The sequence below is a fragment of the Geobacillus sp. PK12 genome (assembly GCF_004123125.1).
Taxonomy (GTDB): domain Bacteria; phylum Bacillota; class Bacilli; order Bacillales; family Anoxybacillaceae; genus Geobacillus; species Geobacillus zalihae.
The window spans coordinates 1-56206 of sequence record NZ_SDKL01000023.1; the positions used below are offsets into that span (position 1 = coordinate 1).

Below are 56206 nucleotides of genomic sequence, written 5' to 3' on the forward strand. Positions count from 1 at the left end.
AGAGTTCTGACTAATTGTTCCTCCAGCTCTTTTAATAAAGGCCATTCTGTGGGAAGATGTTTCATGGACGCTCTCCCTCCTGTTTTCGGTTGATGTTGACAATCACCATCATAACAGGGAGAGAGTCCTTTTTTCACGACATTTGCTTTTTTCTACCGCGCTTCGCTTGGTGGCCCCGACGAGCGTCGCGAACAAAAGTTCGCAACCCTCGTCGGGGATCATTTCGGAATGTCACCCACAAATATTTTACTCACACTTTATCCGACGTCCCGATAAGGCTTGGCCAAATGGAGGAGCGATTCAAGAAGCAAAAGCTGGCGGAAGCTTCCTGACACGTGCACTTCACGCAACCGGACGAGCTGCTGCAGCTTCAGTTCGCCGTTCAGCAGGGACGCGAGCGCCTCTTTGGAACCGCGCACCGTCAATGTTTTCCGTTCATCGTTTTCCATCCCTAAAGCGGCTGGTTCCTTGCCGATCAACAGCAAGGCGGTTTCGTCATCGCTTTCAAACCGAACATACAGCTGCTCATCCGGCAAAATCGGCACCAAATGGCGCAACACTTGCATCCGTTCCACGAACTGCCCAACTAATTCACGCATTTCCATGGATATCCCCTCCCCCATTTTTATTTTTTTCACTTCCACCTGAAGAGGAGAAATCCTTTACAAAAATCTCGACAACCCGTTGACGAACGAGCGCCGTTTTTGTCATTTCCCAAGAAATGTGTCAAACAGCGTCAAAAAAAGGCGAATCATCGGGACGGCAAGCAGGCTTGAATCACTTCGTACAAATACGGAACGGAATGAAAGGCATACCACTTGCCTGCGACCGTTCCGTCCCTAAAAAGAAGCAGGCAAGGAACGCTTTCAATTTTCCACGCAACGGCCTGCTCAGGGATATAGTTGATGTCCGTTTCGTAAAACGGCAGCGCCGGAAACAACTGCTCCACCACCGTTAGCATCCGCCGCGCCAGCTGGCACGTGCCGCACAGCGGGGTATACAAGTAAAGGGCCAGAAGCGGCTCGACTTCCACCACTCGCATGACATCGTTTCGGTCGATCGCTTTCACTCGCCTCTTCCCCTCATGAGCGATTCGATGCGGACGTCGAAACGAGCGCGCAACAGCACTTGCGCCAAGTGCCAAGGCGGAGCGGCCGCCACTTCGCGATACGCCCGGTCAATGTAAAGATGCTCCGCCTCTGGAAACATGCGGCGAAACTGCCGGCGCAATTTTTCTCCCGCCTCATCGGCATCGGCCAAGACGTATACATCGCATCCTTCCAGCTCATCGGCCAGCTCCTCAAGGCGCGCATCACTGATCGTGCCGTTTGTGCAGACGATGACGACTGGTTCGTTCAGCACCGCCGCCACTTTTTGCTTGTCTGATCGCCCTTCGACGATGATCACTTTTTCCACGCGTCGCATGTCCGACCCACCTAACTTCAAATGAGGATACTATTATTGTATGTCTTGCGCCGGCCAAATGTTGAAAATGAAAAGCAACGGCCATCCACCGTTGCCTTTCAACACCAGCCCGCTTCCCCGTCGCAATCGACATATTTTTGGTCCGGCTCAACGGTAGCGGTCACCTGTTTGTAAATTCTTCCGTTTTGTTCGGTATACCCCTTTTTCAACGGGACGGCCGCCGGAAGCGGAAGGCGCCCGATGAGCTCTCCTTCCTCGTACAACTCCAGCGAGCGGCCGTTCAGTTTGCCGATGATCCGGTCCGTGACATCTATGCGCGTCGTTTGCAGCGCCATCGCGAGCACCCCTTTTTTCAATCAAATTCCGGTATGTATAGAGTGCCCGAATCGAAGCGAAGATTGCAGGAACGTTTATCCTTCGTTGATCATCGCCTCGTATTGTTCCGCCGTCAACAAATTGTCGATTTCGCTCAAATCATTCGGTTTGACGACGATCATCCACGCTTTGTCATACGGCGATTCGTTCACGTACTCTGGATGGTCGTTCAACGCCTCATTCACTTCAACGACCGTGCCGCTGATCGGCGCATACAATTCCGAGACCGTTTTCACCGATTCAACGCTGCCGAACGGCTCGTTCGCCACAACCTCCGCGCCGACTTCCGGCAGCTCGACAAAGACGATGTCGCCAAGTTCTGACTGGGCGTAATCCGTAATGCCGATGCGCACGTTCTCTCCTTCCACGCGCACCCATTCATGCTCCTTTGTGTAACGAAGTTCTTTCGGCGTGTTCATCGAATCCCTCCATCGCAGCAAAATCAAAATATGTTCTTCTTCATCATAACCGATTTTTCAATAAAACTCACTGTCTTGACGCGATTTTGCAAAAAATTTTATGCCTTCTTGGCGAAAAACGCCTCGTATTCTTGTTCGCGAAAGCCCACGACGACCCGCTCGCCGTCCGTCAAAATCGGCCGTTTGACCAACATCCCGTCCGAGGCGAGCCAATCGAGCATCTCGTCTTCCGATGCGCGGTCGAGCTTGTCCTTCAAGCCAAGCTCGCGGTATTTCATGCCGCTCGTATTAAAAAATTTTTTGAGCGGCAGCCCGCTTTTTCGGTGCAGTTCAGCCAGCTCCTCTTTCGTCAGCGGCTCGTCGACCAAATGCACCGTTTGCACCTCAATGCCGTGTTCATCGAGCCAACGCTTCGCCTTCCGGCACGTTCCGCATTTTGGATACCAATAGAGCGTGAGCGCCATCTTCACTCCTCCCTTTCATTTCCGCTGTTTGGCAAACAAATAAGAAGCACCAGGCAGTCTGCCTGGCACTTCCCATTATCACACAATATACCGTTCGGCTTCAATGAGCGCGGCGGCCGCTTCGCGTTTTTTCGCGATCACGTTGATCGGCGTATGGCGCGTCAGCCGTCGGAGAGCGGCGAGCATCATCCGCAGCGTGTCGCCTTGTTCGACGGCGACGAGCGTTTCTTTCGCATGGGCTTCAATTTCATTGAACGCCTCTTGGCAGAAAATTTGCGTGTACAGCCATTTTTGTTTGTTTTTCTCCTCACCGCTCGCCTGAATCGCTTTTTCCGTGCGCAAGAGCGCGGATTCCATCGCATAAATGTTCGAGACGATGTCGGCGATGTTGACGAGCACTTCTTGCTCTTCTTCAATGCGCTGGCCGTATTTTTGCGCCGCTAAACCGGCGACCATCAAGGCGATTTTTTTCGCGTTGCGCACCAAGTATTTCTCTTGTTCCAGCGCGCCCGTCCCCGGCTCTTCGGCGGCCATCATCATCAGTTCTTCCTGAAGCTGCTGCGCTTTTTGGAAGAGCGGCAGCTCGCCTTTTAACGCCTTTTTCAAATACATGCCCGGCACGAGCAGGCGGTTGATTTCGTTCGTCCCCTCGAAAATGCGGTTGATGCGCGAATCGCGGTAGGCGCGCTCAATTTCGTATTCCTGCATAAAGCCGTACCCGCCGTGGATTTGCACGCCTTCATCCACGATGTAATCGAGCACTTCCGTGGCAAAAAACTTGTTCAATGAGCATTCGATCGCATATTCGGCGATCGATTTCGCCACTTCTTTGCCATCTTTCGCCTTTTCCGCATCAAGCAGGCCCATCCGTTCATCGAACAAGCCGACCGTGCGGTAAACCGAGCTTTCGGCGGCATACAGGCGCGACGCCATCGTCGCGAATTTTTCCTGCGTCAACGTAAACTGCGAAATCGGCCGTTTGAATTGCTGGCGCTGATTGGCGTATTTGAGCGTGATTTCAAGCGCCCGCTTCGCGCCGCCGACCGCCCCTAACCCAAGCTTGTAGCGGCCGATGTTCAAAATGTTGAAGGCGATGACATGGCCTTTTCCGATTTCACCGAGCACGTTTTCTTTCGGCACCGGCACATCTTGCAAAATGAGCGTTCTTGTCGACGAGCTTTTAATCCCCATTTTCTTTTCTTCCGGACCAGTTGAAACGCCCGGGAAGTCGCGTTCCACGATGAACGCGGTGAAATGTTCGCCGTCGACTTTTGCATAGACGACAAACACATCAGCAAAACCGGAGTTGGTGATCCATTGTTTTTCGCCGTTTAAAATGTAATGCGTGCCTTCCGCGTTTAATCTCGCCGTCGTTTTCGCGCCGAGGGCGTCCGAACCCGAGCCAGGCTCCGTCAAGGCGTAGGCGGCGATTTTTTCGCCGGTCGCTAAATACGGCAAATATTTTTGTTTTTGTTCTTCCGTGCCAAACAACACAATCGGCAGCGAGCCAATTCCGACGTGCGCCCCGTGCGAAATGGCAAAACCGCCGGCCGGCGCCATTTTTTCCGCAATGATGGCCGAACTGACTTTATCTAGGCCCAAACCGCCGTATTCTTCCGGAATGTCAGCGCTTAACAAGCCGAGCTCGCCCGCTTTGCGAAGCAATTTCACGGAACGGTCAAACTCGTGGTTTTCCAAATGCTCGAGCTGCGGGAGCACTTCATTGTTGACATACTCTTCCGTCGTTTTGGCAATCATATGATGTTCGTCGGTGAAATCTTCCGGCGTAAACACGCGCTCCGCCGGAATGTCTTCAATCAAAAAGCTGCCGCCTTTGATCGCTTCTTCCATCGTTTTGGCCATCGTTGATTTCCTCCCCCGAAAGATGATTGATGATCCGGGCGGCAACGCCGCCCGGGAAATAGACGTTCCATGCAGCCGGGCAAATGCGGATGCATGCCTCGCGCGAGCTGATGAAGCCCGCTTGATGTCAGCTGCCGCTACAGCAGCTCAAACACGCCGGCCGCTCCCATGCCGCCGCCGATGCACATCGTGACGATGCCGAACTGCACGTTGCGGCGCCGCATTTCGTAAAGCAAAGACAAGGTCAGCTTCGCGCCCGTGCAGCCGAGCGGGTGGCCTAGAGCAATCGCCCCGCCGTTGACGTTGACAATGTCTTCATCCAACCCAAGTTCGCGGATGACTTGGATCGATTGCGAGGCGAACGCTTCGTTCAGCTCGATCAAACCGATGTCGGACAGCTCAAGGCCGGCCAGCTTCAACGCTTTCGGCACCGCAGCGACCGGGCCGATCCCCATCACTTCCGGCGGCACGCCGGCAACCGCGAACGAACGAAACTTGCCGAGCGGCTTCAAGCCGAGCGACTCCGCTTTTTCGCGGTCCATCACCATGACCGCCGCCGCCCCGTCGCTCATTTGCGACGCGTTGCCGGCGGTGACGGTGCCGTTTACCGCAAACGCCGGCCGGAGTTTCGCGAGCGTTTCCATATTCGTGTCCGGGCGCACGCCTTCATCTTGTGTAAAGACGACTTTCTCCTCAACGAGTTTGTTGCCTTCTACTTTGCGCACCGTCACCTCGACCGGCACGATTTCTTCATTGAATTTTCCTTCGGCAATCGCCTTGGCGGCGCGCTGGTGGCTGCGCACCGCGAATGCGTCTTGGTCCTCGCGGCTGACGCCGTATTTTTTCGCCACTTGCTCGGCAGTGTGCCCCATCGACATGTAGTATTCCGGCGCTTCTTCCGCCAAGCGGGCGTTCGGGCGGACGACATGCCCCATCATCGGCACCATGCTCATCGATTCGACCCCGCCGGCGATGACCGTGTCGGAATGGCCGAGCATCACCCGTTCCGCCGCATAGGCGATCGCCTGCAAACCGGACGAGCAATACCGGTTGATCGTGATCGCCGGCACGGTATATGGCAGCCCGGCGAGCGCGCCGATGTTGCGGGCGATGTTCAATCCTTGCTCCGCCTCCGGCATGGCGCACCCGATAATCAAGTCGTCAATGTTTCCTTCATAGTTCCCCGCGCGCTTGATCGTTTCTTTGACGACGAGCGCCCCTAAATCATCCGGCCGCACGTGGGCGAGCGTTCCTTTTTTCGCTTTGCCGACCGGTGTGCGCGCACCTGCGACAATGACCGCTTCTCTCACGCCAATCCCCCCTTGATCTCCTCCGCTTTAGTTGCGGAGCGGTTTTCCTTTCACAAGCATATGCTGCATGCGCGCTTGCGTCTTCGGCTCGCCGATGAGGCTCAAAAACGCCTCGCGCTCGAGATCGAGCAAATATTGCTCGTCGACTTCCGTTCCGTACGGCACTTTGCCGCCGGCTAGAACATACGCCAATTTTTTCGCGATTTTCAAATCGTGCTCGCTGATGTAGCCGGAATGGAACATCGACTGCGCCCCAAGCAACATGGCGGCATAGCCGCTTTCGCCGGCCACCGGCACTTTCTTCCTTGCAGGAGGCCGGTACCCTTCCTCATACATCGAGAGCACCGCCTGTTTCGCTTCATACAGCAGATGGTCGCCGTTCATCGTGATGCCGTCGCGATGATTCAAGAAGCCAAGCTCGCGCGCTTCCGCCGCTGACGTCGACACTTTCGCCATGGCGATCGTTTCAAATACGCTGGCCGCGATTTTGACGTAGTCGACGTCCACGCCGCGCGGCAGGCTGTTCAACCGTTTGATGTACAGCTCCTTGTTGCCGCCGCCGCCCGGAATCAAGCCGACGCCGACTTCGACAAGCCCGATGTACGTCTCGGCCGCCGCTTGGATGCGCGAAGCCGCCAAGCTCACTTCCGCCCCGCCGCCTAACGTCATGGCAAACGGCGCGACGACGACCGGCTTCGGGTTGTATTTCATTTTGAGAAGCGCTTGCTGGAACTGGCGAACGGCAAGTTCCAATTCAAAAAAGTTTTCGTCTTGCGCCTCCATGAGCATCATCGCCAAGTTCGCGCCGACGCAGAAGTTTTTCCCTTGGTTGCCGATGACGAGCCCTTTGTAGTTGCGGTTGACTTCCTCAAGCGCCTCGTTGATCATTTGGACAATATCGGCGCCAATCGCGTTGTTCGGCGAATGGAACTCCAGAAGCGCCACGTCGTCGCCGAGGTCAATGAGGCTGGCGCCGGCATTTTTCTTGATGACGCCGCGCGCCTCTTTCAGTCGGCGGATGTGGATGACTTTTTCGTTTTCTTCTACTGTTTTATACCCGCCCGGCGCATAATAGAACAGCCGGCCGTTTTCCGTTTTATAGAACGATGTGGCTCCGTCGGCGAGCATGTCCGTGATCCACGACGGGATGTCGCGCCCTTCCGCCTGCATTTTGCGCACCGACTTCTCGAGGCCGATCGCATCCCACAGTTCAAACGGACCTTGCTCCCAGCCGAACCCCCACTTCATCGCCTGATCGATCGCCACGATGTCGTCGGCGATCTCCCCGACAAGGCGGGCGGTGTACAGCAATGTCGGCGCGATGATGTTCCAAAGGAGCGTTCCCGCGCGGTCGCCATCGGCATACACGAGCGTTTGCAGCTTGGCGGCCGCTCCTTTCGCCTGCTTCGCCATCTCCACCGCCGGGGTGACAAGCTTTTTGCGCGGCTCGTATTGCATCGTGACGTAGTTCAGCTCGAGAATGTCTTTTCCTTGCTTGACAAAAAAGCCTTGTCCGGATTTGCTGCCGAGCCAGCCGTTTTCAAGCATCGTTTTCATAAACTCCGGCACGCGGAACGCCTCTTTTTCTTCCCCTTCGACGTTTTCATACACGTTGTTGGCGACATGCACGAACGTATCGAGCCCGACGACGTCAAGCGTGCGGAACGTCGCGCTTTTCGGCCGGCCGATGAGCGGCCCCGTCACCGAATCGACCTCGCCGACGCTGTAGCCGCCTTGCATCATCTCGCGGACGGTGACAAGCAACCCATACGTGCCGATCCGGTTGGCGATGAAGTTCGGCGTATCTTTCGCCATGACGACGCCTTTGCCGAGCACGTCTTCGCCGAACGATTTCATATAGGCGACCACATCCGGATCCGTATGCTCCGTCGGGATGATCTCAAGCAGCTTCAAATAGCGCGGCGGATTGAAGAAATGCGTGCCTAAAAAGTGTTTTTTGAAATCATCCGAACGCCCCTCCGCCATCGCGGCGATCGAGATGCCGGATGTGTTCGAGCTGACGATCGTCCCCGGCGTCCGCACCTCGTCGACGCGAGCGAAGACTTCTTTTTTCACTTCCAGCTTTTCAACGACCGCTTCAATGATCCAATCGACTTCCGCGAGCCGGTGGAAGTCATCCTCGAAGTTGCCCGTTTCAATCAAAGCGATGTTGTCTTTGGACATGAGCGGCGCCGGTTTTTGCTTGAGCAGCCTTTCCAGCGCCTGATTGGCGAGGCGGTTGCGCACTTGTTTATGCTCGAGCGTCCAACCTTTTGCTTCTTCCTCTTTCGTCAATTCCCGCGGCACGATATCCAACAGCAGCGTCGGAATGCCGACGTTCGCCAAATGGGCGGCAATGCCCGAACCCATGACGCCGGACCCAAGCACCGCGGCGCGCCGAATGCGTTTTGCCATTTCGGTTCCCCCTCACACCATTGAATGAATCATCATTCATTTTTCGGCGAAAAAAATAGCCGTGAAAACGTTCTCTATATTCAATATATAGTATGTTGGTAATTTTCGCAATATATTTGCGCACATTTTTTTCACATCGAGGCCGTTCTTTCATCCATACTAACAAACAGGAGGTGAAGACGATGGCCCGGCTGAAAAAAAATCCGTCTGAACGCGGCGTCAGCGCCGCAAGCGTCAAAGGAAACGCCGGCCCGACGGTCGAAGCCGACGGCGGCGGCAAACGGACAAGCCAAAACCAGCAGTACAAAAAGCACAACATGCAAGGGAGCTGACGCCCACATCGTCAGCTCCCGCCTGTCATAGCTGCAGATATAGGGAAAAGCAAAGAAAGGCCGCACGATCTGAACGGCCTTTCCCTCAAATGACCGCCCGACGCCTCGGGATATGCAGCGGCCATGGTTTAAAATGGAAACCGGCTTCATGGCCGCTCGCTGGATGCCTGTCCCCTTCTGCGCCCGAACGCTCGGCGGCCGCCGGCGTTTTCCTCTGTTTTGCGCCCCTACTTGCGGAGGATGCCTTTTAAAACAAACGCCACGTTGGCCGGCCGTTCGGCGAGCCGGCGCATAAAATAGCCATACCAGTCCGTGCCGTACGGAACGTACACGCGCATCGTATATCCTTCGCGCGCCAGCTCGAGTTGGCGCTCCGGGCGGATGCCGTACAGCATTTGGAATTCAAACTGGCTGTTGGGAATGTTGTATTCTTTGACGAGCTGCTTCGTATATTCGATGATGGCGTCGTCATGCGTCGCCACCGCCGTATAGTTGCCGTTTAGCAAATGCATTTTAATGATCTTCTTAAAGTTCTCATCGACATCTTTTTTATCCGGAAACGCCACTTCAGGCGGCTCTTTGTACGCTCCTTTGACGAGCCGCAAGTTCGGGCGGTACGGCTTTAAATCTTCAATGTCTTGTTCCGTCCGGTACAAATACGCCTGCAGCACCGTGCCGACGTTGTCGTATTCTTTTTTCAACATTTTAAAAATGTCCAGCGTCTTTTGGCAGCGCGAATAGTCTTCCATATCGATCGTCACAAACACGCCGCGCTGTTTTGCCGCATCCAAAATGCGGCGCATGTTGCGCATGACAAGCTCATCGGAAATATCAAGCCCCATCGATGTCATTTTCAGCGACAGCTGCGAGTTCAACTTCTCCCGGCTGATCGCCTCAATCGCCTCCAAGCAATGGCGCGCCATCTCATTCGCTTCCTGCTCATTGTCGACAAACTCACCCAAATAGTCGACCGTGACCGCCAATCCTTTTTCGTTCAGCTGGCGGATGACGCGCACCGCTTCCTCGATCGTTTCGCCGGCGACAAACCGTGAAGCGCCGAAGCGAAGGCCGTATCGTTTCGCCCATTTCGTCAATGTTTTATTTTTCGATAAGAACAGGAAAAAATCGCGCATCAACTGCTCCACTGTTGCAAGCCTCCTTGTATGGAAACGCATTCACCATTCTTATTGTACCATGTTTCAATTCAATTGAATATGTTTTTTCCCCACGGTTTATTTTTTATATGCGCATAATTTTCCACTCTCTGCACAATCTACAAGCGAACAACCGACGAAAGGAGCGAACAACGATGCAACAGCAACCACAAATGAACCCGCAGGCGGCGATGCCCGAGCCGCCGCAAATGGTGTCCACCAAAGACGCCATGTATTTTTCCGACATGATGTCGTGGAACTTGCTCGCGGCGAAAAAAGCGCACTTTTTCGCCTCGCAATGCCGAGACCCTGAAGTGGTGCAGGCGATCGAGCGCGCTGGACAGATGCATCAGCGCCATTACGACATGATTTTGCGCCATTTGCAAAACCCGCCGCAGCCACCGGTGATGTGAAAGGAGGAACGATGCATGAACACGAAACAAGTGCAAAATCCGGAGATGCAAGTGCCGAAAACGCCGCAAATGAACGAGCGCGATTTTCTAAACGACATGTTGACGACGGAAAAATACATGACCTTGTCGTACAGCGTCTTTTTGCATGAAGCGAGCAACCAACCGTTATATCAAGATATGATGAATATTTTCACCGAAACGCAAAACTGTCAGCGCGACTTGTACAATTTGATGTTCAAAAAAGGATGGTACAAGCTTGAAGCCGCCGATCCGCAAAAGCTTCAGCAAACGTACCAGCAGTTCCAAGGGTATACGAATCAGCTCCCTTATCAACGAAATGCCATGCAATAACAAAACGAGGGGATGTCCGAACGGCAGAAGGACATCCTCTTTCTCCATCCGTTAAGAAGACAGGACGCAGAAAGGGGAGAAAGGGATGACAGCGCCATCCGAATCGGTATGGAGCATGCTGCAAACAGCGGACGTCCGCATCCGCGACACCGGGATCATTGAATAAGCATCCCTTCTTGTTCCACAGGGATGCTTATTCTTTCATGAATAGACGATTAATACCACCAGCCTGGATACGGCGGGTACGGCGGATACGGCGGGTATGGGTAAAACGGACGCGGAGCCAACGCGCCGCCGAGCAGTCCGCCCAAGAAGCCGCCGACAAATGGGGCGCCAAACAACAATCCTGGAAATAGCATCGTTCCTTCTCCTTTCCCCAAAGCTAGAATGCTACACTTTATTCATATGCAACAAACAAGAAAAGAGGGTGGGCCGTCCGCCCAACCCTTGCCGGTTTCTCACCACCAAATGGGGCCATACCACCACGGATAGAAAAACGGCGGAACCAATGCGCTCCCAAGCAAACCGCCTAAAAAGCCGCCGAAAAATGGAGCGCCAAAAAACGGAGCGCCGAAGAAAAACGGGCGCGGCCGCCAAAACCACCAGCCCCATGGCCGCCAAATGCGCTCATCCGCCACTTGGAGATGGCTCATCTTGCTTCCCCCCTTCCGCTTGCTTTAGTCCCACTGTATGCAGGAAAAACGCCCGCTGCTTAGGCCAGTACCTAGAAGGCTGGTGAAAAACGGCGATTTCTCCCAAATCATCGATCCGTGAATGCAAAGGAAGGTCTCTTTCTACAAGATATTCTCATTAAAGGAAATTATTTCCTTTTATTCCCAGTATATTCGAAAAACAAAAGCAGGCGGCTGTCCGCCGCCCCCGCTTATACAAGCTACGCCTGCACTTGATCGTACAAACAGGCGATCGAATCGAACAAAATGCGCACCGCCTCAGCCATTTCGTCTTCGCTCATCGAAAGAACCGGAATGAACGTCAACACCGGGCCGAGCGGACGGATGACAAGCCCCCTCCGGCGCGCTTCGAGGATGATCCGGTGCTCCACCATGGCCGCGCGCGGAAAGACTTCTTTCGTTCTTCGGTCTTTCACGATTTCAATGCCGCACATCAAGCCTTTTTGCCGGATGTCGCCGACAATCGGAATGTCATACAACCGCTCAAGCCATTCGGCCAGCCGGCGCGCCTTCCGCTTGACGCTGTCAATCAAGCCGCGTTTTTCGATGAGCTCGATGTTTTTCAGCGCAACGGAACAAGTGAGCTGGTTTCCCGTGTACGTATGGCCGTGGTAAAACGTTTTGTCTTCGTCCACATCGCCGAGAAATGCCGCATAAATCTCTTCCGTGACCAGTGTGGCCGCGAGCGGCAAATATCCTCCCGTGATCCCTTTCCCAAGGCAGACAAGATCAGGCTGCACCTCTTCCTGCTCACAAGCGAACATCGTGCCGGTGCGGCCAAAGCCGACGGCGACCTCGTCGCAAATGAAGAGCACCCCATACCGGCGGCAAAGCCTTTCCACTCCTTTTAAAAACCCGCGCGGATGGACGATGATCCCCGCCGCTCCTTGCACAAGCGGCTCGATGACAACCGCGGCGATTTGATCGTGCTGCTCCTCAAGCACCCGTTCAAGCTCGCGCAAACAATAGCCGACGATCTCCTGCTCGCTTCCGTATTCGTCCATACGGTACACGTACGGCGACGGCACTTCGATCCGCTCAAACAAAAGCGGCGCAAAAATACGGTGGAACGTTTCCATGCCGCCAACGCTCACCGCCCCGACCGTATCGCCGTGGTACGCTTCCTTCAACGAGACAAACTTGTTCTTCTTCGCATATTGGACCGGGTCGATGTTTTTCCAATACTGATAGGCGATCTTGAGCGCGATTTCCACCGCCGCCGCCCCGGTATCGGAATAAAACACTTTTGACATGTGCGGCCAATATTCAAGCAGCCGTTTGGCCAACAAAATCGACGGCACATTCGCCGAACCAAGCAATGTCGAATGGGCAATTTTCTCCAATTGCTCGCGAAGCGCCGCATTCAGCTCCGGATCGTTATGGCCGTGGACATTGACCCATAGCGACGCATAGCCGTCTAGGTACCGGTTGCCGTCGACATCGTACAAATAGCTTCCTTGCCCGCGTTCAATGATCAAGGGGCGTTCTTTGGCATACTGCTTCATTTGCGTAAATGGATGCCAGACGTACTGCTTGTCCCACTGTTCCAATTGCTCGTAGCTATACGCCAACGCTAAGCACCTCCAGCAATTGTTTCGCCTTTCCTTGTTCGATCCAACGCTGAGCTAAGGTTTCCAGTTCCCGCCTTGAGACTGCAGGAAGGAGCGGCACGACCGCCAGCACCGGCAGCCGAAGCAAGGCGGCGATCGTTTCGACATTGTTTTGGTGGATGATCTCTTGCTCCTGAAACTGATTGAACATCAGGCCAAGCAGACGAATGCCTTGTGCGTTCGCATAGGCTGCCGTCGTCACCGCGTGATGAATCGCACCAAGGCTTGAGAGCGACACGAGAATCGCCGGCACCTCATAGTCGCGGACAAAATCGCTCGTCATATACCATCGTCCGTCGCGCTCGCACCACGGAACGGCCAACCCTCCCGCTCCTTCGACGAGCACCACATCATAGCGCTGCGTAAGCCATTCCAACCGTTCGGCCACCCTCTCTGGTTCGATGGACGTGCCGGTCAACTTCGCCGCTAAATGCGGCGACATCGCCGGTTCCATATAGTACATGCCTTCTGATGTCGGAATCTTCGCCACTCGTTCGTACCAATATTGTTCGGCAAACGACACCCCGTCTTCGGCCAGTCCAGTCTGAACCGGTTTAAACACGCCGACCTTCATCCCAAGCCGCTCCAGCGCCAACGCCACGATGGAAGTGACGACCGTTTTGCCGATTTCTGTTCCTGTTCCCGTCATGAAAATGGCTTGCCCCATTCTCTTATCCCCCCATCCCTCGAGTCATCATGATCGGTCGGACGCGCGGCCATACGCGCGCCGCGATGACCGAACAAACGGCGCAAAGCACGAGATCCCCCGGCACCGGAAGAAGAAAGCCGAACCATAGCGTTTGGCCGATGGAAAGCGGAGTCTCCGCGATCCATTTCATTGCTATGTACAGCCACGCGCAGCCAAACACATACACGACCAACAATGCCGCTGCATTCGCCATCAATATGTCTCTCGCTCTTGTCCATTGAAAGCGGCGGACAAGCAAGCCGCACGTATACGCCCCGGCGATGAAACCGAGCAAATAGCCAAACGTCGGCTTCCAAATATAACCGAGCCCGCCTCCTTCCGCAAACACGGGCGCGCCCGCCAGCCCAATCAAGACATATAGAAGTTGGCTAAGCGCTCCGATTTTTGGGCCAAGCAGACAGCCGGCCAAGTACACCGCCGCGATTTGCAGCGTAAACGGCACATACGGCACCGGAATTTTGATCCACCCACCAACAGCCGTCAACGCGGCAAAAAATGCCGCCCAAACAAAGGAATGGATTCGCACATCTTCCCTCCTCTCCAAATATTTGTTTCTATTGTGCCTGATATGTTTTTTATTTGTCAACTTTATTTTTATATAGGTTTACATTTAGACAAAAAATACGGAGCCCCCTAACACAGCAGGACTCCTTTTTTGGAGCGGCTCATTTCTCAAACAGACGGCGGAAGCAGTGGCCAACGCTCACCCTTCATCCTCCCACAAGTTAAGCAGGTTCATCCGTTCGCCGTCCGTTTTCGGCATCGCCAGCGGCTCACTCTGCCTCTCCTCCTTTTCCAACAACGACGACAATAAGCGCACCGCCTCCGCAATATGCCTTCCTTTGTTCAACATGATGCATTGCGCCTGTTTTCCAAGAAAAACATCCGAGATTTCCGCGCGCGACGGAATTCCCTTTTTCGCCATTTGTTCAAGCACTTGCGTCGCCCAAATGACCGGGGTGTGAGCCGCCCGGCATAGCGCCAAAACGTCGTTCTGTGCGGCCGCAAGATGTTCAAATCCAATCTCCAGGGCCAAATCGCCGCGCGCAATCATCACACCAAACGCCGGAAACTTCAATCCCTCAAGCAAGATGCGAACGAAGTTATGAAGCGCCGCCCGCGTTTCGATTTTCGCGATCACCGGGAGAGAACCAGCCCCTTGTTCGGCAAGCAAATGATAAAGCTTTCGCAGGTCATGAGGGGCCTGAACAAACGACAGCCCGACGATATCCGCCCATCTCGCGATGAACGGAATCCATTCAAGGTCGCGGTCGGTGAGCGGCGGAACAGTCAAATGGAGAAACGAATCGGGAAGATGGATGCCCGTTCCTTGCTTAATCGCTTTTCGCTTTCCGCCATCGGCAACGACTTTGGCCTCTACATGCCGCTCGTGCACTTTCACGACCCGCGCTGCAATTTGGCCGTCGTTCAAATAAAGGCGGTCTCCCGCCCGCACATTGCGCCACGCTTTCGCCAACGTCGTCGTCATTTTCACACCGCAGCCATTCTGCGCCTGTGCAAACGCAGCGTCATCGAAATAAATATACAGCGGTGTACCGACCGTGACAAACGCTTTCATTGGAATGAACAAAACAGAACATAGAGTGAAAGAAGCCGACCCGCGCCGCAGTTTCATCCCTTTTTGCACATAGGCCGTCCGCGAAAGAAGAACTTTAAAACAAGACGGCGCGATTTGTTCAGTGACCCGAAGTTTTCGTTTTTTTCCGCGCACATCGGTAAACAGCAGTTCATCCCCTTCTTCGACGGTCGCTCCGTCCTCAGCCGTCAACTGCCACAAGAATGAAACATCGCGGGGGAGCGGAGACGGCGGCGGGGAAGAAGAGAAGGAAATGAGGCCGAAGAGCGGCTCCATTGGCTCTCCATATAGATTTTTCTTCACAGAGAGCTTCATCGGCCCCGCGTTGACCGCCAAGCGGTCGACCCGGATTTTTGGCCCCGGCAGATCCATGTAAATGCGGCATCGCCTCCCCTGCAGCTGTTGCTCCAACTGCTTCTCGGCTTGACGAATGATGGCCACGAGCGCCTCCCACGTTTCCGGAGAACCGTAGGCGCAGTTGATGCGGGCGATGTCCATGCCATAAAGAAGCAGCCGCTCGATCAGCCCCGGCTCATCCACCCATGCCTCGTCCATCGTCACCATAATGCGTGTCGGCCGAACAGAACTTGGGCTTCCGAACACTGCCTCCGCCCGTTTATGAAGCAACTGTTTCGCTTCCTTTCTTGTCATCTTTCGAAGCTCCCATCCGCCATCAACCCGCGTGCGCAAATAGGCCAAAACTTGTTCGATCGCGTCGATGAGATGAGCCTCTTGCCCCTCGAGCCGCCATCCGGCGTCTTCCATCGCTTCACGCAAATCCGACGGCATGTGCTCCCTCATATATAAACAAGCAAGCAACTGATCCCGGCTCTCTTCATGGGATGGAAGAGGAAAATACTTCTGCTTTTGTCCCACCCACTCCGCCATCCCTCGGTAAAAGGCGGCCAAGCGGGCGCCCAAATCTCGTTTGTCGTGCATCAGCGGCACCAACCCTTGTGAAAAATGCGGTTTTACTTTTATATATTCGCCGCCGCCCCAAATGAGGACAGAAAAAAACCGGCGCCATTCGCCGGTTGAATGCGACAGAAACAGGAAGCCGTTTTTTCGGTATATTATTTTTGCACGACAATTTTCATCCCGCATTGACAAAGCAGCGAATGTTTCAGCCGCCGCAACGGCTGACCGCACTGTTCACAAACGGCCGGTTTATTCACGCGTTTCCTCCCCTTTGCTGCGTGTTTGGTATCTATTATACACCCATGATTATTTAAAGTAAATACAAAATGATAATAATTATAAATAATGAGCAGATCATTTGGACTCTTTTTCTATTTGTGATAAGGTAATAATAGTGCCAATATTCAAAAGAAGGAGGCGGTCACGATGTACGACATCGCCATCATCGGCGCCGGGCCTGCGGGGGCAAGCGCTGCGATCTTCGCCGCCAAAGCCGGGAAGAAAACGGTCTTGTTTGACAGCGACAAAGGCATGACAAAGCGCGCTTGGGTGGAAAACCATTACGGGGTTCCGGAAATCAGCGGCCCGGAATTGGTGGAAACCGGGAAAAAGCAAGCCGCAAAATTCGGGGCGGAATTGGTGGAAACGCAAGTGACAAATGTGCAAAAAACAGACGGGGGATTCCGCCTCGAAACGGAAAACGGCTCCTTTGAGGCGAAACACGTCATTTTCGCCACCGGCGTCGCCACGGATCTGGCGGAAAAAATCGGCCTGCGCACCAAACCGGGCACGGAGCCGCGCATTAAAACGGTGATTGACGTCGACGCCAATGGCAAAACGAACATCGACGGCATTTGGGCGGCGGGGACGGTGGCCGGCGTCAGCGTTCATACGATCATCACAGCGGGCGACGGGGCGAAAGTCGCCATCAACGTCATCAGCGAACTGAACGGCGAACGGTACGTTGATCACGATGTATTGAAAAAATAACAACGAAGGTGTCCCAAACAGCGGGACACCTTTTCTAATAGCGCCATGGAAACGGCCGGGACGCAAGATGACGGGCTGAACTGCCTGTTGCGTCGTACCCGCATCGACATAGCGGCCCCGATCCATCCAAGGGCGCTTATTGTCCAATGCTCCGGTACTTCCCTTCAAAAAACAAGAGCGGGTCGCCCGGTTCGTCTTTCATCAAAATATCGGTCACTTCCCCAAAGTAAAGCGTATGATCGCCGGCCACGTACGTGCTGTGGACGTTGCATAAAATATTCGCCAACGCCTCCGGCAAAATCGGATGGCCGTTCACCCAATCAAACGAAACGGGGCGCTCTTCTTTCAACTGGCCGGCAAACAAGCGCGACAACTCCTCTTGATCGCGCCGCAAAATGTTGACGGCAAATTTCCCCGTTTGCTTGACAATGTCATGCATTCGCGCTTTATGGCCAATGGAGACGACGACAAGTTTCGGGTCGAGCGAAACGGACATAAACGCGTTCGCCGTCATTCCTTTCGCTTCCCCTTGAAATTCGGTCGTCACGACCGTCACGCCGGTCGCAAATTTTCCCATGGCTCTGCGAAATGTACGATCATCCATACGGTTCTCCCATCCTTCCCTTTTCGTCATCAGCCGCCCTGCGCCTTCCGCTGGCGGTTGGGCGGCTTTCCTTCTTGATGTTTCCACACGACGGGCGCTTCGTCCGACATCTTGCCTCTATGGCTGAGACCCATTCATGCCGAAATGAGGGTCAAATCTACCCCCATCATAGCAGAAATAGGGGAAAGAAACAACGACGATATACGGCTGTCATCGGCGGCCCGCCGCTCCAAGGTACGCCTCTGCCACCCGCTCAGCGGAAGAAGATCAGCGCCGCCGCTTAAACGCTTCGGCGGTGTTGATTTTGTGTTGACGGACGTATTGTTCGATTTCATGCGGCGGCGCCTGTTCATGCAACAGACGGATGATCTCTCGATGTTCTTCGATCGATGCTTTCGCCCGCTGCGGGACAAACGTAAATCCGTACACGCGGATGCGCTTCATCCGCTGCCAAATTTGCTTGATTTGCTCTTCGAGGTAGGCGTTGCCGCAATGGGCGTAAATCAAGGAATGAAATTCATAGTTCAGCTCGCTGAACCGTTCCAGCTCCAGCTCTTCAAGCGCCCGCTCCATCCGTTCGTTCAACCGCTCAAGCTCGTTGATCGCCTCCTTCGTCAAATTGGCGGAGCCAAGCGCGGTCGCATAGCCTTCCAGCACAGCCAACACCGACAGCGTCTCGATATATTCTTTCTCGTTGATGTTGCTCACAACGGCGCCTGTATACGGCTTAAATTCGACAAGCCCTTCCGCCTCGAGCTGGCGGATCGCCTCGCGCACCGGGATGCTGCTGAGTCCAAGCTCGCGGGCGATTTGATCGATGACGACGCGGTATCCCGGGCCATAGACGCCGTTTTCAATGCGGGAAAGAATATACTCGTAAGCCAATTGGGTTTTGTTTTTCGCTTTCGTTTCCATACGTTTATCATATACTAGATCATATACATTGACTAGTCGTTATGCCTGTTCGGCAGACAAGGCGGTCGGTTTCTCCCCCTTGCCGAACGCGGGGATCGGCGGATCGCCGACGGCGACGTGGACGACTTGCACTTCCGTATAGAAATCAAAGCTGTAATGCCCACCTTCGCGGCCGATGCCGCTGTATTTCGTCCCGCCAAACGGGATGCGCAAATCGCGGACGTTCGGCGAGTTGACCCACGCCATCCCGCTTTCGATCGCTTGGGCGACGCGGTGGCCGCGCTTCATATCGTTCGTCCAGACGTATGCCGCCAGCCCGTATTTCACATCGTTCGCCAGCCGTATCGCCTCTTCTTCATCCGCAAAGGACATGACCGCCATGACCGGTCCGAAAATCTCTTCCTGCGCCACCCTCATGCCGTTATGGCAACCAAGCAGCAACGTTGGCGGCACAAAATTGCCTTTTTCCAATCCTGTTGGAACGCTGGGGGCATAGACGTCCGCCCCTTCTTGCTTGGCGATGTCAATATAGCGGTTCACCCTCTCCCAATGATCGCGGTGAATGAGCGGACCGAGTTCAGTCGCCGGGTTCATCGGGTCGCCGATGACGATGCGGTCGACGCGCTCTTTCAGCCGGGCGACAAATTCGTCGTAAATCGACTGTTCAAGCAAAAGCCGCGAGTTGGCCGTGCACCGTTCGCCATTGAGCGAAAACATCCCCCAAACCGCCGCATCGAGCGCCCGTTCGAGATCCGCATCGGCGAACACAATGAGCGGCGACTTGCCGCCGAGCTCCATCGATGTTTTTTTCAACGTTGCGGCGCTGTTGCGGATAATTTCCATGCCGGTCGTCGTCTCGCCGGTAAACGAGATGAGGCGCACATCCGGGTGGGCAACCAACGCGGCGCCCGCCGTTTCGCCAAACCCGTGCACGACGTTGAACACCCCGCGAGGCAGCCCGGCTTCATCGATGATTTCCGCCAGTTTATTCGCCGTCAACGGCGACCATTCGGCCGGCTTCAAGACGACGGTGTTGCCGGTCGCCAGCGCGGGAGCCACCTTCCACGTTTCCAGCATAAATGGCGTATTCCACGGCGTGATGAGCCCGGCGACGCCGACTGGTTTATAAACGGTATAGTTTAAAAACTGTCCATTCACATGGTACGCCTCGCCGACAAGGCGCGTCTTCACCATTTCCGCGTAAAAGCGGAAGTTTTCCGCCGCGCGGGCGGCTTGCTTTTTCGCCTGGCTGATCGGAATGCCGGTGTCGAGCGCCTCTAAATAGGCGATGTCATCCGCATATGTTTCAATCAGCTCGGCAATGCGGAACAAATAACGGAGCCTCTTTTCAACCGGCATCGTCCGCCACGGCCCGTGATCAAACGCCTCCTTCGCCGCCCGAACCGCCGCATCGATGTCTTCTTTCCGCCCCTCGGCCACTTCGTTGATCGGTTCGTTCGTAAACGGATTGATGTTGTCGAAATACGCACCGGCTGCCCCTTCCATAAACTGCCCATTGATATAATGAAGCACTTTTGGTTGCACTGCCATTCGTTTCCCCCTCCCGCTATGTCCGATAACGCGCATGAATGTTGTTGTGTTTATACGTCCCCGCCTCGTTGAATTCATACAGCTCAAGCGACAGCGCCAAATAGCGTTTGGCGAACAGCGGGGCGAAATGGTCTTTCATCACGGCAAACAGCTCGTCGCCGACTTCTTTTTTCACCTGTTCCGGACGCCCGGCGCCGATTTTCAGCGTCCCGTGCACAAACGCATCGTCTTCGGCCCCATCAGCCACATAGTACTCGTCAAGCCGAATGGCGCGCGAGCGGATGCCGCCGACGGGAAACCAATCGCTCCGCTTGATCAACACGCGGTGAATTTTTCCAAGCAAGCCGCGAATATCGGCCTCTTCGCCGAGATTGGCCGTGTATTCCAAAATAAAGTGCGGCATCATTCCTCCTCCTTTGGCTAGACGATGTAATTGATCAGCCGGCCGATGCGTTCGATTTCGGCCACGACTTCATCGCCGGGCTGGACGTTCACCGCCCCTTTCGGCGTGCCGGTCAAAATCACGTCGCCAGGCGCGAGCGTCATGAATTCGGTGATGTACTCAAGCAAATACGGGATCGAAAAAATCATATCGCCCGTATATCCTTCCTGCACAACCGCCCCATTGACATACGTCCGCAAACGAAGCGCCATCGGATCGCCGACTTCCTCATGGCTGACGATCCACGGGCCTAGCGGCGTCGTCCGGTCGCGGTTTTTGACGCGGAAATTCGGCCGGTAGTAATTTTCCAAGTAGTCGCGAACAGCGTAATCGTTGGCAATCGTGTAACCGAAAATGTAGTCGTACGCCCGTTCCGCCCTCACCCGGCTGGCCGGGCGGCCGATGACGACCGCGAGCTCGCATTCATAATGCATCATGTTGACCCCCTCCGGGCGAACGGTTCGGCCGCGATGGCCGATGAGCGTATTTTTCCCTTTGAAAAATAAAAGCGGCTCTTTCGGCGCAACAAAAGACAATTCGCCGGCATGCTCGGCATAATTCAATCCAAGCGCCACGATCACGCCCGGCTCCACCGGGGGAAGCCACATCACGTCAAGCTCCCCGACGATCGTTCCGTCCGGCAGGCGGAGGCGGCCATCGTCGAGCGGCTCGGCTTCGGTCACGATTCCGTTCCAGGCCACACGCGCCCGCCTCATCATTCATCGCCTCCTTGTTCCAGGGCGATTTCATTTTCCAACACACCGATCCTTTCGATTTCGATGCGCACCACATCTCCTGCTGTAACAAGCGGCGCATCGGCCGGCCAGCTGAAAAACAGCACATCGCCTGGGTAAAGGGTCATAAATTCGGTCACCTCAGCAAGCCATTGTTCGACTGGAAGGCGAAAGCGGCTCAGGTCTGCACGCTGGACGAGGCGCCCGTTGACGTAGACGCGCGCGGTGAGCGAAAAGAGCGGCGACGCTTCCTCTTTCGGCACGATCCACGGGCCGACTGGGGCGAACCCGTCGCGCGCCTGCTCCTTCACCGCCGGGCGGTGCCGCTGCTCGTGTGGAATCGACAGATCATTCACGATCGTATAGCCGAATACAAAATCGAGCGCCTGCTCGCGCCGCACGCGCGCCGCCGTCCGCCCGATCACCAGCCCGAGCGCCGGAGCAGCCTGAAGATGCTTCACCCAACGAGGCAGAAGCACCGGACGCCGATGGGCGTTGATGGTGTTTGCCGGCTTCATATACAGCACCGGGCCTTCCGGCGGCTTTTCATACGGCGGGGCGTTCATCTCTTTTGACAGCGCCGCCCACTCCTTTCCATCATTCAGCGCCACCCCGTACATCGCCCCGCCAATAGGCGCGTCCCATTCCAATTCATCAATGCGGTGCGTCTGCCCGCCAAACGACACCGTCCCGCCGTGCGGATCCGCCTTTGCCTCAATCGTCCGCCTCATGCCGGCCAGACGCAAGCGCACATTGACCATCGCTTCTCCTCCCGCCCCGTTATGCCGTTTTGGATGGCTCTTCAGCCAGCAGTCCGTATTTGACGAGCGTGCGGCGGATTTGCCGCTGATGTTCTTCGCTTGGCAAATCGAGCGGCAGCCGGAGCTTCGGGGTGATTTTCCCCATCATGCCGAGCGCTGCTTTGACAGGGCCCGGATTCGTTTCAATAAACAGCACATCATTGAGCTCCATCAGTTCAAAATGAAGATCTTGCGCCCGCTTGATGTCGCCGTCAAACCAAGCATCATGCAGCTCGGCCACCTTATGCGGCACGACGTTCGCCGTCGCGCTGATCGAACCGGCGCCGCCGATCGCCAGCATCGGATAGCACAACAGCTCGATGCCGGAAAAGAGAAGGAAATCGCGCCCGCAGTGCCACAGCACTCGGTTCACATGTTCAAAATCTTTGTTTGACTCCTTCGCGCCGATAATGTTCGGACAATCTTCAGCCAACCGCGCCAACGTTTTGACTTCCAAATTGACCGCCGTCCGCCCCGGAATATTGTAGATGATGATCGGAATGTCAACGGACTCGGCCACCGCCTTAAAATGCTTATAGAGCGCAGCTTGAGACGGGCGATTGTAATACGGGACGATGACCATCGCCGCATCAGCCCCAATCTCCTGCGCAAATTTGGTCAGCTCGATCGTTTCCGCATGGTTCGTCGAGCCCGTCCCCGGCACGAACGGCACCCGACCCGCCACCGCTTTTTTCGCCGTTTCCATCACCTGTTTCCGTTCGTCAAGCGTCAGCGAACTTGGCTCTCCCGACGTTCCCGTGACGGAAATGCCGTGCGTGCCGCTTTCAATATGCCAATCGATGAGCGCGGCGAGCGCCGCAAAATCCACGTTTCCTTCCTCATCAAACGGCGTGACGACCGGCGCGATTGAGCCGCGCAGCCGTTCTTTCGCCTCGCGGTATGCCATCCTTTCTCCCCCTATTTGTTTTACTTTTCCGAATCTTATTTATATTGTACACATTATCATATATAAAATCAACGATAAAATCATATATAATCTTGATCCAAAAACCGCGAGCAGAAGGACGGCGGTTTTTTTCTAAATCAGGAAGGTCGGTTTCTGCTTCGCCAATGTCGGTTCGTCCGGCTCGATCGGCTGACCGCTGTGAACATCAAGAACGACGGACGCCTCTTCAAACCAGCTGTCCGGCGCCGCATGCCCCCAAAACGTCTGGCGCCTTGGATCGTCCAAATCCCAGCGGATCGGCGGAAAATCGGGGTCGCTCGTCAAATAGTCGCCGTTATACAGCTCAATTCGGTGGCCATCCGGGTCGCGCAAATAGACAAAGAAGGCGTTCGACAATCCGTGGCGGCCCGGCCCGCGTTCAATGTTTGCCGCATATCCAGCCGCCGCCAGCACATCGCACGCATGGATCAAACTGAGCGGGTCAGGCAGCCAAAAACCGATATGATGAAGACGAGGCCCTTTCCCATTCATCAGCGCCAAATCGTGAACATTTTGTTTCCGGTGCAGCCATGCCGCCCAAAGTTTCCCATCCTCTGTTTCCGTATACTCTGAGCAGGCAAAGCCCAAACCATGGACATAAAAGTCGTACGCGTTCTTTACATCTCTAACCGCGCAGTTGAAATGATCGATGCGCTGCACGCGGGCGCCGCGGTGCAAGTCATACCGCTGCAACAGCCGCTCAGTTTTGTCCATATGCGCGAAAAACTCAAGCGGCAGCCCGGACGAATCCTGCACGCGAAACGCTCTCCCGACGGCTCGCTGGCTTCCCGCTTCCAGCCATTTCGGCTGCAGCGTTTGCGCCGCAAACCATTCATAAAGCGCTTCCAATTGTTGCTCGGAACCGACTTTGTAGCCAAGCGCCTCGACCGCGGGGCGGGGCCCTTTTTTCAACAGAAGGCTATGATGATGATATTCTTCCAGCCCCCGCAAATACAGATGGCTCTCATCCGCTTCCGTCACGACAAACCCAAGCACCCGTTCGTAAAAATCGCGGGCGGCGGCCAAATCAGTCACATGCAGCACCGCGCGGGCGCAGCGAATAATGGAAAATTTCACCATCCTTCTCCCCTTTCGATAAAATTCAACTCCATTTGCACTGTCACCGCTGGCTGTCAGAAGGAATGAACACACTTTTGGCGCCGCGCAGAAATTCACGCACGAACTGTTGATACGGCTCTTTTTCATAGCCGTCAAAATACGCCATCCCCATCCGAACGGGATCGCCGAAAAAGTAATATTCATAATGCGTCTGCCGGGCTCCGAACGCGCTCATCGTGAGATCCCAGGCGAGACGGAACAGCTGGACGCGTTCATAGCCGTCCACCGTCGCCCCTTGCATCGCGCGGCGGACGATATCTCCAATTTCTTCATGATGGAAATCGGCTTCAGTCGGAATCGCCATCAACCCCGATGCTCCTAAAATGCGGATGATCTCCGAAAGCCGTGGATAAATGCGCGGATACCAGTTGCGTGCGGCATCGAGCGCGGCAAAATCCGGCGTCATCGTTCCCCAGCGGTCTCGCTTCGCATTGTGCTCAGCCCGGTACAGGTGGCTCTTCATCGTCTCGAGGACGAGCATGATTTCCGCCCCTTTATCTTTCACATGCTGGAATTCGCCGATGCCGATTGCTTCGATCAGACAAAGCGTGACACCGAGCAAAAACTCCGTTTTGACGATGTTTTTCGCCACCACTTGATGGGACATATGAATGACCGCGTTCGTCTCACGGAACGTCCGGTTGCAAATCGATGAATTGCCGCAAACAAACACGCGCTCCCACGGCACAAACACGTTTTCAAACGAAACGATGGCATCGCCCTCTTCAAAGCGGGACGCCAGCGGATGGTCCCACGCACTCCGCCCGTAGTCAAACGCCTCGCGGCAAATGAACTTGACGCCCGGCGTATTGTTCGGAATGGCAAAGGCGAGCGCGTACGGGTCTTCACCAGCTGTCGATTTTTTCACGGTTGATGGAAACACTAAAATTTCGTCCGTAATCCCGCCTTGCGTCGCCAACAGACGGATGCCGCTGACGATGATCCCGTCTTTTCGCCGTTCCACCAAATGGAGCGGCACATCGGCATCGTTTTGTTCATGAAGCGCCTTGGCGCGATTCATTTGCGGATGGATGAGCGTGTGCGTCAAGCTGATGTCGTTTTCACGCGCGTACTCATAGTAGTTTTTCGCGTTTTCGGCAAACATCGGATCATCTTCGGCAAATAGATCATTGGCGACGCCCATGGCCATGACTTCCGCGTTTAAATAATCGGGAGAACGGCCCATCATCCCCGCCGACATACGCGCCCATTCTTGCGTCGCCTCGCGGCGGGCGATGAGCTCGTCAATGGTTGTCGGCTGAATGAACGTCATGCCGACGAGTTGCCCGGTTGTCGGCGACCGGTACAACATTTTCTCCGGCTTTTCATATTGCCGGTCGTAAAGCGCCGCCATCGAACGGACGACGTTGCAAAACGCCGGATGAACGGTGACATCCTCCACTTTTTCCCCGTGGATGTACACGCTGCTTTTCGCCCGCTTGAGCCGCTCCATATACTCCTGACCTGTTTTGGCCGGCATTTTCATTCCCCCCGTTTTCACGTATAATAGATAAGGAAGCGCTATCATTCAGAATGTTCAAAATTAATATAACATATGATTTCATATATGAAAAATACAAAAATGATCAACCATCCTATACGAAAAAGATATGGAAGCAAGAGAGGAGGCACGACCATGATCGATGTGAAGCAGCTGAAATACTTCATCACGATTGCCGAAGAGGGGCAAATCACGAAAGCGGCGCAAAAGCTTCATATCGCCCAGCCGCCGCTCAGCCAGCAGCTGAAGCAGCTCGAAGAAGAGCTCGGCGTTCCTTTATTTGATCGAAAGGCGAAAAAAATGGAGCTCACCGCACCAGGCAAAGCGTTTTACGAAAAGGCGAAACGGCTGCTCGCCCAGCTTGATGACGCCGTGGCGGAAGTAAAAGAAATCGAAGCGGGAACGGCGGGAACGCTGTCGATCGGCTGCGTCAAATCGTGCTTTTACTATTTGGCCCAAGCAATCCGTCACTTCCATGAACAAGCTCCGAACGTGACCTTTCATCTCCGTGAAGGAGATACATTTTCCATTTGTCAGCTGCTTTACGAGCGGCGCATTGACATCGGCATCGTCCGCCTGCCGATCGACTCGGCTGATTACGACGTCATCCGTCTGCCCGGCGAACGTTATGTCGGCGTGTTGCCGGCGCAATGGAAAACCGGCCAACCCTCATTATGCATGCGCGATTTTGCGGATTGGCCGCTTCTCCTTCTCCACCGGGTGCACGGCGCCGGACAGTACGAGCGGGTCATCGAGGAATGCCGCCGTCATGGCTTTGAACCGAACGTTCTATGCGAATGCCCGGACGCGACCATATTGCTCTCCCTTGTCGCCCAAGGCCTCGGGGCCACCATTGTGCCGCAATCCACCGTAGCCTTGTTTCGCCTCCCTGGCATCAAGGTGCTGGAGATCATCGACTCTTCGATGACAGCGGAAGCCGCCGCCATCCTCGACCGACAACGGTATTTGCCGAAAAGCGCCCGAACATTCCTCGACGTGCTCCAAACCGTTGCCGCCCGCGCCGCCGGTGAACAACATGAAGAAAGATAGCGATTCCTCCAATCGTGGACGCTCAAGGGAAACGTCATGCCCTCGTTGCGCCGTCCTTTTTGTTCAATGACCTGCTTTTCAAAAAATGAGGCGCCGTTGGGCGCCTCATCACAACCCTGCCGACCGCTGCAGCCGCTTGGCGATTTCGAAAAAATCTTCGGCCGAAATCCCGGGGGCGAATTCTTCCGGCACTTCGTCCAAATCGGGGATCGCCCCCCCTTGGGGCGCTCCTTCGACCACCTCGAGCGGCTGTCCATCGCTTGGATGGGTTCCTTGCCAAATGCGGACGATTTCTTTGTAATAGCGATCGCTGAACGTATAAAGCCGGCGGTGGACGCCTTGATCCTCATACTTTCTCGCCTCGTCGAACACACGGTTATCCAACTTCGGGATCGGCAGCAGTTTCGTCACATCGACCCCCGTAGCCACTTCGATCGCTTTGGCGTACGCCAAAATATGAACGCCCCCGCGCACAAGCAAGTAGCCGATCATCTCGCGGGCGGTAGGGTGGTCCGTCATTTCATAGACGCGCATTTTATGCGTGCGCGCTCCGCATTCAAGGAAAAAGTTGTGAAGCAAATCCAAAATCAAGTTGCCGCTGTTGAACACGTACTCCCCCGTCCACGCCTTCCCCATCGAATCGCCGGGAAACGCCGTCTGCGCCGTCGCGATAAAATGATACGTATTGCGCTTGTCTTTCGCATCCTTCATCGGCGCTGTATCCGGATCACCTGGATGGGTGGAGCCGGTCAAGCAAAGGTTGATCGCATTGGACACGAGCTCCACATGGCCAAACTCTTCGGCGGTGATGCTCGCCACCAACTCGTAAAACGGGCGCAGCTTCTGTTTTTGCCGAAAATTGAATGACTGAAACAAATAATTGTTTAACGTCGACATTTCTCCGAAACGGCCGCCAAGCAGCTCCTGGACAGCGGCAGCCGCATTGGGGTCCGCGTACTTCGGCTTCGGCAATTCGATCGCCAGCCGGTCGATCCGCTGAAATACCACGACTCTTTTCCTCCTCTCCATTAATTGCTGAGGCGAACAGACACCACTTGCGCCAAGCGGATGTAATAAACCGCCTGATGCGCCGAGATGACGATATGGTCCGGCTTCACATCCCTCACAGTTCCTTGGATCGAACCGCGGACGGTTTCCACCACCACTTCTTTGCCGTTCAAAGCTTGGAAAGCGTGGTACACATACGGGTCAACCAGGGCAATGAGCTGCGGTGACGAAGCATGGGACGCGTAGGGCTGGTTCATTCTCATTTCCTCCCTTTTGATGCGCTGAAGAAGATTCCCTTTTTATCCATATGCCGCCCCATGCAGAACATGACAAAAAACCAAGCGCCCTAAAAAAGAAAGCGGCCTTGATGCCTACTCATCAAGCCGCTTCCAACGATGGTTACGCCGCTAGAAAGCGGCGAATGCTTGGAATCTTTTGCACAACAAAACGATCAAACAGCCAAAAAACGGTGAGCAATCGGCGAAAATGGTGTGAAATGAAACGGCCGGACAGACCAGTCCGCCTCGTCATCCAATCAACCCAAGACGCAGCGCTTTTGCCACCGCTTCCGTCCGATTTTTCGCGTTGAGTTTCCTTAAGGCGCTGGAAATGTAGTCGCGCACCGTAAATTCGCTCAAATAAAGCTGACAGGCCGCTTCCAATGTCGAGGCTCCGTCGGCGAGCAGCTTCAAAATCTCAATTTCTCTTGGCGACAAGGATTCCGCCATCCCTTCCCATTCTTTTTTTGGCGCCTTGATCCATTTCAACAGCAACTCCCCCGCGCTTTGGCCAAATTTCATCAGCGCGGGAAACAGGCGGCGGTCAACGGCAAAGAAGCGGCCCGGTCCGCGGTCGAGAACGACGCCTCCAATCATCCTCCCTTCCGTCGGCACATACACCGGAACGATCACCAGCGAGGCCAAACCGAACGGGTCCACATACAGGCGCGGAAACTGTTCGCTCGCCCTCGGCACATAAATCGGACGAAAATGGCGAAATTCATGCACTTCCGCTTTCAATTTCCCCACACTTTCTTTCAACATCGGAATGCTGTCCAATTCCACGCGCAAGCGCTGAATTTGCCCGTTGTCCACGCCATGCCCGTGCAGACCGATGGCTGTGCTCTCCTGATTGACAAATTGAAACAGAGCGCAGCGGCTGAAAGGAAGAAAATAGGAAAAACCAAAACAAATATGCGCCGCCGATTCCTCAAACGTCTGCGCCCGCAAAATCCATTCGTTGAACAAAATGACGGCGTCTTTCCACAAGGATTCTTTTTTCCACGAGGAATCGCGGCCGATTTTGAATGATTGCTCATTCATTTCATACAACAACCATTCATTCCATTTGAAAAACAAATACCGCACGGCTGGGTGCAGCGTAGCAGCCGCTGACGCATGCGCCTTCAACACTTGATGAACCGTATTTTCCATTAAATTTAGGGAAAATATGACCATCTCCGGATGAAACGCCGCAATGCGTTCGAGATGCCTATTCGCTGGGTGTTCGCCCCCGTACGGGAGCAATCTTGCCTGAACGAATGCGCACAGCGTGGAAAACACCTCTTGAACCCGCGCATTCCGCTTGCCAAGCGCTTCGCCGATCCGCTTCCATTCCCGGTTCACTTCCCTTTCATACTGCCGCAAAATATCCGAAGCCTCTCTCAGCAGTCGAAACAAATGATTGTGCAATTCTGTTGACAAGGCAACGCCCCCCTTTTTTGGTCGACCGTGTTCCCTCACTATTGTATTTTCGCAACGCGTGCGTTGATTCCTTCTCCCCTCTGCGACGAAGACGGGAAAAAACCCTACAAATGTAGGGATTTTATTTTATTTGAATTATTTTAATATTTAATTAAATCTATATTTAAAGCGCTTTCAATTTATGTGAAGGGGAGGAGAATGTTCATGAATATGGCCAGCCAATCACTGATTGTAGGAGGGCACACGGCCAAAAAACCGTTGCTTCTCGCCTTGCTCGGAGGATTTTTTGCCCTCACTCTTATGTTGTCCGCCTTCGGGCTGACAGGCGTCGCCTATGCCGTACCAATCAGCGGGGTCGGCGAATTCACTGTTCAGTTTGACAAGCTAAACGGCAGCGGGTTTAAAATGTACGGCGGCGTGGCGGAAGCAGGCAATGCGCCGCAGACGCCGGTCTTCGTCAATGAAATGGATAAAGCGACGATTCAAGGTCTTCGGATTTCGAAAGACTTCCCGGCCTTGGGCATTCGCGTCGTCATTGTCGCGAGCGAGCCTGTCTCCATTGACGGCCTCGTGCAAAAAGCGACGCAAATCAACGGCAACATCTCCTTCGGCAGCTTGACGATGAAAGAAAGCTATGTCGGCGATACGAGCAACCCAGTCGAGAAAGCGGCCAAAGAATTCACACAAGGAGCCGACAGCATTACGATCGAAAACGGCGATATCAAAACCGTCTACTTATTCCAGCAAAAAGTATCGCTGCCGGGCATGAAAGTGTACTTTGAAAAACTCAACTAATTTCAGTAAGGATGAGAAACATTGGGCATCATTCGTTCTAGCTGGCAGGCGTTCGGTCGCTGGCGGAAACGCCGCCCGTTTTGGGGGGCGACGTTTCTCTTGTTATCAAGCCTTGTGATTTTATGGATTCCGATGCAGCTATACGAAATTTCTCTCGTTCCCGGAAGCATGGTGTTCGCCGGCTTTTTCCTTGGCGGCATGGTCATGTTGATGGGGATTCTTTCCTACGCCATGCCGCGGCTATCCACCTTGCTCGGCATCATCGGTATGTTCAGTGCCATTCTGTCGATCATGGGCGCCTTGGGCGGCTTCTTAGTCGGCACGATTCTCGGCATCATCGGCGGGGCGCTTTGCATCGCCTGGCGCCCGCAATGGGCCGAAGCCGACACTCCTGCCGCTCATCGTGAAGCAGCGGCAGACAAAGAGCCATCCGCCGCAACCGACTAACAGGCGCCGATCGCTCGGCCGAACGAAGCGAAAGATTCGCTCGTTCGGCCTTCTTTTTTATCTCTTTTTCCCGATCACGAATCCATTCATCATGAACAAACGAGGCGCATATTCATATTATGGGCCCATCATCGCTGCAGAACAAGATGAAAGAAGGAGGGACCGCCATGAAACACCTTTCTATCGACCGGCTACACACCCAGTTCGCCGCCGGAACCACCCATACGTTCCCGCTCATCGGACGAATGTATACGTTAACTCACTCTGATGCGACGGGAGACCTCTATTTAGCGATCGGCCGCTCGTTCGCGACCACACGGCTCAATGCCATGCGCGATGAAGTATTGGGAGAATGGAAACAGGCAGGGCAACATCTCGCCTCGTTCATTTATGTGTTTGTCGGTAGCAAGCAAATGGGCAAGGAAGAAAACATCCGCCGAAAACAAGTATTCGAACAAGAATTGACCTTGGCGCTAGAAGCCATTCGCTACGGAGACCGGCACTTTTTCCGTCATTTTCCTTCCTGCGATGGCAGTCCGATTTTGGTTCATTTCACTTCCGAATACCCAGAACTGAACCGAACAGAGACGTACGGAATCCCCTATATGTATCGTTGACTCTCTCTTTTTGCACGTTCTGCGCAAGATTCACAAACACTTCAAATGAAGTGTTTGTGGATTCACCCTCTCGAATGAGAAAGGCTTTTTAATTAATTGGGTGAGAATATTTTAGTTTTTATTATCCAGAACATTTAAAACACGATTAATAAACGCTTGACCATCTTCAAACTCAATATATCGTAAACTATTATCATGCAATAAAATCTCTATTTTTTTAAATGTTTCTCTATCCCCATTGTCTATTAGTTTTTGTAATTCAGCTAATTCAGCTCTTAATGCATGAACCAAACTCTCTGGTTCTTCGTCTCTAAATTCTCTAATCATATCGTCAAATTCATGATCATCGATTGATTATAATACCCATCTACAAAGTATTTGAGCGTCTTAAATTTCCCCTCAATTTCCATCATATTCATCACCACTTCGGATAAGATGTAACAATAACCCATGGTGCTAGTTGAGCGTCAACGCTCAACTAGCACCATGGGTTACAATAAAAAGCCGCGCAAAATTTTTCTGGATTCTATCGTTTTTTTCGGGCTTCCCCAAAAATGAAAAACGACTGCAAATGCAGTCGCATCAAGGGTTTCACGGTTTCTCGTCCGAACCGTTCGGATGTTGGAAATGGAGACGGTGGGAGTCGAACCCACGTCCAGAGGCATCGCCACTTAAGCATCTACGAGCGTAGTCGGTATATTTCGCTTCGCCGTCCGTTCCGCCTACCGACAGGCCTCCCGGCGGCTAGCCTGGTTCATCTCTTCCCTCATCCTCAGGCGGCGGATTTGGGCGTAGCCCGCTTCATATGAACCCCTCGGACGCCACACGGGCGATGGCGGGAGGAGCTAGCTGCAGCAATTAGGCAGCTAAAGCGTAGTTTTGTTTGCCAGTTATCTTTAGGTGACGTTTTTACGAGGACGTCCCCCTCGGCTCGCCGCTTAAGCTCGACCTACCCCTGTCGAATCCGGATCGTCCCCGCGGTGCGAAGAAAGACCGGAACAGCTTAAGCATGGGATAACCGGCTGTTGCACTTTTTATTATACCATGGCGGTGCGCATTTGCAATGGGAATGTTTTCAATTCCGCCAAAAAACAGGATTTCCCTCGAACGGCGGGGGCGATGTTGGAAGACATCTTCTTTATTGTTTGAAACCATTCGTCCTGTCCCGGAAGCGCCCGCCATACGGACGGGGCTCGCCCGTTTCCAAACCCGCTGCGCGCACGGCCAATCAAGCCCGATGAGTCCAAGTTTCTCCTCGCGGCCAGCGCCCCAACCACCGCGGACTTCTTCTACAGTTTTTGCCGCTCGCGGAACGCCCGCTCGATTTCGCGCTGCGCTTCTTTCCGCTTCATGTCTTCCCGTTTGTCGTATTTTTTCTTCCCTTTGGCCACACCAAGCTCCACTTTGGCAAAGCCGTTTTTAATGTACAGTTTGAGCGGCACGAGCGTATACCCTTGCTCTTTCGTGTAGCCGATCAGTTTGTTGATTTCGCGGCGGTGCAACAAAAGCTTTCGCGTCCGCAGCGGATCGTGGTTGTAGCGGTTGCCTTGTTCGTACGGGCTGATGTGCATGTTATGGAGAAACACTTCCCCTTTTTCGACTTTGGCGAACGAATCTTTCAAATTCACCCGGCCGTTGCGGATCGATTTGATTTCCGTCCCTTGCAGCACGAGGCCGGCTTCGTACGTTTCCTCGATGAAATAATCGTGATGTGCTTTTTTGTTTTGCGCGATGACCTTTCCTTCGCCTTTCGGCATCCGTTTTCCCCCTCCTCATCGTAGCGTTTCTTATTTTATCAAAAACGAAAAAGAAGGAAAAGCCGGGCGCGAGGCTTTTCCTCACCGTTTTTTCTTTTTCTTCTTTTTCGCCTTCGCGTGGCGGCTTTTGCCGCTGTTCGTTTTCGCTTCCGCCTTTGCCTTGGCCTGTTTTTGCTTTTTCCCTTCAATGACGACCGGAGCGGCTTTCGCTTTCGGCGGGCGGCGCCCTTTCATGCCGACGACTTCAAAATCGACGATCCGTTCGTCTTTGTTGACGTTGATGACGCGGACGGTGATTTCATCGCCGATGCGGTACATTTTCCCGGTCCGTTCGCCGATCAACGCGTAGTGGCGTTCGTCGTAGCGGTAATAGTCGTCCGTTAAGTAGCTGACGTGCACCAAGCCTTCGATCGTGTTCGGCAGCTCAACGAACAAGCCGAAGTTCGTCACCGAGCTGATAATGCCGTCAAACTCCATCCCGATTTTGTCTTCCATAAACTCGGTTTTCTTCAGATCGTCCGTCTCCCGCTCCGCCTCAACGGCGCGCCGCTCCATATCGGAAGCGTGTTCCGCAATTTCAGGCAGCTTTTCCGCCCATTTTTGCTGGGTGTCAAGATCCATCTGGCCGTTAATGAGATACGTCCAGATCAACCGATGGACGATCAAATCCGGGTAGCGGCGGATCGGTGACGTAAAATGGGTGTAAAACTCGGTCGACAGGCCGTAATGGCCGAGGCTCTCGGCGTCATAGCGCGCCTGTTTCATCGACCGAAGCATGACGGTCGAGATCACCATTTCTTCCGGCTCGCCGCGCACCGCTTCGAGAATTTGCTGGAGGGCGCGCGGATGGATTTGGTTGCCCGTTCCTTTCACGACATAGCCGAAGTTCGTGATGAACTCTAAAAAGCGCTGCAGTTTTTCCGGCTTCGGATCCTCGTGAACACGGTAAATAAATGGCACGTTCAACCAATGGAAATGCTCAGCCACCGTTTCGTTCGCCGCCAGCATAAACTCTTCAATCAACCGCTCAGCGACCGACCGCTCGCGCAAGACGACATCGTACGGCTTGCCGTTTTCATCGACAAGCACCTTCGCCTCCTTAAAATCGAAATCAATCGCCCCGCGCTTTATCCGCTTTGCCCGCAAAATGTCGGCAAGCTCAGCCATCAGCTCAAACATCGGCACAAGCGGCGCATATTTTTCCCGCAAGGCTTCGTCTTTGTCAACGAGAATTTTATTGACATCGGAATACGTCATCCGTTCCGCCGTGCGGATGACGCTTGGGAAAATTTCATGGCGGACGACTTCTCCTTGCGGGGTGATTTCCATTTCGCACGAGAGCGTCAGCCGATCGACTTTCGGGTTGAGCGAGCAAATGCCGTTCGACAGCCGATGCGGGATCATCGGGATGACGCGGTCAACCAAATAAACGCTCGTGCCGCGTTCATACGCCTCGCGGTCAATAGGCGAGCCTTCCTCAACATAGTAGCTGACATCGGCGATATGAACGCCGAGCTTATAGTTGCCGTTTTCAAGCTTCGTCACCGTCACCGCATCGTCTAAGTCTTTCGCATCCTCGCCGTCAATGGTGACGATCATCTCGCCGCGCAAATCGCGGCGCCCTTCCAAGTCTTTCTCCGTAATGACGTCCGGCACCCGGTTGGCGTGCTCGATCACGTCTTCTGGAAATTGAAGCGGAAGGCCGTATTTATAGATGATCGCCAAAATGTCGACGCCCGGGTCGTTTTTATGGCCGAGAATTTGCACGACTTCCCCTTCAGCGCTCATTCGTCCTTCCGGGTACGAGGTGAGCCGGACGACGACTTTATGCCCTTCGACCGCGCCGTTCGCCGCGTTTTTCGGGATGAAAATGTCATTGACGATCCGTTTGTCATCCGGGATGACAAAGCCGAAATATTTGCTTTCCGTGTACGTGCCGACGACCTCTTTCACCCCGCGCTCCAAAATGCGGACGATCGTTCCTTCGCGGCGCGCCCCGGATGAATCGGCTTGGACGCGCACAAGCACCGTGTCGCCATGCATCGCGTTTTTCAATTCGGACGGCGGGATGAAAATATCATCCAGTCCCGGCTCCTCCGGTGTGACAAACGCGAATCCTTTCGGGTGGCCGGTCACCTTGCCGCGCACGAGATTCATCCGCTCAGGCACGCCGTAGCGGTTGCTGCGCGTCCGGACGACAAGGCCTTCCTCTTCCATGGCGACAAGCGTTTTGACAAATTCCTTAAACCCGTCCGCATCCTCAATCCCAAACGCTTCCTCCAGTTCCTCAACGGTCAGCGGTTTGTACGCCTCATCGCGCATAAACGTTAAAATGCGTTCGGCCAACACATGATCCATTGGCCATCCCCTCCTTTCTCCATTACCAATCTAACGATTCAAGAAATGCATAAATATCTTCATGCAGCTGATCTTTTTCTTGATCAAGCGTAATCACATGGCCTGATTGCTCATACCATTTGATTTGTTTGACCGGCGATTCAATTTCGTTATAAATGATGTTCGCGCTGTCTGGATTGATCATCTCATCATGGCGCGCTTGGACGACGAACGTCGGCGCATAAACCAAATCAAGGTGGGCGCGCACATCGGCAATGAGTTCTTGCAAGGCTTTCAACGTCTTCATCGGCGTTTGTTTGAACCGTTCCATTTCCTGTTCGATTTGTTCCTCTGATTTCCCTTCCCGCTTTTTATACTCGCGCGCATACTCGAGCACACCTTCGTACATCGTTTCTTCGCTTTTGATGTACATCGGCGCGCACATCGTCACAATGCCTTCTATAGGTACAGTGTAGCCTAATTTGAGAGAAAATACGCCTCCAAGCGACAATCCAGCCACGGCAATTTTTTCGTAGCCTTTGTTTTTCAAAAACTGATAGCCGTTCATGACGTCTTGCCACCAATCATCCGGTCCGGTGTGGACGAGCTCTTCCGGCGGCACGCCATGCCCTTTGTAAATCGGAGCGTGGCACGTATACCCTTTCGATTCCAAGAATCGCCCAAGCATCCGAACGTCGGCGGAATTGCCGGTAAACCCATGCAAAAGCAGCACCGCCCGCTCCCCGGCTTCAAAGAAAAACGGCTTCGGCGGAACAATTTTCATCATCGGCTCTCCTTCCTCTCTAGTGTGAAATAGAAAGGGCAGCCCTTCATTCTATGGACCGCCCCATGTTTGACTTATGATGGCTGTACGTACGTAACCAAGATCGTCAATACGAAAAACAAGACGGCCAACACAACCGTCACGCGCTGAAACACCGCATCGAGCCCGCGCGCTTTCTGCTTCCCGAACAATTGCTCGGCGCCGCCGGTAATCGCCCCCGACAGCCCGGCGCTGCGGCCCGACTGCAGCAAGACAACTGCGATCAGCGCGATCGACACAATGACAAGCAGCGTCACAAGCAAGGCATGCATGCCTGACACCTCCAACGACCGACGTTGCAATAATTTCACTATACCATAGATCGCCGTTGGCGGCAACTGGCGGGCCTGTCTCAACACGACGAAAGGAACAGATTCTCTTTTTTGTGAAACATTAGATTGGAAAGCCCGTCATCTAAAAATTTTAAAAAAATACAAGCCAGAAGATGCTCAAATGGAGGAAATCGATGAAATCATTGACGAATGCCTGGCAAAAATCGCAACGTATCTGACCTGATCTGATCGGCCTGGAGGCAGCGAAAGAATGGAACGATGTTGAAGGAAAGACTACATTTCCTGTCTTTTCTATATAAGTTGCAATAAAGATTTTCCGATTGTTCGATTCTGTTTTCCTTCATAACAAGTCATTTTGATAGAATGCAGCGGGCGTTCTACTGGATGTAAAACAAAGTTTCAACTTATATAGAGGGCTAAATCGAAGGGATGGGGCCAAAAAATTCCCTGCTCCTCCCCTTTGGCATAGATGGGGGAGCGTTTCATCCTCCATCCGCTTGACGCTCCATGAATCGGGTGCGGTATGATCATTGTCGTCCGCCGCCGAAATACGTTACAATAGAAAGCAAATCGGCAACGACTGGAGGGACTTCAATGGCAAGACCGGACGAACGAGTCGTCATCGCGATTGACGGCTATCAATTCAAACGGGCGCGGGAGGCGAAGAAAGGGAAAATTTTCGTCACCTCGCCGATTGGGGCGAACTTTACGTTTGACGTCAACGTCATGCGCAAGCTCATCGAGGCCATCGACCGCGACCCAGCGCTGGCGGAACAGTTCGGGCTTCCTTCTCAGGGGGCAAACGAATAACAAAGGAACGGCGGTTGGCCGTTCCTTTGTTGGTTTAGCGGAGAGAGGCCGAAGCTCCATTTTTCACAGATGGCGGTGCTCCCTCACGAATCAAATCTTCTAGCGTCCTTGCCATGCCGCTCGCTCGCGGCCAAACGGATCATCTTCGACATGGCTGGCGGCTGAAAAGACAAAGGCCGCCTTGCGCTCGCTCGTATACGCCGGCCACGCTTCCGGCAAGTGATCGCCGTTCGGGTTGCCGGTGCGGGCAAACGCCAGCCAGGCGTAATGCATTTGGTCAGCGATCGCCTCGCGCTCCGGCCGGTTGCCGACGAAATTCGCGACGCCCGGCTGATGGAGATTGTGAAACACAAACGGCAGCTCGAGCGCGTGGCATGCTTTCAGCTGCCCGCCGAACACCGGCGTTTCATAGTCAAACCGGTACATGTACACATCCGCTCCGTGGGCCGCTTGGGCGTCCGCTGTCCGCAGCATCCCCTCGACAAACACGCGGTACGTCATGATGCGAAGCCACTTTTGCCAGGCGGGCGCCGACGGCTCCGCCGTTTCTGCATAATAGCGAATCGCCGCCTCCGGCACGGGCCCGACTTCACGGTTGATCCGGTCAAGCAGTTCGTGTTCGCCAAGCTTCATCCATGACGGATCCGTCAAGGTAAACAAGTTGTACTCGTCTTTCGTCACGCCGATGAGAATCGGAATGCCGCTGGCCGCCCCGTCGCGGAGCGCTTCAATCGGATGGCGGCGCAATACGCGGCCATCCACCACCGGACCGTACATGACCCCTGAACCGAGCGACAGCGCCGCCCGCAGCAGCTCCTCGGCAGGAATCGACAACAGCCGTTCGCGGTCGCCCGGACGGATGCCAGCCTTATCAAGAATGCGTTCGGTCATCGCCATCGCGGTCTCCGGCGAACGGAGAAGAAGCGATCCCGAACCGCTTTGCAAAATGGCGCGCCGAAACAGCCCCTTCGCCTCCGGAAGCGACAACAGCACGCCGACGCTCGCCGCTCCCGCCGATTCACCGAAAATCGTCACATTGTCCGGATCACCGCCAAACGCCGCAATGTTCTCCTTCACCCAGCGCAGCGCCGCCACTTGGTCCAAAATGCCGAGATTCCCGGCTTGCGCGTACGCTTCGCCGAACGAATCACCGAGATGCAAAAAGCCAAACACGTTCATTCGGTAGTTGATCGTCACGACGACGACATCGCCGTGTTTCGCAAACGCCGTCCCGTCATACCACGGCGAAGAACCCGAGCCGAACAAAAAGGCGCCGCCGTGAATCCAGACGAGCACCGGCCGCTTCTTCCCATCCGCCGCCGGCGACCAAACGTTCAGGTACAGCCCGTCTTCGCTCGGCGGCTCGCTCATCCGCCCGAGCAATCCGCTGAAAATCGGATCCGACGGCTGCATCACGACAGGACCGAAGGCAGTCGCCTCCCGCACCCCATCCCATGCCTCAGGCGGCTCCGGCGGCAGAAACCGGCGCTCACCGACCGGCGCTTTCGCGTACGGAATCCCTTTCCAATAGAAAACCCCTTCATTTGTTCCCCCGCGCAACCGACCGTACTTTGTTTCAACAACGGTTTGTTCCATCTTTATCACTCCTCTGAATATTCAAATGATTCAAAAATAGTATAAACCACCACCTCACCCACGTCTATCGTTTTGCGCCCGCATGAGAGGTGTTCATGCCGCTTCGAAAAGAGAGATGCCTCGCCCATGTACAAAAGTAAAGATAGCCGCAGCCGAAGCAGTGAACACCATGAAGGAGATGATTCGAGGCGCGATCACGCCAAAAACATTTTGTTTAAGTCACTCCATGCATGGTATCAAACTCAAGCCCCCAATGTATACGGATTTCCCGGACTGCCGCCAACGCCAGCGCGCCGGTTCACAATGTTGCCCCATGCGTCATACTCGTATTGGACAACGACATTTCCGCTTGCGTCCGTCAATGCCACGACATCTCCATGACCGTTCAAATGATAGTAGTAAGTGGCTCCGCCTTTCGTCATCGTGACCGGGTGGCCCAATGCGTCCCATGTATATTCCGCTGTGATGATGTTGTTGGCGTCTGTTTCAGCCGATAAACTAAGAAATACGTATCATCCCCTAAAAACAGATCCATGATGCCAATCCTAGCATCATGGATGCTCATTAGTTAAAGAAATGGACGATCCATTCCATATCTTCCAACTATAACACATAATAATCACATCGCTTTCGTTACACCATTCTCCTATGATTTGACGTTCTTCCTCCGTCAACTTCTCTAGGCATTAGCTCAATAACCGGCAAACGTAACGAACATTTCCGTGTTTCTTGCCCCCCTTTGTCCACATATTTGCGACAACGTTCTAACACATCGGTAAACAGCTGAATGACATGAAAATAATCCACCACATGTGTCGTCTCTGGGCAAACCCCTTGAATCGCTTTTTTCATCGCTTGGGACCCAATCGCTCACGACACACATGAGTCCATGCACGTCCAATGGCTTCCTGTTCTTTCCTGCTTCACTGGCATACACTTCTCCCGGCATCCATGATCGCCACTCCGTAGTCATGCCCTTTTCGAAAAGCAAACTCATTTTCACGAAAAGCCCTTGGAACGAGGAAAGGCTGTTTGAGAAGCTTCAAGAACGGGTTCTTCCCCAGATCGAACGCCTGGCCAAACGGACCCCAATCAGCCCCTTTTCCTTTCGATGGATGATACGATTTGCCAAAAAACGAAGCCTTCGTCACGGGCAACGCACGTCATTCAAGGATGTGATTGTCATGACTCCCATAAAGATCATCAAATGGTCTGGGGGCATTCGCTCGTTTGGCTGATGGTGCACACCTTCACGCAAGCGTTTCCGTTCGCGTTCCACTTGTATGACAAAAAGGTGGAAACCAGCAAAATGGACCTGGCAATCGAGATGCTTTCCTTGCTCAAAGGGAAACGGGCTCGTCCGATGTATGTGCTTATGGATTCATGGTATCCGTCCAAGGAACTCATCGAAGCCTGCCTGAAACAGGGATTCCATGTCATCGCCATGCTCAAGACGAACCGGATTCTTGATCCGAAAGGCATCGCCATCCAAGCCAAGTCGTTGGCCCGCTATATCAAGCCTCAAGCCCCCGCCTCGTCACGGTGGGTCAGGAGCGTTACCGCGTGTATCGCTATGAGGGGTCGATCCATGGCCTCGATGACGCGGTGGTGCTGCTGGCTTAGAAGGCGGATCAGCCGATGACTCCGGACCATCTCCGTGTCTTCTTGAGCACCGATCGGGAGCTTAGCGACGAAGACATCTCGCGTTACGATGCCCAGCGTTGAACGAGCGAATGTGCTTTCCAGCAGGCGAAAGAGCAACTGAAGCTAGATGGATACCGCGTTCGCCATGTTCGGGCGGTGAAACGGTATGGGGCAGTGGTGCTTTAGCCTGCGTGTACAGCGTTGCCGAATCCCAACAAACCCTTTCCGCTGGGCTGGAGTTGCTTCGATCGCGGAAAGGCCACAGCATCGTCGAGTTCATTGATAACGCTGCGAAGCAAGATATTCCCATTGATGCGATCAAAAAACAGCTCCATGTCGCCTAAGGAGTACCCTGTTTACCTCTTATGACATGGAAATTATTATAATGAAAAATACTCATCTACAGATAAAAAAACTATTTAAAACCTTTCTATATTTTGTTAAAATTATATAAAAGATTTTGTTCAATCCATTTTCCAGTAAAAGGTGAAAGTGTAAATGAAGAAAATAATTCTTCCTGTAATTTTATTTATCAATCTTGTTTTTATAGTGGGTTACCTCATAGATACCGGGTTCCCCTTCGGTTCTTTATGGCTGGTATGGCTACCCTTTTTCGTTGCTGGTATCATCCTGTCCATTATGTTTCTAGTTCGTTATAAAAAGGAATCCAATGCCAACCTATTTTTATCGCTTGCTGTCTTGTTAAGTAGCCTTAGTTCTTTAGGTCTTTGGAGTTTTTATTATTATTTAGCCCGTGTTATGGGAGGATAAGAGCACGAAAAGAGAAGGTTGGAATAGACCTTCTCTTTTCATAAAAACATTTAGAAAATGCTACCTAATTTTCCTTGCGAGCACAATAATCCAAACTCGGCAACCATCCACCAGCCCGGATCATAAGTAGCGTATGCACAGAGATATCATTCGTAATCGCAACCATCGTCTCCTTTCCCAAAATTAGCCCAACAACGATCGTGAGCTTGGCAGCATCGGTCTAATGCGTTAATTGGTGTTCCACTTCTACACTTGGCTCCAAAGTAATTTTGGTAACAATATTTTTCATTACCAGAACCATAGGAAACTAAGCATCCCTCATACCAGGCTTCGGGTGCGATTTCACCTTCCATTATTTTATCAGTCCCCATTGGTTTTTTAAGCTCTTCTACAAACAAGAAGTAAGAAGCTTCAAAAGGAATTTCAACTTATCTCTAGGAGCCCGGTGATTTACTTAGCAACGAGGTAAAACCTATATTTTCTCAAATTCAGAAACCTTGATAAAACGTGCTTTTGTTTCTCATTCAGCTTCGTCGATTTCTCAAGTATCCTCGTTTTTCACCGGCCTTCTAGAGACAAAGATGTGATTGTTTAAGTATGAGAGTGAAATCATGGGAAATATTTGCAAGAAAATTAAAAAATATAATCAAATCAAAATTGATCTTCTCAAAATAGTTAAGTGTATTGATTGTTGTACGGAAGATGAAAAAGAACTTTACCAGAACAAAGAAGTGACAAGCTTGTTGCCCAAATGATTCGCCGATTTGTTTGAAATCCCTAAGACCCAATATTCAATCACTGTGTATGTAATGGGTGTAATATGGGAAAACGATTGCCTTCTTTTTGTCTCCACCGCCCTTGACGATTCTTTCCCACCTTTGTCGGGTGTTGGTCAAGGGCGACTCCATCCTTGAACATCCCTCCGATACTCAAGGGGATGGTCTATGTGGAGTCTTCATAACGCGCTTTTGACGCGACCCTTTGCTATCCTCGCCCGCCGCAAAAAAAGGCACCTTTCTTGGCAAACAGCCGAAAGGTGCCTGTAATGATTCTGTTATCGGTTATTTTTTCAAATTGTAAAACGAGCGGATGCCTTGGTAAATGGCCGTGTGGCCGAGTTCATCTTCAATGCGGAGCAGCTGGTTGTATTTCGCGACGCGGTCGGTGCGCGACGGCGCGCCTGTTTTGATTTGGCCGGCGTTCGTGGCGACGGCGATGTCGGCGATCGTGCTGTCTTCCGTTTCGCCGGAGCGGTGCGAGACGACGGCGGTGTAGCCGGCGCGTTTCGCCATTTCGATGGCGTCAAACGTTTCGGTGAGCGTGCCGATTTGGTTCACTTTGATCAAAATCGAGTTGCCGACGCCTTTTTCAATGCCTTCGGCCAGTTTTTTCGTGTTTGTGACAAACAAGTCGTCGCCGACAAGCTGCACTTTTTTGCCGAGCCGCTCGGTCAGCAGTTTATGGCCTTCCCAGTCGTTTTCATCGAGCCCGTCTTCGATCGAGATGATCGGATATTTCGATACAAGCTCTTCATACCAAGCGACCATTTCTTCCGACGTTTTCACAACGCCTTCGCCTTCAAGATGATATTTGCCGTCTTCTTTGTTGTACAGCTCGGACGAGGCAACGTCCATGGCGAGCATCACTTGTTCGCCCGGTTTGTAGCCGGCTTTTTCGATCGCTTCGATGATCGTTTGCAGCGCTTCTTCGTTCGATTTCAAGTTCGGGGCGAAGCCGCCTTCATCGCCGACCGCGGTGTTGTAGCCTTTCGCTTTCAGCACCGCTTTTAAGCTGTGGAAAATTTCCGCCCCCATGCGCAGCGCTTCGCGGAAGCTTTCCGCCCCGACTGGCATGATCATAAATTCTTGAATGTCGACGTTGTTGTCCGCATGCGCGCCGCCGTTTAAAATGTTCATCATCGGCACCGGCAGCGTTTTGGCGTTAAAGCCGCCCAAGTATTGGTACAGCGGCAAACCGAGCTCGTCCGCCGCCGCGCGGGCCACGGCAAGCGAGACGCCCAAAATGGCGTTGGCGCCAAGCTTGCTTTTGTTTTCCGTGCCGTCTAGTTCAATCAACTTCCGGTCGATCGCCACTTGGTCAGTGACCTCGAGGCCGATGATTTCCGGCGCAATGATTTCATTCACGTTTTCGACCGCTTTTAACACCCCTTTGCCGAGGTAGCGGTTTTTATCGCCGTCGCGCAGTTCGACCGCTTCATATTCCCCGGTCGAGGCGCCGCTCGGCACCAGCGCGCGGCCGAAGCCGCCGTCTTCTGTGTACACTTCCACTTCTACGGTCGGGTTGCCGCGCGAATCGAGCACTTCACGAGCGTAGACATCGATAATGGCAGACATTAAAACACACTCCTTTTCGTATCGTTTTCTCAAGATCATCGTTATTTGACAATCAACGATTTCCCGGTCATTTCGTTCGGCTGCGGCAAACCGAGCAAATCAAGCATCGTCGGCGCCAAATCGCCTAAGATGCCGCCGTCTCTCAGCTTGATGCCTTTTTTCGTCACGATCACCGGCACCGGATTCGTTGTATGCGCCGTTTGCGGCTTGCCGTCCGGCGTCAGCACTTCATCGGCGTTGCCGTGGTCGGCGGTGATGATGGCGATGCCGCCTTTGGCCAAAATGGCGTCGACGACTTTGCCGAGGCATTCGTCCACGGCCTCCACCGCCTTGATCGTCGGCTCGAGCTTGCCGGAGTGGCCGACCATATCTGGGTTAGCGTAGTTCAAAATGATCGCATCGTACTTATCGGCTTCAATTTCCTTGAGGAGCGCATCGGTCACTTCATAGGCGCTCATTTCCGGCTTTAAGTCGTACGTCGCCACTTTCGGCGAGTTGATCAAAATCCGGTCTTCGCCTGGAAATTTCTCTTCGCGGCCGCCGCTGATGAAAAACGTCACGTGCGGGTATTTTTCGGTCTCGGCGATGCGCAGCTGGCGCAAACCGTGCTGCGACAGCACTTCCCCGAGCGTGTTGTCCAAGTTCGTCGGCTTGAACGCCACATACCCTTTCACCGTTTCGCTGAAATGGGTCAAGCAGACAAAGAACAAATGCTTCGGATGTTTCGGGCCGCGGTCAAACTCGCGGAAATCTTCGTTCGTAAACGTGTTTGAAATTTGAATCGCCCGGTCCGGGCGGAAATTATAGAAGATAATCGCGTCATTGTCTTGAATCGTCGCCACCGGCCGGCCGTCTTCGCGAACGATGACCGACGGCAGGACGAACTCGTCGTAAATGCCGTGTTGGTATGAGTCTTCGATGCATTCAAGTGGATCGCGGTACGTCGGGCCTTCGCCGTACACCATCGCCCGGTACGCCTTCTCGACGCGGTCCCACCGCTTGTCGCGGTCCATCGAGTAGTATCGGCCCGACAACGTCGCGATTTCGCCGACGCCGTACTCCTTGATTTTTTCCTGCAGTTCTTTAATGTATTGCGGCGCCGTTTGCGGGCCGACGTCGCGGCCGTCCAAAAAGCCGTGGATGTACACGCGCTTCACGCCTTCTTTCGCCGCTAAGCGCAAGAGGGCGTACAAATGGTGAATATGGCTGTGCACCCCGCCGTCGGACAGCAGACCAAACAAATGCAAGCTCGTTCCATGCTCTTTCACATGGTTCATCGCCGCCAAAAACGTTTCATTCCGGTCAAACTCGCCTTCGCGAATGGCGATGTTGACCCGCGTTAAGCTTTGGTACACAATGCGCCCGGCGCCGATGTTGAGATGGCCGACTTCCGAGTTGCCCATCTGCCCTTCCGGAAGCCCGACCGCCTCGCCGCATGCCTTGAGCGTTGTGTGCGGGTATTCGTTCCAATAGCGGTCAAAATTGGGCTTGTGAGCTTGGGCGACCGCATTGCCATACGTTTCCTCGCGCAGCGCAAACCCGTCCAAAATGATGAGCGCAACCGGTCGTTTACTCATGGCGCCCCGCCTCCACCAATTGCAAGAATGAAGCCGGCTCGAGGCTCGCCCCGCCGACTAAGGCGCCGTCGATCTGTTCTTGCGCCAAGAAGTCGCGGATGTTGTCCGGTTTGACGCTGCCGCCGTATTGGATGCGGATCGCTTCCGCCGCCTCCGGGCCAAACAGGCGCGAAACAACCGAACGGATATGGCCGCACACGTCGTTCGCATCTTCCGCCGTCGACGATTTGCCCGTGCCGATCGCCCAAATTGGCTCGTAAGCGATGACCGCTTGCTTCACTTGTTCCGGCGTCAAGCCGGCGAGCGCTTTTTCCACTTGCGAGGCGACAACGGCGTTCGTCTGCCCCGCTTCCCGCTCCTCAAGCGATTCGCCGCAGCAAACGATCGGCGTCAAGCCGCGGGTGAAAGCGGCCAATACTTTTTTGTTCACCGTCTCATCCGTTTCCGCAAACATCTGCCGGCGCTCCGAATGGCCGAGAATGACGTACGTCACGCCGAGGTCTTTCAGCATGACCGGGCTCACTTCGCCTGTGTACGCCCCTTGGTCGGCAAAGTGCATGTTTTGCGCCCCGATTTGCAAATCGGTGCCGTTTGTATTTTGCACCAACCGATCCAAAAACAAAAACGGCGCGCAAACGACGGAATCGACTTCCGCTCTCGGCGGTACAAGCCCTTTCACTTCCTCGACAAACTGAACGGCTTCCGCCAAGGTTTTATGCATTTTCCAATTGCCTGCAATGATGCGTTTTCTCATCGTTCACCCTTCCTTTCAATGGGCGGCGTCAGCCGCCATGCGCCAAATCCGGCGCCGCGGGTCATTTGTCTTCGAGCGCGACGACACCCGGCAGCTGTTTTCCTTCCATAAACTCGAGCGAAGCGCCGCCGCCCGTGGAAATATGATCCATTTTGTCGGCCAAGCCGAATTTCTCAACCGCCGCCGCCGAATCCCCGCCGCCGATGACCGAATAGGTGTCGGGCGCTTCCGCCAATGCTTCAGCGATCGCTCTCGTCCCGTGCGCGAACGCGTCCATTTCAAAGACGCCCATCGGGCCGTTCCAGACAACGAGCTTCGACTCGCGAATGACATCGCGGTACAATTCGCGCGTTTTCGGGCCGATGTCAAGCGCCTCCCAATCGGCTGGAATCGCGTCAATCGGCACGACTTTCGTGTTGGCGTCGTTCGCAAACCGGTCGGCGACGACCACGTCCACCGGCATATAAAAACGGACGCCTTTTTCTTTTGCTTTTTCCATAAACGATTTCGCCAGTTCGATTTTATCTTCTTCAAGCAGCGACTTGCCGACATCATGCCCAAGCGCTTTGACGAACGTGTACGCCAGTCCGCCGCCGATGATCAAGTTGTCGACTTTTTCAAGCAAATTGTCGATGACGCCGATTTTGTCTTTCACTTTCGCACCGCCGATGATCGCTGTAAACGGGCGGTCCGGATTCGAAAGCGCCTTGCCAAGCACTTCGAGTTCTTTTTCCATCAAAAATCCGGCCACCGCCGGCAAGTAATGGGCGATGCCTTCCGTCGACGCATGGGCGCGATGGGCGGCGCCGAACGCATCGTTGACATATAGATCCGCAAGCTCCGCAAACGCTTTGGCGAGCTCGAGATCATTTTTCTCTTCGCCCGGATAGAAGCGGACGTTCTCAAGCAAGAGCACATCGCCTTCGTTCAAACGGTCGACCGCCGCCTTCACCTCATCGCCGATCGCTTCATTCGTTTTCACGACCGGGCGTTCAAGCAGCTCGCCGAGCCGCTTGGCAACGGCATCCAAACGCAATTCTTCGACCACTTTTCCTTTCGGGCGGCCGAGGTGGCTCGCCAAAATGACTTTCGCCCCGTGCTCGATCAAATAGCGGATCGTCGGGAGTGCGGCGCGAATGCGTGTGTCATCAGTGATCGCGCCTTCTTCCATCGGCACGTTGAAATCAACGCGGCAGAAGACGCGCTTCCCTTTGACATCAACGTCGCGAACCGTCTTCTTGTTCATCGTTCCAGCCCCCTTCAACGATGGTGTTGGAAAAGGAAAAGGAGTGGGGATCATTTCCCCGCTCCCCTCCATTTTCCTATTATAGACTTGAACAGGCGGAAAACTCAATGCCGAGCCCGTCTTACAGCCCTTTCGACGCGATGTACGCCGCCAAGTCGACGACGCGGTGCGAATAGCCGGTTTCGTTGTCGTACCAGGAAACGACTTTCACCATTTTGCCCTCAATGACCATGGTCGAGAGCGCATCGATCGTCGACGAAGCCGGATTGCCGTTGTAGTCGCGCGAGACGAGCGGTTCTTCGCTGTAAGCCAAGATGCCTTTCAATTCGCCTTCGGCCGCCGCTTTCAATGCGGCATTCACCTCTTCGACCGTCACTTCTTTTTCCAGCTCCGCCACCAAGTCAACAACGGATACGTTCGGCGTCGGCACGCGCATCGCCATGCCGTTCAACTTTCCTTTCAATTCCGGCAAAACGAGCGCGACCGCTTTCGCCGCCCCGGTCGTCGTCGGAATGATCGATTCCGCGGCCGCGCGAGCCCGGCGCAAATCTTTGTGCGGCAAGTCCAAAATTTGTTGGTCGTTCGTGTACGAGTGAACGGTCGTCATCATGCCGCGGACGATGCCGAATTGTTCATGCAGCACTTTGGCAAACGGCGCCAAGCAGTTCGTCGTGCACGACGCGTTCGAGATAACATGGTGGCTTTTCGGGTCGTATTTGTCTTGGTTGACGCCCATGACGATCGTAATGTCTTCGTTTTTCGCCGGGGCGGAAATGATCACTTTTTTCGCGCCGGCTTCCAAATGCTTCGCCGCATCTTCGCGTTTCGTGAAGCGGCCGGTCGATTCGACGACGATGTCAACGCCGATTTCGCCCCACGCCAAGTTGGCCGGGTCGCGTTCCGCTTTGACGATGATTTCTTTGCCGTTGACGACCAAGTTGTTGCCGTTGACGGACACTTCGGCATCCAGCTGGCCGTGAACGGAGTCATACTTCAACAAATGCGCAAGCGTGTTGGCATCCGTTAAATCGTTCACCGCCACCACTTCAATGTTCGGATTTTTCAATGCCGCGCGGAACACATTGCGCCCAATGCGGCCAAATCCGTTGATCCCAACTTTTACTGTCATCGTGTTTTCCTCCTTAACTTTGCTGCTGAATAGTATCGGCAAGGGAAGTTATTCCCCTACTAACGCTTTGGCGGCACCTTCGTCGGTGACGAGCAGTGAATGCGGCGCCCGCTTCATATAGGCGCGAATGGCTTTCGCCTTCGATGCCCCTCCGGCGACGGCGATGACGTGTTCGACATGCGGGAGATGCTCAAGTTGAATGCCGACCGTTTTCACCTTATGGACGACATCGCCCTGCTCATTGAAATAATAGCCGAACGCCTCGGCGACGGCATGGCGGGCGATGATGTTTTCCATCTCCGAAGGCGGCGTCCGCCGCCGTTTCGCCATCGTCACCGCTTCCCCGATGCCATGGACGACCATGCGGCACGATTGGATGAGCTCCAGCACTTCCTTCACGGCTGGCTCTTCGACGAGCGACGCATACGCTTCGTCGCTCAGCTGGTCGGGCACATGGAGAAGCCGATAACGACCGGCTGCTTTTTCCGCCATTTTGGCGCAAATCGTGTTCGCCTGGTTCTCGACATCTTCGCCAAGGCCGCCGCGCGCTGGAACGAACAGCACACCGCTCAGCTGTGGGTCCGGCGTCATCATCTCCGCGACCGCCGCCATCGTCGTCCCACCGGCCACCGCGACAACGTCCCCCGGCTGAAGCCGCTCTTTCATGCGGGCGACGCACGCTCTTCCCATTTCTTTTTTTACCCAAGGAAACCGGTCGCTATCCCCGGCAACGACGACGACGCGCCCGACACGGAGCCGTTCTTTGAGCGCCGCTTCCAATTCCTTGAGCCCAAGCGCTTCCCGCATCAAATCGTGGAGCGTATACAGCAGCGCTTGGCCTTCTTCCGTCAGCCTCATGCCCGATACATCGGCGGAAAGCAAGTTTTGCCCTTTCAAAAACTCTGTTTCCGACCGCAGCACCCGCTCGCTCATGCCAAGGCTGGCAGCCAGCACCCGCCGCCCGACCGGCGCCATAAGCGAAATGGAGTGCAAAATCTCGTACCGTTTTTGCATAACGTCAAGCAAGTCGGGCGATAATTTTTTTAATGCCTCTACTAACGGTTGCATCGATCCTTCCCCTTAGCAGAACATAGGGACGTTTTTTGTCCCAGTATGACATATTATGTCCCGCCAATCGATAAAAAATTCCTCCCGCGCCATTTTCATTATAGCAGGAGGAATTGAGCCGTTCAACTGTTTCGCACTTGCCGCAACCGCTTTCTCACCATTTCTTTTTCAATCATCCCATACCCGATTTCTTCCCCGTCAAGCTCGACGACCGGAATCATCAACTGATATTTCTCGAGAAGCGCGTCGTCTTCATAAATATCGATCTCTTCCATCGTAAACCGATAGTCTGCCTGCAGCTCCGTCAAAACCGCTTTCGCTTTGTCGCAAAGCGGACAGTTCGTCTTCGTGTACAACCGGATGTGCATCGCGTTCTTCCTTTCTTTCACCGGTCGCATCAAGCTCCGGTGTATTGCTTTCGTTTCGCCGAAGAAGGAATGCGCAGCTGCTCGCGGTATTTGGCGACCGTGCGGCGGGAAATGGCGATGCCGTAGCGGCCATGAAGCAAATCGGCCAGCTGTTGGTCAGAAAGCGGCGCCTGTCGGTCTTCCGCCGCGATCAGCTCTTGGATGATCGCTTTCACTTGAGCGGAGGAAGCCGCCTCGATCGTTTCCTTGGCCGTCGCGGCGTTCGAAAAGAAGCGGCGCAGCTCGATCGTGCCAAACGGCGTTTGCACATATTTATGACGCACCGCACGGCTTACCGTCGATTCATGGACGCCGAGCTCCTCGGCCACCTCGCGCATCGTCATCGGTTTAAGCGCCGCAAGACCGAACTCCAAACACGGACGCTGGCGCTCGACAATGACCGCCATGAGCCGAAGAAGCGTCTGTTTTCGCTGCTCTAGGCTTTTTGCAAGCCATGTAAACTGCCGATATTTTTCTTTGATAAACTGTTCGGCATGCCGATCGCTCGATGCGGCGATGCGCCGCTCGTACTCCCGATTCCATCCGAGCTCCGGATGGATGTCATCGTTGTAGGCGACAATCCAGTCTCCATCCCCTTTGCGGGTGACGATGACATCCGGCACGACCAAAGGCGGGGTTTCGCTCGAATAGTGAATGCCCGGCCGTGGCTCGAGTGAACGAATAAGCTCGAAGACGCGCTGCAGTTCGCCAAGGCTGACGCCAAGCTGTTTGGAGAGCGTTTTCCACGATTTTTCCGCAAAAGGAATAAAATGATCACGAACGATCGTTTCCGCCAGCTCGTCGCGCTCCGGAAGACGTTCCAGCTGCAAAAGAAGGCATTCCGCCAAATCGCGGGCGCCGACTCCCGGCGGGTCAAGCGACTGCACAAGGCGCAACCCCCATTCCATTTCTTGGATCGATGTGGAAAACCGCTCCGCCAGCTCGGCAAGCGGCACGCGCAAATAGCCATCCTCATCGAGCGAGGCAATGAGATAACGGACGATGCGCTCTTCCCGATCACCGAGCTTTAACGCAGGCAGCTGAGAAAGCAAATGGCCAACAAGCGTCTCTGCGCGGGCGCCAATGTTCTCGAGCCATTGCTTTTGGTCTCTTTCTGTCCGGCTTGGCCGTTGCCGCACCCGGGTGCGGCGAATTTCCAAAAACGGGTTTTCCAGCGACTGTTCATATAAAAACGCTTCCAAATCCACTGCAGAATATTGCAACAGTTCAATCGCCTGCACAAGTTCCTTTGTCAGCGACAACTGCAGCCGCTGCTCTTGCCATAACTCCGCCCTCATCGTCACGCCTCCCTTTCTTTTATTGTACACGACGGGAGCGGGAGGGGGTAGGAGAAATTTTTGACGGCGGAAAGCGGCCTTGTCGACCGCCCGAACCGGCGCCTGTTCAGACGAAAAAACCCAATGCCCCGCCCGAGCCCTTGATTTGGGAACCCTCTCGAGGAAAGCGGCGCGTCCGCTGCTGATCTAAAAGAAAAACAGCCTCCTAGGCGGCTGTTTTGCCTCGGCAGGATTATAACCATATACCAAGTATATGTTTTTTAACCTAAGGGTCTTTATTCCTTCCCATTTCCTCCTCACCGCCCCGCGCACTCGTTTATACGTATCGCGCCGGACCCCATGATCTCCATCCAGTCGCCCCAGGTCATTCCGTCCTTTTTCTTCATGTGGTTTAGCTTTTGTTATCGTTCAATACCTCGTGCAACTTCTACACGTGTATCACCTCACCTAAATAAAAAACGCCGCCCAATCGGGTGACGCAACGGAAGGAGGATTCGGTTTGCACCTTTCACTTATTAGTGGCATTTACACGACAAAAAACAAAAAACTGTAGTCTGGATGAAGAAAGAGCGCTTCCAGATACTCCGTGGCGCCATACGCTTTGTCTGCGGACAAGGTCCGAATCGTGATCGACGGTTGGCGAAACCGAATCGAAGCCAGCTGCTCCAAACTCGTTTCCCGTTCCGCCATATTGTCACTACTCTGCAAACGTACTCGCATATTTTAGATGAGATGGAACAAAAAGAATCCCGGCAGGTCGATCTCGCGATGGCGGAACTGGATCGTACCAAATAGCCGTGCAAAATTCGTGCAAAATTTTTTCGGATTCTATCGTTTTTTTCGGGATTCCCCAAAAATGAAAAACGACCGCAAACGCGGTCGTATCAAGGAGTCTAGGAATTCCGATCCGAACAGGTCGGATACAAGTAGCGCCCTCGGCAGGATTCGAACCCACGCTAAGAGAACCGGAATCTCTCGTGCTATCCACTACACTACGAGGGCATGGAAGTTCATGATTTCTCTATTTCGTTCCGTCGCATGTTCTATTATAGCAGGATCGCGCAAAAATGCAAGAGGAAAAATGCCATCAAAAGCAGGAAAAATTGCACCTTTGTTCCTTCCCCCATCAACGGGGCAACAGGTTAAAAAAACGAAAAAGCGGTTATGATGAAAAAAGGGATGTTTGCCGCCAGCCGCGAATATGTTATAAAGAATGGGGAAGGTCGTTTTGTTTGACCTTCATTGACCATTCGTGTATGATTAAGGCGTACATATTGATCCATTAGGATGGAAAAGGAGGCGTTTTTGATGTATTTGATTCCGACTGTCATCGAACAGACGAACCGCGGGGAGCGGGCGTACGACATTTATTCGCGCTTATTGAAAGACCGAATCGTGTTCCTTGGCAGCCCGATCGACGACCAAGTGGCCAACTCGATCGTGTCGCAGCTGCTGTTTTTGGCGGCGGAAGACCCGGACAAAGATATTTCCTTGTACATCAACAGCCCGGGCGGCTCGATCACAGCTGGCCTGGCGATTTACGACACGATGCAGTTCATCAAACCGGACGTATCGACGATTTGCATCGGCATGGCCGCTTCCATGGGGGCGTTTTTGCTTGCCGCCGGTGCGAAAGGGAAACGGTTCGCGCTTCCAAACAGTGAAATCATGATCCACCAACCGCTCGGCGGCGCCCAAGGGCAAGCAACGGAAATCGAAATCGCAGCGAAGCGCATTTTGTTCTTGCGCGACAAATTGAACCGCATTTTATCGGAAAACACCGGCCAACCGATCGAAGTGATCGAGCGCGATACGGACCGCGACAACTTTATGACCGCGCAAAAAGCAATGGAATACGGCATCATTGACCGCGTGCTGACGCGCGCTGATGAAAAATAAGGCATGCACACGTTGGCAGAACCGCTATAGAGCTGCGCCTGCACCGACATTGACGAAAAAAGGCTGCTTCCGACAAAAACGGAGCAGCCTTTTCCATTCCTTTCCCCGCCAGCCCCACACGCTGCTTTACTTTTCCTTTTGCACATAGGCGGCGAGCTTTTCGATCGCTTCTTGCTCATCCGGACCGTCGGCAATGAGCGTGATCACCGCTCCATGGCCGACAGCAAGGCTCATCAAGCCCATAATGCTTTTCGCGTTGACCCGTTTTCCGTCTTTTTCCAAAAACACATCAGCGGAAAAACGGTTCGCTTCTTGGACAAACAACGCCGCCGGGCGCGCCTGCAGCCCGGTTTTTAATTTCACTTCCACTTGTTTTTCCACCATTCTCCATCTCCCCTTTACAGCGATTTATGGAAATCGACCGGCTTTCCAGCCCGCAGCCGCTCCGCGATCTCATCAATTTTGCGCAGCCGGTGGTTGATGCCGGATTTGCTGATTTTTCCACCGGCAACCATCTCCCCGAGCTCTTTCAGCGTCACGTCTTGATGCTCGATGCGAAGTTTCGCGATTTCCCGCAGCTTGGCCGGCAGTGAATCAAGGCCGATCGTCTCGTCGATGTAGCGGATGTTCTCCACCTGGCGAAGCGCAGCGCCGATCGTTTTGTTCAAATTGGCGGTTTCGCAATTGACAAGCCGGTTGACCGAGTTGCGCATATCGCGGACGATGCGAATGTCCTCAAAGCGGAGCAGCGCTTGATGGGCGCCGATGATGTTCAAAAACTCGGCGATTTTTTCCGCCTCTTTTAAATACGTAATAAACCCCTTTTTCCGTTCCAACGTTTTCGCATTTAAAAAAAAGTGGCTGTTCATCAATTCGCATAACGCCCGGTTATGCTCCTCATACAGCGAAAAAATCTCCAAATGGTAAGACGACGTCTCCGGGTTGTTGACCGAACCGCCAGCCAAAAACGCGCCGCGCAAATACGAGCGCTTGCAGCATTTTTTCTTGACGAGCTCCGGGGAAATGTCATGGATGAGCGAAAAATCGCCGTTGACAATGTGAAGTTCACGAAGCAAAGAGGCCGCACCGTCGGTCACGCGGACGATGTAGACGTTGTTTTTTTTCAAGCGCATTTTCTTGCGGACAAACAGCTCGACGGCGACATCGTAGCCCTTTTTCAATAACGTATAAATGCGCCGAGCGATCGCCGCATTTTCCGTCTGGACATCGATGGCCATTCGCCCGCCGGAAAACGACAGTGAACCGTTCATGCGCAAAAGCGCCGACAGCTCCGCGCGCAAGCAGCAAGGCTTCACCTCTAAATGGGTCAATTCCTTTTTCGTTTCCGATGCAAAAGACACGATCGCTCCACCTCCATTCGTTCCCCGCATCCGGCCGGTTGGAGGTGCCTGACTTTCGGCGCGGCCACCGGGAGCATCACCGCCCATAATGGCGCTTTGCGGCCTACTCGGGTCCCGCCTTTAACGGTGAGGGAGAAGCCCGAGAAGAAGGGCGGCGACTTTCGCCGTATTATGGCGAATGACCCCATCCTCGTACGTGACAATATCGTCGCGGATGACTTGCAACGAAAGCCCGCTGCTGTCGTCACGCACCGGCTCGGCCCGCTCCGCCTCGTAGCGGCGGCGGATCGCTTCCGGGATCGCTCCGCTGTTGATGATCACCGCGTCCAAAAACGGGCCGCCAAGATGAGCATGAAGCGCCTCCACATGGTCGCTCACCGTATAGTGCGGCGTCTCGCCGGCCTGAGTCATAATGTTGCATATATATACTTTTTTCGCCTTCGCCTTGCATACTTCCTGCCCGATTTTCGGCACGAGCAAATTCGGCAAGATGCTTGTGTATAGGCTGCCCGGCCCGATGACAATCAAATCGGCGCGGCGGATGGCATCAACCGTCTCCGGCAGCGGCTCAATGTCTTCCGGCGTTAAAAACACCCTCTTAATTTTTTTTCCCGCACTCGGGATTTTTGACTCGCCAGAGACAATGGAACCATCTTCCATCTCCGCGTGCAATACGACGCTCTTGTTCGCCGCCGGCAGAACCTGGCCGCGCACGTTCAACACTTTGCTCATCTCACGGATCGCTTTCACAAAGTCGCCGGTGATCGATGTGAGCGCCGCCAAAATCAAATTGCCGAGCGAATGGCCGGATAAGCCGTTGCCGTTTTGAAAACGGTGCTGGAACAGCTCGACAATGAGCGGTTCGACGTCAGACAGCGCGGCCAATACGTTGCGGACATCCCCGGGCGGCGGAATGTGCAGTTCATCCCGCAGCCGCCCGGAACTTCCGCCGTCATCGGCGACCGTGACAATGGCGGTCAAATCCAATTCATGCTGCTTCAGCCCCCTCAGCAGCACGGGAAGCCCGGTGCCGCCGCCGATGACGACCAGTTTCGCTGCTCGTTCGTTCCTCATCGGTGTATGTCCTTTCTCCTCTCCATGTCCCGGTGCGAGACAACAGTTTTATAGTCGGCCGAAAAATGGCGGGCGATATATTCTGCGAGCGCCACCGAACGGTGCTGGCCGCCCGTGCAGCCGATGGCGATCACCAGCTGGCTTTTTCCTTCTCGCTGGTAATACGGCAACATAAACGACAACAAATCAATGAGCTTTTCCAAAAACTTTTGCGTTTCCCCCCACTTGAGCACGTAGGACGATACGTCGTCATCCAACCCGGTTTTCGGCCGCATATGTTCAATGTAATGCGGGTTCGGCAAAAAGCGGACGTCAAACACCAAATCCGCATCAATCGGAATGCCGTACTTAAACCCAAACGACATGACGTTGATGGTAAACCCGGATTGAGCATGCGATGAGAACTGGCGGATGATTTTCTCCCGCAGCTCGCGCGGCTTGAGCCCCGTCGTATCGTAAATGATCTGCGCCCGTCCTTTCAGTTCTTCGAGCAGCTTCCGCTCCAAACGGATTCCTTCAAGCGGGGGCTCGTTCGGCGCAAGCGGATGCGTCCGCCGCGTTTCTTTGTAGCGGGCCACCAATGTCGAATCTTGGGCGTCCAAAAACAACACCTGGGGGACGACCCATGCCTGCTCAGCCAACTCATCGAGCGCAGCGAACAAATGATCGAAAAAGTCGCGGCTGCGCAAATCCATGACAAGGGCGACTTTGTTCATTTTATTCCCGGATTCTTTGACGA

At 53.9% G+C, this 56206-nt stretch carries 59 protein-coding genes, 1 tRNA gene, 1 other RNA gene and 2 pseudogenes (1 of these 63 cut by a window edge); 12 read left to right on the plus strand and 51 right to left on the minus strand.

Going from position 1 to position 56206, the window contains the following annotated elements; genetic code table 11:
• Positions 1–257: 257 nt before the first annotated feature.
• From ETR37_RS09435 to ETR37_RS09475, 9 genes are all read right to left on the minus strand, one after another.
• Positions 258–605 (minus strand): sterol-binding protein, encoded by a 348-nt coding sequence (locus ETR37_RS09435; RefSeq protein ID WP_129447185.1) that lies wholly within the window; start codon positions 603–605, stop codon positions 258–260.
• Positions 606–751: 146 nt separating this feature from the next.
• Positions 752–1069, minus strand: a complete 318-nt coding sequence (locus tag ETR37_RS09440) for a thioredoxin family protein (RefSeq protein WP_011232471.1) — start codon at positions 1067–1069, stop codon at positions 752–754.
• Positions 1066–1425 (minus strand): toprim domain-containing protein, encoded by a 360-nt coding sequence (locus tag ETR37_RS09445; protein ID WP_011232472.1) that lies wholly within the window; start codon positions 1423–1425, stop codon positions 1066–1068. The genes ETR37_RS09440 and ETR37_RS09445 overlap by 4 nt, the downstream gene beginning before the upstream one ends.
• A gap of 98 nt (positions 1426–1523) precedes the next feature.
• Positions 1524–1760: a YusG family protein gene (locus ETR37_RS09450; RefSeq protein ID WP_011232473.1), complete on the minus strand. Its 237-nt coding sequence runs from the start codon at positions 1758–1760 to the stop codon at positions 1524–1526.
• A gap of 75 nt (positions 1761–1835) precedes the next feature.
• Positions 1836–2219: a glycine cleavage system protein GcvH gene (gene gcvH / locus ETR37_RS09455; protein WP_033005647.1), complete on the minus strand. Its 384-nt coding sequence runs from the start codon at positions 2217–2219 to the stop codon at positions 1836–1838.
• Between the two features lie 98 nt (positions 2220–2317).
• A complete protein-coding gene (locus ETR37_RS09460; RefSeq protein ID WP_081133277.1) occupies positions 2318–2683 on the minus strand; it encodes an arsenate reductase family protein in 366 nt (121 codons plus the stop codon).
• 78 nt (positions 2684–2761) lie between these two features.
• A complete protein-coding gene (locus tag ETR37_RS09465) occupies positions 2762–4546 on the minus strand; it encodes an acyl-CoA dehydrogenase family protein (RefSeq protein ID WP_060788242.1) in 1785 nt (594 codons plus the stop codon).
• Between the two features lie 137 nt (positions 4547–4683).
• Positions 4684–5856 carry an acetyl-CoA C-acetyltransferase gene (locus ETR37_RS09470; protein WP_011232477.1) on the minus strand — a complete coding sequence of 391 codons (1173 nt, stop codon included), beginning with the start codon at positions 5854–5856 and terminating at the stop codon, positions 4684–4686.
• Positions 5857–5883: 27 nt separating this feature from the next.
• Positions 5884–8271, minus strand: coding sequence for a 3-hydroxyacyl-CoA dehydrogenase/enoyl-CoA hydratase family protein (locus ETR37_RS09475; protein ID WP_129447186.1), 2388 nt, complete (start codon positions 8269–8271; stop codon positions 5884–5886).
• Between the two features lie 182 nt (positions 8272–8453).
• On the opposite strand from ETR37_RS09475, the gene ETR37_RS09480 reads away from it, so the two are divergent.
• Positions 8454–8603 (plus strand): YuzL family protein, encoded by a 150-nt coding sequence (locus tag ETR37_RS09480; protein WP_015375753.1) that lies wholly within the window; start codon positions 8454–8456, stop codon positions 8601–8603.
• Between the two features lie 227 nt (positions 8604–8830).
• On the opposite strand, the gene ETR37_RS09485 is transcribed toward ETR37_RS09480, so the two are convergent.
• Positions 8831–9748, minus strand: a complete 918-nt coding sequence (locus ETR37_RS09485; protein ID WP_015375754.1) for a proline dehydrogenase family protein — start codon at positions 9746–9748, stop codon at positions 8831–8833.
• 164 nt (positions 9749–9912) lie between these two features.
• Here ETR37_RS09485 and ETR37_RS09490 point away from each other — a divergent pair, with 164 nt between their 5' ends.
• Entirely contained in the window at positions 9913–10170 is a 258-nt protein-coding gene (locus ETR37_RS09490) for a hypothetical protein (RefSeq protein ID WP_011232481.1), read from the plus strand.
• 15 nt (positions 10171–10185) lie between these two features.
• Positions 10186–10521 (plus strand): spore coat protein, encoded by a 336-nt coding sequence (locus ETR37_RS09495; protein ID WP_011232482.1) that lies wholly within the window; start codon positions 10186–10188, stop codon positions 10519–10521.
• Positions 10522–10736: 215 nt separating this feature from the next.
• Here the strand turns inward: ETR37_RS09495 and ETR37_RS19120 are convergent, their stop codons facing one another.
• From ETR37_RS19120 to ETR37_RS09520, 6 genes are all read right to left on the minus strand, one after another.
• On the minus strand, positions 10737–10880 hold the full coding sequence (locus tag ETR37_RS19120) for a hypothetical protein (RefSeq protein WP_013144293.1): 144 nt from the start codon (positions 10878–10880) through the stop codon (positions 10737–10739).
• A 99-nt stretch (positions 10881–10979) separates the two neighbouring features.
• The gene (locus ETR37_RS09500; protein WP_011232484.1) at positions 10980–11174 is read right to left on the minus strand and encodes a hypothetical protein; all 195 of its coding nucleotides are present in this window, start codon (positions 11172–11174) and stop codon (positions 10980–10982) included.
• A gap of 239 nt (positions 11175–11413) precedes the next feature.
• Complete coding sequence (bioA, locus tag ETR37_RS09505) at positions 11414–12784, minus strand: adenosylmethionine--8-amino-7-oxononanoate transaminase (protein ID WP_129447187.1); 1371 nt, start codon at positions 12782–12784, stop codon at positions 11414–11416.
• Positions 12774–13490 (minus strand): dethiobiotin synthase, encoded by a 717-nt coding sequence (gene bioD / locus ETR37_RS09510; RefSeq protein WP_129447188.1) that lies wholly within the window; start codon positions 13488–13490, stop codon positions 12774–12776. The genes bioA and bioD overlap by 11 nt, the downstream gene beginning before the upstream one ends.
• Before the next feature lie 4 nt (positions 13491–13494).
• A complete protein-coding gene (locus tag ETR37_RS09515; protein WP_129447189.1) occupies positions 13495–14058 on the minus strand; it encodes a biotin transporter BioY in 564 nt (187 codons plus the stop codon).
• 177 nt (positions 14059–14235) lie between these two features.
• Entirely contained in the window at positions 14236–16068 is a 1833-nt protein-coding gene (locus tag ETR37_RS09520; RefSeq protein WP_240673890.1) for a pyruvate kinase, read from the minus strand.
• A gap of 405 nt (positions 16069–16473) precedes the next feature.
• Between ETR37_RS09520 and ETR37_RS09525 the strand changes: the two genes are divergently transcribed.
• The gene (locus tag ETR37_RS09525) at positions 16474–17037 is read left to right on the plus strand and encodes an FAD-dependent oxidoreductase (RefSeq protein WP_015375759.1); all 564 of its coding nucleotides are present in this window, start codon (positions 16474–16476) and stop codon (positions 17035–17037) included.
• 136 nt (positions 17038–17173) lie between these two features.
• Here ETR37_RS09525 and ETR37_RS09530 read toward each other — a convergent pair whose 3' ends face one another.
• The 9 genes from ETR37_RS09530 to hpaB all read right to left on the minus strand — a co-directional run bounded on the left by ETR37_RS09530 (position 17174) and on the right by hpaB (position 25628).
• Positions 17174–17641 (minus strand): flavin reductase family protein, encoded by a 468-nt coding sequence (locus tag ETR37_RS09530; protein WP_013524562.1) that lies wholly within the window; start codon positions 17639–17641, stop codon positions 17174–17176.
• A 267-nt stretch (positions 17642–17908) separates the two neighbouring features.
• Positions 17909–18556 (minus strand): GntR family transcriptional regulator, encoded by a 648-nt coding sequence (locus ETR37_RS09535; protein WP_015375765.1) that lies wholly within the window; start codon positions 18554–18556, stop codon positions 17909–17911.
• A gap of 39 nt (positions 18557–18595) precedes the next feature.
• The gene (hpaE, locus tag ETR37_RS09540) at positions 18596–20107 is read right to left on the minus strand and encodes a 5-carboxymethyl-2-hydroxymuconate semialdehyde dehydrogenase (RefSeq protein WP_033006480.1); all 1512 of its coding nucleotides are present in this window, start codon (positions 20105–20107) and stop codon (positions 18596–18598) included.
• A gap of 16 nt (positions 20108–20123) precedes the next feature.
• Positions 20124–20510: a 5-carboxymethyl-2-hydroxymuconate Delta-isomerase gene (locus ETR37_RS09545; protein ID WP_013144279.1), complete on the minus strand. Its 387-nt coding sequence runs from the start codon at positions 20508–20510 to the stop codon at positions 20124–20126.
• Positions 20511–20527: 17 nt separating this feature from the next.
• Positions 20528–21268 (minus strand): fumarylacetoacetate hydrolase family protein, encoded by a 741-nt coding sequence (locus ETR37_RS09550; protein ID WP_015375767.1) that lies wholly within the window; start codon positions 21266–21268, stop codon positions 20528–20530.
• Positions 21265–22044, minus strand: coding sequence for a fumarylacetoacetate hydrolase family protein (locus ETR37_RS09555; protein ID WP_129447191.1), 780 nt, complete (start codon positions 22042–22044; stop codon positions 21265–21267). Before ETR37_RS09555 ends, ETR37_RS09550 begins: the two co-directional genes overlap by 4 nt.
• Before the next feature lie 19 nt (positions 22045–22063).
• Entirely contained in the window at positions 22064–22990 is a 927-nt protein-coding gene (gene hpaI / locus ETR37_RS09560) for a 2,4-dihydroxyhept-2-ene-1,7-dioic acid aldolase (protein ID WP_081133075.1), read from the minus strand.
• Between the two features lie 132 nt (positions 22991–23122).
• Positions 23123–24106: a 3,4-dihydroxyphenylacetate 2,3-dioxygenase gene (gene hpaD, locus ETR37_RS09565; protein WP_129447192.1), complete on the minus strand. Its 984-nt coding sequence runs from the start codon at positions 24104–24106 to the stop codon at positions 23123–23125.
• Between the two features lie 43 nt (positions 24107–24149).
• On the minus strand, positions 24150–25628 hold the full coding sequence (hpaB, locus tag ETR37_RS09570) for a 4-hydroxyphenylacetate 3-monooxygenase, oxygenase component (RefSeq protein ID WP_129447193.1): 1479 nt from the start codon (positions 25626–25628) through the stop codon (positions 24150–24152).
• A 156-nt stretch (positions 25629–25784) separates the two neighbouring features.
• Here hpaB and ETR37_RS09575 point away from each other — a divergent pair, with 156 nt between their 5' ends.
• Complete coding sequence (locus ETR37_RS09575; RefSeq protein WP_129447194.1) at positions 25785–26699, plus strand: LysR family transcriptional regulator; 915 nt, start codon at positions 25785–25787, stop codon at positions 26697–26699.
• A 108-nt stretch (positions 26700–26807) separates the two neighbouring features.
• Here ETR37_RS09575 and ETR37_RS09580 read toward each other — a convergent pair whose 3' ends face one another.
• The 3 genes from ETR37_RS09580 to ETR37_RS09590 form a co-directional block, all read right to left on the minus strand.
• Positions 26808–27707 carry a manganese catalase family protein gene (locus tag ETR37_RS09580; RefSeq protein ID WP_014196698.1) on the minus strand — a complete coding sequence of 300 codons (900 nt, stop codon included), beginning with the start codon at positions 27705–27707 and terminating at the stop codon, positions 26808–26810.
• 20 nt (positions 27708–27727) lie between these two features.
• Positions 27728–27964, minus strand: coding sequence for a YuzF family protein (locus ETR37_RS09585; RefSeq protein WP_013144273.1), 237 nt, complete (start codon positions 27962–27964; stop codon positions 27728–27730).
• A 270-nt stretch (positions 27965–28234) separates the two neighbouring features.
• Entirely contained in the window at positions 28235–29410 is a 1176-nt protein-coding gene (locus ETR37_RS09590; RefSeq protein WP_015375774.1) for a helix-turn-helix domain-containing protein, read from the minus strand.
• 204 nt (positions 29411–29614) lie between these two features.
• Between ETR37_RS09590 and ETR37_RS09595 the strand changes: the two genes are divergently transcribed.
• From ETR37_RS09595 to ETR37_RS09605, 3 genes are all read left to right on the plus strand, one after another.
• Positions 29615–30205, plus strand: a complete 591-nt coding sequence (locus ETR37_RS09595; RefSeq protein ID WP_015375775.1) for a DUF6230 family protein — start codon at positions 29615–29617, stop codon at positions 30203–30205.
• A 21-nt stretch (positions 30206–30226) separates the two neighbouring features.
• On the plus strand, positions 30227–30652 hold the full coding sequence (locus ETR37_RS09600) for a DUF6114 domain-containing protein (RefSeq protein WP_013144270.1): 426 nt from the start codon (positions 30227–30229) through the stop codon (positions 30650–30652).
• Positions 30653–30819: 167 nt separating this feature from the next.
• Positions 30820–31269, plus strand: coding sequence for a staygreen family protein (locus ETR37_RS09605; RefSeq protein WP_129447195.1), 450 nt, complete (start codon positions 30820–30822; stop codon positions 31267–31269).
• Between the two features lie 111 nt (positions 31270–31380).
• On the opposite strand, the gene ETR37_RS09610 is transcribed toward ETR37_RS09605, so the two are convergent.
• The 6 genes from ETR37_RS09610 to secG all read right to left on the minus strand — a co-directional run bounded on the left by ETR37_RS09610 (position 31381) and on the right by secG (position 36458).
• Complete coding sequence (locus tag ETR37_RS09610) at positions 31381–31596, minus strand: hypothetical protein (RefSeq protein WP_223813714.1); 216 nt, start codon at positions 31594–31596, stop codon at positions 31381–31383.
• A gap of 298 nt (positions 31597–31894) precedes the next feature.
• Positions 31895–32246, minus strand: a transfer-messenger RNA (tmRNA) gene (gene ssrA / locus ETR37_RS09615).
• Positions 32247–32558: 312 nt separating this feature from the next.
• A complete protein-coding gene (gene smpB / locus ETR37_RS09620) occupies positions 32559–33026 on the minus strand; it encodes an SsrA-binding protein SmpB (protein WP_013144268.1) in 468 nt (155 codons plus the stop codon).
• An 81-nt stretch (positions 33027–33107) separates the two neighbouring features.
• Positions 33108–35384, minus strand: coding sequence for a ribonuclease R (gene rnr / locus ETR37_RS09625; RefSeq protein WP_015375777.1), 2277 nt, complete (start codon positions 35382–35384; stop codon positions 33108–33110).
• A gap of 22 nt (positions 35385–35406) precedes the next feature.
• Complete coding sequence (estA, locus tag ETR37_RS09630; RefSeq protein ID WP_033004594.1) at positions 35407–36147, minus strand: carboxylesterase; 741 nt, start codon at positions 36145–36147, stop codon at positions 35407–35409.
• Between the two features lie 74 nt (positions 36148–36221).
• Positions 36222–36458: a preprotein translocase subunit SecG gene (gene secG, locus ETR37_RS09635; RefSeq protein WP_013144265.1), complete on the minus strand. Its 237-nt coding sequence runs from the start codon at positions 36456–36458 to the stop codon at positions 36222–36224.
• 615 nt (positions 36459–37073) lie between these two features.
• Between secG and ETR37_RS09640 the strand changes: the two genes are divergently transcribed.
• Complete coding sequence (locus ETR37_RS09640; RefSeq protein ID WP_013144264.1) at positions 37074–37289, plus strand: hypothetical protein; 216 nt, start codon at positions 37074–37076, stop codon at positions 37287–37289.
• Between the two features lie 99 nt (positions 37290–37388).
• Here the strand turns inward: ETR37_RS09640 and ETR37_RS09645 are convergent, their stop codons facing one another.
• The 3 genes and pseudogenes from ETR37_RS09645 to ETR37_RS09655 form a co-directional block, all read right to left on the minus strand.
• On the minus strand, positions 37389–38885 hold the full coding sequence (locus tag ETR37_RS09645) for a carboxylesterase/lipase family protein (RefSeq protein WP_129447196.1): 1497 nt from the start codon (positions 38883–38885) through the stop codon (positions 37389–37391).
• A 242-nt stretch (positions 38886–39127) separates the two neighbouring features.
• Complete coding sequence (locus tag ETR37_RS09650) at positions 39128–39307, minus strand: RHS domain-containing protein (protein WP_122983948.1); 180 nt, start codon at positions 39305–39307, stop codon at positions 39128–39130.
• Between the two features lie 183 nt (positions 39308–39490).
• A pseudogene (locus ETR37_RS09655) lies at positions 39491–39901 on the minus strand (transposase); the annotation flags it as partial.
• Between ETR37_RS09655 and ETR37_RS09660 the strand changes: the two are divergent.
• Positions 39884–40873: pseudogene (locus ETR37_RS09660) on the plus strand (IS701 family transposase); the annotation flags it as partial. The pseudogenes ETR37_RS09655 and ETR37_RS09660 sit on opposite strands and share 18 nt — an antisense overlap.
• A gap of 154 nt (positions 40874–41027) precedes the next feature.
• Positions 41028–41300: a hypothetical protein gene (locus tag ETR37_RS09665; RefSeq protein WP_081133126.1), complete on the plus strand. Its 273-nt coding sequence runs from the start codon at positions 41028–41030 to the stop codon at positions 41298–41300.
• Between the two features lie 1061 nt (positions 41301–42361).
• On the opposite strand, the gene eno is transcribed toward ETR37_RS09665, so the two are convergent.
• From eno to ETR37_RS09715, 10 genes are all read right to left on the minus strand, one after another.
• Positions 42362–43654: a phosphopyruvate hydratase gene (gene eno / locus ETR37_RS09670; protein ID WP_063193277.1), complete on the minus strand. Its 1293-nt coding sequence runs from the start codon at positions 43652–43654 to the stop codon at positions 42362–42364.
• Between the two features lie 41 nt (positions 43655–43695).
• On the minus strand, positions 43696–45231 hold the full coding sequence (gene gpmI, locus ETR37_RS09675) for a 2,3-bisphosphoglycerate-independent phosphoglycerate mutase (RefSeq protein ID WP_129447197.1): 1536 nt from the start codon (positions 45229–45231) through the stop codon (positions 43696–43698).
• Positions 45224–45985 (minus strand): triose-phosphate isomerase, encoded by a 762-nt coding sequence (gene tpiA, locus ETR37_RS09680; RefSeq protein WP_129447198.1) that lies wholly within the window; start codon positions 45983–45985, stop codon positions 45224–45226. Before tpiA ends, gpmI begins: the two co-directional genes overlap by 8 nt.
• 61 nt (positions 45986–46046) lie before the next feature.
• Positions 46047–47231 carry a phosphoglycerate kinase gene (locus ETR37_RS09685; protein ID WP_033006439.1) on the minus strand — a complete coding sequence of 395 codons (1185 nt, stop codon included), beginning with the start codon at positions 47229–47231 and terminating at the stop codon, positions 46047–46049.
• A 121-nt stretch (positions 47232–47352) separates the two neighbouring features.
• Positions 47353–48360, minus strand: a complete 1008-nt coding sequence (gene gap, locus ETR37_RS09690) for a type I glyceraldehyde-3-phosphate dehydrogenase (protein ID WP_033006441.1) — start codon at positions 48358–48360, stop codon at positions 47353–47355.
• A gap of 48 nt (positions 48361–48408) precedes the next feature.
• Positions 48409–49428, minus strand: coding sequence for a sugar-binding transcriptional regulator (locus ETR37_RS09695; protein WP_020756342.1), 1020 nt, complete (start codon positions 49426–49428; stop codon positions 48409–48411).
• A gap of 122 nt (positions 49429–49550) precedes the next feature.
• Entirely contained in the window at positions 49551–49796 is a 246-nt protein-coding gene (locus ETR37_RS09700) for a glutaredoxin family protein (RefSeq protein ID WP_033006443.1), read from the minus strand.
• 29 nt (positions 49797–49825) lie between these two features.
• Positions 49826–51133 (minus strand): RNA polymerase factor sigma-54, encoded by a 1308-nt coding sequence (gene rpoN / locus ETR37_RS09705; protein ID WP_129447199.1) that lies wholly within the window; start codon positions 51131–51133, stop codon positions 49826–49828.
• A 525-nt stretch (positions 51134–51658) separates the two neighbouring features.
• Positions 51659–51823, minus strand: coding sequence for a hypothetical protein (locus ETR37_RS19125; RefSeq protein WP_015375785.1), 165 nt, complete (start codon positions 51821–51823; stop codon positions 51659–51661).
• Between the two features lie 240 nt (positions 51824–52063).
• Positions 52064–52135: transfer RNA gene (locus ETR37_RS09715), tRNA-Arg, on the minus strand.
• A gap of 306 nt (positions 52136–52441) precedes the next feature.
• Between ETR37_RS09715 and clpP the strand changes: the two genes are divergently transcribed.
• On the plus strand, positions 52442–53032 hold the full coding sequence (clpP, locus tag ETR37_RS09725; protein ID WP_011232532.1) for an ATP-dependent Clp endopeptidase proteolytic subunit ClpP: 591 nt from the start codon (positions 52442–52444) through the stop codon (positions 53030–53032).
• 126 nt (positions 53033–53158) lie between these two features.
• On the opposite strand, the gene ETR37_RS09730 is transcribed toward clpP, so the two are convergent.
• The 4 genes from ETR37_RS09730 to rapZ form a co-directional block, all read right to left on the minus strand.
• Complete coding sequence (locus ETR37_RS09730) at positions 53159–53416, minus strand: HPr family phosphocarrier protein (RefSeq protein ID WP_015375787.1); 258 nt, start codon at positions 53414–53416, stop codon at positions 53159–53161.
• Positions 53417–53430: 14 nt separating this feature from the next.
• Complete coding sequence (gene whiA / locus ETR37_RS09735) at positions 53431–54393, minus strand: DNA-binding protein WhiA (RefSeq protein WP_011232534.1); 963 nt, start codon at positions 54391–54393, stop codon at positions 53431–53433.
• A gap of 120 nt (positions 54394–54513) precedes the next feature.
• Positions 54514–55467: a gluconeogenesis factor YvcK family protein gene (locus ETR37_RS09740; RefSeq protein WP_013146373.1), complete on the minus strand. Its 954-nt coding sequence runs from the start codon at positions 55465–55467 to the stop codon at positions 54514–54516.
• A protein-coding gene (gene rapZ, locus ETR37_RS09745) for an RNase adapter RapZ (RefSeq protein WP_013146374.1) crosses the window boundary here: on the minus strand, positions 55464–56206 show its 3' portion. Its footprint extends 154 nt past the window's final position; the window shows 743 of its 897 coding nt (coding positions 155–897); the start codon falls outside the window, past its right edge — the gene reads right to left on this strand; the stop codon is at positions 55464–55466. The genes ETR37_RS09740 and rapZ overlap by 4 nt, the downstream gene beginning before the upstream one ends.

What these genes read in the sequence shown, in the direction of transcription:
- ETR37_RS09525 (WP_015375759.1), top strand. Translation starts at nt 16,474, where the DNA reads ATGTACGACATCGCCATCATCGGCGCCGGGCCTGCGGGGGCAAGCGCT.
- ETR37_RS09530 (WP_013524562.1), bottom strand. Translation starts at nt 17,641, where the DNA reads ATGGATGATCGTACATTTCGCAGAGCCATGGGAAAATTTGCGACCGGC.
- hpaE (WP_033006480.1), bottom strand. Translation starts at nt 20,107, where the DNA reads ATGGCAGTGCAACCAAAAGTGCTTCATTATATCAATGGGCAGTTTATG.
- ETR37_RS09550 (WP_015375767.1), bottom strand. Translation starts at nt 21,268, where the DNA reads ATGATGAGGCGGGCGCGTGTGGCCTGGAACGGAATCGTGACCGAAGCC.
- clpP (WP_011232532.1), top strand. Translation starts at nt 52,442, where the DNA reads ATGTATTTGATTCCGACTGTCATCGAACAGACGAACCGCGGGGAGCGG.
- ETR37_RS19125 (WP_015375785.1), bottom strand. Translation starts at nt 51,823, where the DNA reads ATGGCGGAACGGGAAACGAGTTTGGAGCAGCTGGCTTCGATTCGGTTT.
- gpmI (WP_129447197.1), bottom strand. Translation starts at nt 45,231, where the DNA reads ATGAGTAAACGACCGGTTGCGCTCATCATTTTGGACGGGTTTGCGCTG.
- ETR37_RS09730 (WP_015375787.1), bottom strand. Translation starts at nt 53,416, where the DNA reads ATGGTGGAAAAACAAGTGGAAGTGAAATTAAAAACCGGGCTGCAGGCG.
- hpaI (WP_081133075.1), bottom strand. Translation starts at nt 22,990, where the DNA reads ATGGCATACCGCGAGGCGAAAGAACGGCTGCGCGGCTCAATCGCGCCG.
- ETR37_RS09700 (WP_033006443.1), bottom strand. Translation starts at nt 49,796, where the DNA reads ATGCACATCCGGTTGTACACGAAGACGAACTGTCCGCTTTGCGACAAA.
- ETR37_RS19120 (WP_013144293.1), bottom strand. Translation starts at nt 10,880, where the DNA reads ATGCTATTTCCAGGATTGTTGTTTGGCGCCCCATTTGTCGGCGGCTTC.
- bioD (WP_129447188.1), bottom strand. Translation starts at nt 13,490, where the DNA reads ATGGGGCAAGCCATTTTCATGACGGGAACAGGAACAGAAATCGGCAAA.
- ETR37_RS09610 (WP_223813714.1), bottom strand. Translation starts at nt 31,596, where the DNA reads ATGATTAGAGAATTTAGAGACGAAGAACCAGAGAGTTTGGTTCATGCA.
- ETR37_RS09555 (WP_129447191.1), bottom strand. Translation starts at nt 22,044, where the DNA reads ATGGTCAATGTGCGCTTGCGTCTGGCCGGCATGAGGCGGACGATTGAG.
- ETR37_RS09495 (WP_011232482.1), top strand. Translation starts at nt 10,186, where the DNA reads ATGAACACGAAACAAGTGCAAAATCCGGAGATGCAAGTGCCGAAAACG.
- ETR37_RS09465 (WP_060788242.1), bottom strand. Translation starts at nt 4,546, where the DNA reads ATGGCCAAAACGATGGAAGAAGCGATCAAAGGCGGCAGCTTTTTGATT.
- ETR37_RS09605 (WP_129447195.1), top strand. Translation starts at nt 30,820, where the DNA reads ATGAAACACCTTTCTATCGACCGGCTACACACCCAGTTCGCCGCCGGA.
- ETR37_RS09520 (WP_240673890.1), bottom strand. Translation starts at nt 16,068, where the DNA reads ATGCACGACAAACGAGATTTGGGCGCCCGCTTGGCCGCCTTTTACCGA.
- gap (WP_033006441.1), bottom strand. Translation starts at nt 48,360, where the DNA reads ATGACAGTAAAAGTTGGGATCAACGGATTTGGCCGCATTGGGCGCAAT.
- ETR37_RS09595 (WP_015375775.1), top strand. Translation starts at nt 29,615, where the DNA reads ATGAATATGGCCAGCCAATCACTGATTGTAGGAGGGCACACGGCCAAA.
- smpB (WP_013144268.1), bottom strand. Translation starts at nt 33,026, where the DNA reads ATGCCGAAAGGCGAAGGAAAGGTCATCGCGCAAAACAAAAAAGCACAT.
- ETR37_RS09640 (WP_013144264.1), top strand. Translation starts at nt 37,074, where the DNA reads ATGGCAAGACCGGACGAACGAGTCGTCATCGCGATTGACGGCTATCAA.
- gcvH (WP_033005647.1), bottom strand. Translation starts at nt 2,219, where the DNA reads ATGAACACGCCGAAAGAACTTCGTTACACAAAGGAGCATGAATGGGTG.
- ETR37_RS09490 (WP_011232481.1), top strand. Translation starts at nt 9,913, where the DNA reads ATGCAACAGCAACCACAAATGAACCCGCAGGCGGCGATGCCCGAGCCG.
- rpoN (WP_129447199.1), bottom strand. Translation starts at nt 51,133, where the DNA reads ATGAGGGCGGAGTTATGGCAAGAGCAGCGGCTGCAGTTGTCGCTGACA.
- ETR37_RS09500 (WP_011232484.1), bottom strand. Translation starts at nt 11,174, where the DNA reads ATGAGCCATCTCCAAGTGGCGGATGAGCGCATTTGGCGGCCATGGGGC.
- ETR37_RS09545 (WP_013144279.1), bottom strand. Translation starts at nt 20,510, where the DNA reads ATGCCGCACTTTATTTTGGAATACACGGCCAATCTCGGCGAAGAGGCC.
- ETR37_RS09645 (WP_129447196.1), bottom strand. Translation starts at nt 38,885, where the DNA reads ATGGAACAAACCGTTGTTGAAACAAAGTACGGTCGGTTGCGCGGGGGA.
- ETR37_RS09575 (WP_129447194.1), top strand. Translation starts at nt 25,785, where the DNA reads ATGATCGATGTGAAGCAGCTGAAATACTTCATCACGATTGCCGAAGAG.
- eno (WP_063193277.1), bottom strand. Translation starts at nt 43,654, where the DNA reads ATGTCTGCCATTATCGATGTCTACGCTCGTGAAGTGCTCGATTCGCGC.
- hpaB (WP_129447193.1), bottom strand. Translation starts at nt 25,628, where the DNA reads ATGCCGGCCAAAACAGGTCAGGAGTATATGGAGCGGCTCAAGCGGGCG.
- ETR37_RS09740 (WP_013146373.1), bottom strand. Translation starts at nt 55,467, where the DNA reads ATGAGGAACGAACGAGCAGCGAAACTGGTCGTCATCGGCGGCGGCACC.
- ETR37_RS09480 (WP_015375753.1), top strand. Translation starts at nt 8,454, where the DNA reads ATGGCCCGGCTGAAAAAAAATCCGTCTGAACGCGGCGTCAGCGCCGCA.
- secG (WP_013144265.1), bottom strand. Translation starts at nt 36,458, where the DNA reads ATGCATGCCTTGCTTGTGACGCTGCTTGTCATTGTGTCGATCGCGCTG.
- rnr (WP_015375777.1), bottom strand. Translation starts at nt 35,384, where the DNA reads ATGGATCATGTGTTGGCCGAACGCATTTTAACGTTTATGCGCGATGAG.
- ETR37_RS09665 (WP_081133126.1), top strand. Translation starts at nt 41,028, where the DNA reads ATGAAGAAAATAATTCTTCCTGTAATTTTATTTATCAATCTTGTTTTT.
- ETR37_RS09435 (WP_129447185.1), bottom strand. Translation starts at nt 605, where the DNA reads ATGGAAATGCGTGAATTAGTTGGGCAGTTCGTGGAACGGATGCAAGTG.
- ETR37_RS09475 (WP_129447186.1), bottom strand. Translation starts at nt 8,271, where the DNA reads ATGGCAAAACGCATTCGGCGCGCCGCGGTGCTTGGGTCCGGCGTCATG.
- tpiA (WP_129447198.1), bottom strand. Translation starts at nt 45,985, where the DNA reads ATGAGAAAACGCATCATTGCAGGCAATTGGAAAATGCATAAAACCTTG.
- ETR37_RS09535 (WP_015375765.1), bottom strand. Translation starts at nt 18,556, where the DNA reads ATGGAAACGAAAGCGAAAAACAAAACCCAATTGGCTTACGAGTATATT.
- ETR37_RS09650 (WP_122983948.1), bottom strand. Translation starts at nt 39,307, where the DNA reads ATGACGAAAGGCGGAGCCACTTACTACTATCATTTGAACGGTCATGGA.
- ETR37_RS09685 (WP_033006439.1), bottom strand. Translation starts at nt 47,231, where the DNA reads ATGAACAAGAAGACGGTTCGCGACGTTGATGTCAAAGGGAAGCGCGTC.
- ETR37_RS09450 (WP_011232473.1), bottom strand. Translation starts at nt 1,760, where the DNA reads ATGGCGCTGCAAACGACGCGCATAGATGTCACGGACCGGATCATCGGC.
- ETR37_RS09585 (WP_013144273.1), bottom strand. Translation starts at nt 27,964, where the DNA reads ATGAACCAGCCCTACGCGTCCCATGCTTCGTCACCGCAGCTCATTGCC.
- ETR37_RS09445 (WP_011232472.1), bottom strand. Translation starts at nt 1,425, where the DNA reads ATGCGACGCGTGGAAAAAGTGATCATCGTCGAAGGGCGATCAGACAAG.
- ETR37_RS09460 (WP_081133277.1), bottom strand. Translation starts at nt 2,683, where the DNA reads ATGGCGCTCACGCTCTATTGGTATCCAAAATGCGGAACGTGCCGGAAG.
- estA (WP_033004594.1), bottom strand. Translation starts at nt 36,147, where the DNA reads ATGAAAATTGTTCCGCCGAAGCCGTTTTTCTTTGAAGCCGGGGAGCGG.
- ETR37_RS09695 (WP_020756342.1), bottom strand. Translation starts at nt 49,428, where the DNA reads ATGCAACCGTTAGTAGAGGCATTAAAAAAATTATCGCCCGACTTGCTT.